Raw genomic sequence first — 54,739 nt, forward strand, 5'->3', positions numbered from 1 at the left:
ATCCGCGGCGGGGTGGCGCGCGGAGAGGACCAGAGCGGATGACCGGGCCGCGCCGGGTCAGGATCGAGGGCGACCGTCACCTCGAAGGGCGCACCCATGCCCTCCTGGAACGTCTGCACCAGCCGGTCGTTCTGCAGGGTCTTGAGCATGCCGGCACTGCTGGCCGGCACGTCGCTCACATGCACGACATGGCCGCGCAGGAACCCGTGCTCTTCGCGCCGCGTGGTGGTGGGCGAGATTTCGACCGGCATGCCCGGGCGGATCTTCTTGCCGTCGGCGGCGGTGACATAGGCGGTGACATGGGGCAGCACGCCTCTGCCGTCGCCCGGCTCTGCCCGCCGCTCCAGGGTGACCATCGCGGTGCCGGGCTGGACCATCTGGCCGATATTGACCTTGGCCTCCACCACCCGCCCGGCGAAGGGGGAACGTATGGTGCTGTTGCGCGCCAGCTGCCGGTCCAGGGCCGCCAGCTCCCGCTCGGCTTCGGCCAGACGGCGTTCGGCTTCCAGCCGCGCCTTTTCGCGTTCGGTCGCCTGAAGGGCCGCCTCCGCCTGCATGGCGACGCGCTCGTCGCGGGCATCGGCGATGCTGCTTTCGACCGCCAGCACCTCCTGATCCACCTGCAACAGCCGGTCGCGGGTGACATTGCCGGTGCTGAGCAGGCGGCGAAGATTGGCCTGCTGGTCGCGAAGTGCGGCGCCCCGCAGCTCCAGAGCCTGGACACGCTCGGCCAGAGAGGCCTCCCGGGCCGTGCGCAGGCGGGCGCGATTGGCGTCGTCGGCCGCCTGGAAACGGACAAGCTCGTCGCGGAATCTGAGCGCATCGGCGCGTTCGGCGCGGGCGATATCGCGTTTCAGCTCCAGATCCGGTTGCGCAATACGGGCGACCACCGCGCCTTCGGCCACCTCCGTGCCCGGGGCGGCATCAAGGGCAAGCACCTGCCCTGCCGCATCGGCCACCACATCGATCATGCCGCCGGGTGCGAGCAGGATGCCTTGCCCGCTCACCGAGATCGGCACCCGGAAGAGCGCGCTCCAGACCAGGGCCCCCAGGATCAGAGCAACCAAAAACAGCCCGCCCGCCCAGAGGCGCGGGCGCATGACGCCAAGCGCGTCACGGTACTGGTTCGACGTCGCGGACGACTCGAGCGCAGCCGGACGGAAAAGCGTGCTCACCGGTTATGGTCCCGCAGCCGGACGATCGGTCGGTCGGCCGGCGTCAACGCATATTGCCGATGATGTTGTTGGCGGTGTTCTGCATCCGGTCGATGAACTGCTGCATCAGCGCCATGGCCTCTGCACGTTTCTCGTTCATCGCCTGCAGGGCGGCCATCTCCATGGTCTGAACGGCAGTCACGTCGCCGATGCGGTCCTGCAGCAGGCCGGTGATGGCATCCATGTCCGAGGCATCGATGCTGCCGTCGTCGATCCGTTCCTGATCCAGGCCGAGATCGGCGGCAAGGGCGCCGAGCGTGGTTTCCTGGCCCAGGTGGTGAACCAGAGTATCGGTCGACAGGGGGCCCTGCCGGTCGAGCGTTTCATCGAGACCGCTCAGCTCCTGCAGGGTGCCGTTCATCTGCGTGAGCTGGGTGTTACGTTGCTCGATCGCATCCATCTGCTGCTGGACACTGCTGTCCAGCTGATCCTGTCTCTGCTGCTGCACCAGGGCGAGGATCTGGTCGAGATCCATATTGGTGGCATCCATGAAGCCGATGCCCGGGGTACCCGACGAACCGCCGGTGACTTGCGCCAGATCCTCGTCCGTGACGATCGTCGATGGCTTGATATCGTTCACCATTCCCGCCTCCTGGTCAGCACCCGATGTCGTGTGCGCACTATGCGGGAGAAGAGATGTATGGGTCAACCACTGGCGGAACCCGTGGTCAACCGCGCGTGACTCTTGAAGATGACTGGAGGCGCCGTCCGACATCTTCTTCATCTTCATCCGCGGTGGAGAATTTGAGAGCAAATAGTGCTCCATTCTGCACTGGTCTGCGGAAATCTTCCCCGGCGACTACCGCCGGGGAAGATCGGCAGCCTCCGTTGGGGCGAGCATTCGTTCTTGATATGTTCGATCAGGCGTGTGACGATCATCCGGTCCGACATGACGGTTGAGGCCCCCGATGACCTTCCCCGAAACCGATCCCGGCCGCATCTTTCGCAGGCTTCACGAGGCGCCCGGCGCCTTCATCCTGCCCAACCCCTGGGATGCGGGGACGGCACGGATCCTGGCGGGGATGGGGTTTCCCGCACTCGCCACCACCAGCGCCGGCATGGCCTTTTCGGCGGGCCAGCCCGAGGGTGTGGCCGGACGCGAGCAGGTGCTGGCGCATTGCCGGTCGATCGTAACGGCGACACCGCTGCCGGTTTCGGCGGATCTGGAGAAGGGTTTCGGCGACGATCCGGCACATGCGGCCGAAACCGTCCGGGCTGCCGCAGAGGCCGGGCTTGCCGGCTGTTCGCTGGAAGATCACACCGGCGACCGGTCGCGGCCGATCTACGATCATGGCCTTGCGGTGGAGCGTATCGCCGCCGCGGCAGAGGCCGCCCGCGGGCTGGATCGCGATTTCGTGCTGACGGCGCGGGCCGAGAATTTCATGTGGGGCCGCCCGGATCTCGACGACACCATCCGTCGCCTTCAGGCTTTCGAAGCCGCCGGTGCCGACGTGCTCTACGCCCCGGGCCTGCCGGATCTGGATGCGGTGCGCATGGTCTGCACTGCCGTCACACGGCCGGTCAATGTCGTGATCGGCGTCGCCGGCATGGCGGCCACGGCCGATGACCTGGCTGCGGCGGGCGTGAAGCGGATCAGCCTGGGCTCGACCCTCGCCCGGCTCGCCTTCGGTGCCTTCGTCGAGGCGGCGCGGGAGATGCGTCGTGCCGGCAGTTTCAGCTTCGCCGGCCGGGCGATGCCGTTTGCGGAACTGGAAGGATTTTTCGGTGATCAGCAGCCCGGCCCCGGCTGACCAGGGGCATCCGGACCAAGGGCCGAGGGTGGCCGGCCCAGCATGCGCCGGACCATGGTCGAGAAGGCCGGCGGGCTTTCATAACCCAGATCGAGCGCCACGCCGGTGACCGGCTGGCCGGCGGCGAGCCTGGACAGTGCCGTCATCAGGCAGGCCTGCCGGCGCCAGACGCCGAAGGACAGACCTGTCTGGCTGCGGAAGAAGCGGGTGAAGCTGCGGGGGCTCATGGCCAGCCGACACGCCCAATCTTCGGGGCGGATGCGAATGTCGGGGGCCTGCATGAATTCCCGACAGAGGGCGCCGAGGCGTGGATCGGGCGGCAGAGGCGCGAAGACCGGCAGCACCGGAGCTGCGGCCAGTTCGTGCAGGATCAGCCCGATCAGCGCACCGTCCCGCCCGTCCTGGTCGTAGAGCGCCGGCAGATCTGCGGCGGCCAGCAGCAGCTGGTGGAGCAGCGCCCCGACCGTCAGCACCTCGCAGCCTGTGGCCGGGCGCGGCGCTGCCGCCGGTTCGATATAGAGACTGCGGGTGGCGACGCCGACCATCCGTACCGCATGACGGGCCCCGGCCGGGATCCAGACCCCCGCATGGGGCGGAACCACCCAGGCGCCGTCGGCGGTTTCGACCTCCATCAGCCCGGTCATGCCATAGAGAAACTGCGCACGTCGATGGGTATGCGGCGGTAGCCGCTGCCCATGGGGATAATCCGTGCCGATCGCCAGCACGGGGCGAGGGGTGGCGTCGACCGTGTCGAGGGCGATGTTGCGCAAGGGGCGGGGTTTCCGGAAATCTGGCCTGAACGCGAAGATAATCGGCCAATCTTCGAAAGCCGGCAAGAGCCGGCGGGGCCAGGATGGCCGGGACGCTGTCTTATCCGGATCCCCATCCCCATGCCTCTCCCGATCGATCTCCATCTTCTGCTTCTGGCCTTCGGCGTGCTGGCCGGGCTCACCACCGTGCTGTTCGGCTTCGGCGGCGGTTTCGTCGCCGTACCCTTGCTCTATACGATGTTCACGACCGTCGGCACCGCGCCTGCGCAGGCCATGCATGTGGCGGTCGCAACCTCGACGGCCGTGATGATCGTCGGCGCCGGCCTCGCCAGCCTGCGTCATGCCCGTGCCGGTAGTCTGGACATGGGACAGCTGCGGCCGCTGATCCTGCCGGTCAGCCTGGGGGCCGTGATCGGCGCCCAGGCTGCGATGTCGTTCGGGGGCGAGGGCCTCAGGGCGGCCTTCATCGCCTATCTGGGCCTCACCATTCTCGACTGTCTGTTCCGGCCCGGTTTCATGACCGGCACGGCGAGACCGGCCCGGCCGATGCGACGGCGGGCCGCGGCCCTTATCGGGCTGGGCATCGGCGCGATCGCGGCCTTCCTGGGCGTCGGCGGCAGCGTGATGACCGTGCCGCTGCTGCGTCGGCGCGGCGCCGACATGACCGCGGCCACCGCGATGGCAAGCCCGCTTTCCCTGCCGATGGCGGTGGCGGGGACGATCGGCTATGTGGGGCTGGCCGAGGGATCCACGGGACAGGTCGATGCCGGCGCCTTCCTCGCCCTCGCCATCGGATCGATGATCGGCGTCAGGCTGAGCGCGCCGCTGATCGGCCGCCTGCCCGACAGACTGCATGCCAGGGCATATCTTTTGCTGCTCACCCTCGTGCTGGTGGTGATGGTTCTGCGGTGACCGAGGGCTCGCTTTTTCCGCGGGCGATGGTGTGGAATTTCTCTTGGGGTGACGGGCTCCGATGCAATAGGGTTCGGTCAAAAGCCGAACCGGGAGGAACGACCCCATGACCGATACGACCGATGCCCCCTTCGTCGTCGTCACCGGCACCTGCGATACCAAGAGCGACGAGCTGGTTTATCTGCGGGATCTCGTCCGCGCGGCCGGCGTGGCCGTGAAACTGGTCGATGTGGCCCCCCGCGGCAGCTCCGGGGCTGCCGACGTCGCCACGCGGGACGTGCTGGCCGCGCTGCCGGGGGCGGCGGAAGAACTGGCCGCAACGAGGGATCGCGGCCAGGCGGTCGCCATTGTCGCGCGGGCCTTCGCGGCCTGGGTGGATGCGCAGGCGCCCCGCATCCTGGGCATGATCGGGGCGGGCGGTTCGGGCAATACCGCGCTGATCACCCCGGGGATGGGGCGGCTTCCGGTCGGCACGCCCAAGATCATGATCTCGACCGTCGCCTCGGGCGATGTGGCGCCCTATGTGGGGCCGAACGACATCGCCATGCTCTATTCGGTGGTCGATCTGGCCGGGCTGAATTCGATCTCGCGCAGGGTTCTGGGCAATGCCGCCAATATGATGGCCGGCGCCGTCACCCGGCTGCTGCCCGACGTCGCGGAACCGGAGAAGCCCGCGCTCGGCCTGACCATGTTCGGCGTCACCACCCCCTGCATCGAACAGGTGGTGGCGCGGCTGGAGGCCGATTACGAATGCTTCGTTTTCCACGCCACCGGCACCGGCGGCCGGACGATGGAGAAACTGGCCGATAGCGGCCGCCTTGCCGGCATGATCGACGTGACCACCACCGAAGTCGCCGATCTGCTGATGGGCGGGGTGATGAGCGCCGGCGAGGACCGGCTGGGTGCTGCGATCCGCACGCGGCTGCCCTATGTCGGTTCGTGCGGTGCGCTCGACATGGTGAATTTCGGCGGGCTGGAGACCGTGCCCGCGCGCTATCGCGACCGGCAGCTTCATGTCCACAATGCTCAGGTCACGCTGATGCGGACCACGCCCGAGGAGAACGACCGGATGGGCCGCTGGATCGGCGAGCGGCTGAACCGCATGGAGGGCGAGGTCCGCTTCCTGCTGCCGCTGGGCGGCGTGTCGGTGATCGATGTGCCCGGCGCGCCCTTCCATGACCCCGAGGCCGATGCCGCCCTGTTTGCCGCACTGCGCGAGACGGTCCGCCAGACCGATCGCCGGCGGCTGATCGACCTGCCCCATGCCGTCAACGACGACGCTTTTGCCGAGGCGGTGGTGGCGGCTTTCCTCGACATTGCCGGGAGATGATGATGACCCGTTTCGATCGTGGCCAGCTGATGGACCGTTTCCGCCGGATGGTGGCCGACCGGATCCCGATCATCGGCGGCGGGGCCGGGACCGGCCTGTCGGCCAAATGCGAAGAAGCCGGCGGGATCGACCTGATCGTGATCTACAATTCCGGCCGCTATCGCATGGCCGGGCGCGGCTCGCTGTCGGGCCTGCTCGCCTATGGCAATGCCAACGAGATCGTGATGGAGATGGCGCGCGAGGTCCTGCCGGTGGTGAAGCACACTCCGGTCCTGGCCGGCGTCAACGGTACCGACCCGTTCTGCATCTTCGATCACTATCTGGACCAGCTGAAGGCGCTGGGTTTCGCCGGCGTGCAGAACTTCCCGACCGTGGGGCTGATCGACGGCGTGTTCCGCCAGAACCTGGAAGAGACCGGCATGGGCTATGCCCATGAGGTGGAGATGATCCGGCTCGCGGCCGCGAAAGACATGCTGACCACGCCCTATGTCTTCGGCGAGGCGGATGCGGTCGCCATGGCCGAGGCCGGCGCCGACATCATCGTCTGCCATCTGGGGCTGACCACCGGCGGCAGCATCGGGGCCGATACCGCCGTGAAGCTGGAAGACTGCCCGGCGATGGTCGACCGCTGGGCGGCGGCTGCGCAATCGGTCAATCCCGATGTCATCGTGCTGGTCCATGGCGGGCCGGTTTCGATGCCCGAGGATGCCGGTTATGTGCTGAAGACCGCGCGCCACTGCCACGGCTTCTATGGGGCGAGTTCCATGGAGCGCCTGCCGACCGAGGTGGCGTTGACCGAGCAGACCCGGGCGTTTAAATCGATCTCGTTCTGAGCGGGGTGCAGGATGCGGGCGACCTATGATCCGCTGTTCACGCTGAAGCCCGTGGCGGAGGATGTGTGGGTCGTCGACGGGCCTGTGATCCGCTATGGCATGCCCTGGCCGAAAATTCCGTTTCCGACGCGGACCACCATCATCCGCCTGCCGGAGGGGCGTCTGTTCGTGCACTCGCCCACCGAGCTGACGCCGGGGCTTCGGGACGCGATCGACCGGATCGGCCGGCCGGCCTGGATCATCGGCCCCAACCGCATCCATTACTGGTGGATACCAGACTGGACGGCCGCCTGGCCCGAGGCCGCGGTGTATCCTGCGCCCCGAATCCCCGAACAGGCGGGCGACCGGATCCGCGGCCCCTTTCGGCCACTGGACGGGGCGGGGCCCTCTCCCTGGGAGGGGGGGCTGGACACCATGCCGGTTGGATATGCGGCTGACTTTTCGCCACAACCGCGCCGAGCTCAGATCGGCGGTCGAGACCATGATCGGCCAGGCACCCGAGCGGGTGATCCTGGCCCATGGCCGCTGGTTCGAAACCGACGGGACGGCGCGGCTCGGACAGTCCTTTTCATGGCTGCTGTCCTGACGCCGCGGGTTTCAGCCACCCCTTGGAAGGGGGCGGGCACCATCCATGAACAACCGCACCACGACCGCGAATTCGTCGCGGAGTGACAGGCCGGGTTCGGCCAGCCAGCGCATGATGGCGCCGAAATAGAGATGGTGCAGCGCATTGGCCAGGTGATCGGCGGACAGGCTGCCGGTCAGTTCGCCTGCCGTCTGCCCCGCTTCGATCAGCTCGCGCCAGACATGGGTGATATCGCTTTCCGCACAGGGCGGGCGGGCGATGCCGTCCCGGACGAACAGGGTGAAGCGGTGGCGGAGATAGGCCGCCATATAGCCCGGATGGGCCTCGCACCAGACGGCAGAGGTGTCGAGCACCCAGGAGAGGCGTGCCGTTACGCCCTCGCGCCCGGCCAGACCCGCCCGCATGACGGCTCGCTCACGCGCGAATTCTTCATCCATCCAATGCGCCAGCACCGCTTCCTTGGTGGGGAAGTGGTTGTACAGCGTGCGCTTGGCGACGTCGGCTTCGGCTGCGATCTGTTCCATGGTGACGGCGTCATAGCCGGCGGCCGCGAACAGGCGCTGCGCGGTCAGGGCCAGATGATCGAGCATCTGCCGGCGCTTGCGCTCCCGCCGGCCGATCGTCTCGTCCGCAATCGTGCCGGCCGTGCTCATCTCCGGGTCCGGTGCATGTCCGGCTCCTGCTCAGGTCGGATCTTTACAAAAGTATACGACGTGCATTTATATACGGCGGTGAAGGCGGGGCGTCACCCGGATTCGCCACGGCCCCCCCGCAAAGGCATCCCCCGATGAAGTTCACCATCGTCACCTACGGCACCGAGGGCGACACCCGCCCGCTGGCCGTGCTGGCGCGTGGTCTGATGGATGCCGGCCATCGCGTGCGGCTGCTTGCCGATGCCTCGACGCTGGGCAGTGCCTATGCGTTGGGGGTGCCGGCAACGGGGCTTTCGGGCGATATCCGTCAGGATCTGCAACCGGGCGAGGTGCTTTCAGCGCTGGTCGGGGATCCGGAAGGGGTCGACGGCACGGCACGCGCGGCGGCCAGAGTGGTCAATCCGCTGGTCGAAGGCTGGATGCGGCAGGTGCTTGCGGCGGCCGAGGGCAGCGATGCCATCCTGCCCTCGGCGCTTGCCGCCTTCGTCGGTCTGTCGGTGGCGGAATGTCTGAAAGTGCCGGCGATCGGCCTCGGCACCATCCCGCTGTCGCCGACCTCGGCCTTTCCGTCGCCCTTCATCAGGCCCGGCCGCGTGTTCCGGCCGTTCAACCGCCTGAGCCACAAGCTGGTCAATGAGCGGTTCTGGCGTGGCTTCGCCGAGAGCACCAATGCCGCGCGTCGCAGGGTCTGCGGGTTGCCGCCCCGGATCCGCAGCTGGCGCGATCATCCGATGCTCTATGGCATCTCTCCCGGTCTTGTCCCACGGCCAGGCGACTGGCCCGACACGGCGCGGATCTGCGGGCAATGGGTCCGGCCGGCCGGAAGCTGGACGCCTCCGCCGGCCTTGGACGCCTTTCTGTCGGCGGGGCCGCCGCCGGTCTATATCGGCTTCGGCAGCATGGCCGGCATCAATCCGCGGCTGCTGACCCGCGAAGTGTCGCGCCTGGCCCGGCGATACCGCATCGTGTTCAGCCCGGGCTGGAGCGGTGTCGATCCCGCCGGGCTGCCCGAGAGCGTTTTCGTGATCGGCGAGGCGCCGCATGACCGGCTGTTTCCGCGGATGTCGGTGGTGGTCCATCACGGCGGGGCCGGGACCAGCCATTCGGCGGTGCGGGCTGGCGTGCCCTCGGTGGTCGTGCCCTTCGCGGTGGACAATGCTTTCTGGGCCGACCGTCTGCGCCGGGCCGGTGTGGCGCCGGCACCGGTCGATGTGGCGCAGCTGGATGCCGATCGGCTGGACGCAGCCATCGCCGCGGCCGGCCGGCCGGAGATGCGTGAACGGGCAAAGGCGCTGGCCGCGGCCATGGCGGCGGAGGATGGTGTGGCCGCGGCCGTGGCGGCGATCGAAGCCCTGACGGGGGCGGGACGACACCTGCCGTATCGGCACTGAACCTCTGGCCGGTCCGCCTACCCGGCCGAGGCGGGGGCGGCAGATTTGGGCTTCGCCAGCCATTCGCGGCCGCGCAGCATCGCCTTCCAGTACATCCAGGGCAGCATCCGTTCTTTCAGCAGCCAGGCGAGGCGGCTGGGCCGGCGGCCGTCGATCAGCCAGTCGGGGAAGCTCGGCAGCAATTTGCCGCCATAGCCGAATTCGGCGAGCACGATCCGGCCGCGTTCCACCGTCAGCGGGCAGGATCCGTAGCCGTCATAAACCGCATCGGCCCCCGAAATCAGCCCAAGATCGCGCAGCAGATTATGCGCGACCACCGGGGCCTGCTTGCGGGCGGCGGCCGCCGTCTTGGCATTGGGGGCATTGCAGGCATCGCCGAGGCCGTAGACGCCGGCATGGTGTCTGTGCCGCAGGCTGGCCGGATCGACATCCACCCAGCCATCGGCATCGGCAAGCGGGGAGACCTTCACGAAATCCGGGGCGCATTGTGGCGGCACCACATGGATCATGTCGAAGCCGCGTTCCACCGTGCTGGCCTGCCCCGACGGATCGGTGCGGGTGAACCAGGCGGTGCGGGCGGGGCCGTCGATCCGGATCAGCTTTTCCTGGAACTGCAGGTGAATGCCGTAGCGCTCGACATAGGACATCAGCGCGGGCACGTAATCCTTCACGCCGAACAGGACGGCGCCGGCGGTGCAGAACCGTATGTCGATATTGGCCAGCACGCCCTGCCGGCGCCAGTGATCGGCCGAAAGATACATCGCCTTCTGCGGTGCGCCGGCGCATTTGATCGGCATCGGCGGCTGGGTGAAGACGGCATGGCCGCCCTTCAGCTCCTGGACCAGCTGCCAGGTGTAAGGGGCCAGGTCATAGCGGTAATTCGAGGTGACGCCGTTGCGGCCCAGCGTCTCGGCCAGGCCCGGAATGGCCGTCCAGTCGAGCTTGAGCCCCGGGGCGACGACCAGCGCCCGCCAGGTGACCACCCGGCAGCCGTCGAGGATGACGGCCTTTGCGTCGGGTTCGAAGGCGGCGACCGCCGCCTTGATCCAGGTGACGCCCGGGGGGATCAGCGAGGCCATGGTTCGGGCCGTGGTGCGGGCATCGAACACCCCGCCGCCGACCATGGTCCATCCGGGCTGGTAATAGTGGATGTCGGCCGGGTCGATGATCGCGATGTCGAGATCGGGCTTGCGGGCCTTCAGGCTGGAAGCGACGGCGATGCCTGCGGCACCGGCGCCCACGATCACCACATCGTGGTGAAGCCCGGCCCCCTCTACGGGGGTGCGGCCGCCATTGGCGATCCGGCGGGCAACGCCGGTCATGTCATAGCCGGCCGATTTCGCGGCGGCGATGATCTCGGGCAGCGGCCGGCCGCGCGCCGCCTCGGCCAGCGACCAGAGCGTGGCCGAACGCGTGCCTGACCGGCAATAGGCGAGCAGGGGCCGCGGCAGGCGGTCGACCAACCCGGCGAAGGCGCCCGCCTGATCGTCGGTGACCTTGCCCGAGGCGACCGGCAGATAGGCGGCTTCCATCCCGGCGGCCTGTGCCGCCTGACGGATCTCCTCGAATCCCGGCTGATCGGGGCCTTCGCCGTCGGGGCGGTTGCAGATGACGGCGCGGAAGCCGGCAGCGGCCAGATCGGCCATGTCTTCCGGATGGATCTGGGGTGCGACCGAGATGGTCGGCGACAGGGCATGTGTGCGGGGCATGGGGTGCCACTCCCGTCGGCGGGTCGGTCCCGGGTGGTCGCGGGCATGCATGCGTCCTCGCACGCGGCCGGCGATCGTCACGATCGACCCGTGATATGTAACCTGTAATTGAGAAGACAGTCGGACCACGGCGCGGAACGGGCCGCGTGGCGTGGCCTTGACGGCCGGATCAGCCGGTGGCCGGGGACGGGACCATGGGGGTTTCCTCCTGTTCTTGATGTGTCTGGTTCTGGATGTGTCTGGTTCTGGACGGCCGCGGCGGCGCCCGGCCCCGCATCAGAGTGCGAGGCCGAAAGCGGCGGCGTTGCGATAGAGCATGTAAAGGGCCACCACGAAGACGAGGCCGGCGAAGATGCGGTTCAGCGCCGCCTTGCGCGTGGCCAGCCGGCAGGCGAGCTGCATGCCGAGATAGCCGCCGGCCAGCCCGCCGGCGATGTATTCGACGGCAATCGGCCAGTCTACCAGGCCCGAGACGGCGTAGTTGGTGGCCGTGGTGAGGCCGAGGGCGCCGACGGCGAGCAGGGACGAGCCTACCGCATCCAGCATCGGCATGCCGGTCGAGAAGATCAGGCCCGGCACGATCAGAAAGCCGCCACCGATCCCGAAGAAACCCGACAGCAGGCCGACACAGGCGGCGGCCGGGATCACCAGCGGCAGGCGCCGTGCCTCCTCCTGATCGCCGGGTGCGGCGTCACCGCCGCGGCGGAGCATCAGCACCCCCACCACCATCATCAGCAGGGCGAAGAGGAAGAGCAGGCGCTGGCCGTCGACATCCTTGCCGATCCACGACCCGATGGCGGCGCCACCGGCACCGATGACGGCGAAGAGCCCGGCATCGCGCCAGCGGACATTGCCGGCCCGGGCATGGCTGGCGAAATTGGCGAAGGCATTGAACGAGACGGCGAGCGCGCCCGTGCCGATCGCCGCATGGGGCGGCAGGCCCACGACATAGAGCAGCAGCGGTGTGGCCATGATCGAGCCGCCGCCGCCGATCAGACCCAGCGTGAAGCCGACGAGGCCGCCTGAGGCGACGGCGAGGGCCGGTTGCAGTACCATCATGGTCGGGCTCCTTTCACCCGGATGGTCGCGGGGGCGCGTATCTGCCCGGCGGCCGTGATCTGTGGCTTTGTCTATGGTTTGCGGTTGAGCGTCACCGCTCCCCCACCACGGCGAAGGTCGCGGCCGGCGTCAGGCGCCGTGCGTGTGTGGCAGGTCGGGCAGAGGGTGTGGAGGTCGGGATGGAAGCCGGGGCGGCGTCGGCGCCGCCGAAGCCCTGCCGCAGCAGACCCAGAAGCTGTTCGGCATGGCCGGGGGTGACCCGGTAGAAAATCGTCCGGCCTTCCCGCCGGCCGGTGATCAGCCCGGCCTCGCGCAGCTCCCCCAGATATTGCGACAGGCTGGGCTGGCGAATGCCCAGCGCGTCCTCGATCCCGCTCACCGCGCATTCACCCTCCATCAGGAAGAAGGCGACACGCAGCCGGGCCGGATGGGCGAGCACACGCAGCCGGGCGGCACCTTCGGTAACGGCTTCAGGGTCCAGGCTCATCCGCGGTCTCCGGTCGGGTCGCCGGACAGGGGGCCGGTGCGGAAATACCAGTCGGTTCCGGGCGCCTGGCTGTCGAAGAGGGTGTCGGGCGAGATGTCTACCGGCAGGATCACGTCTTCGCCCGGCATCCAACCCTCGGGGGTGGCAACGTCATGGGCGTCGGCTGTGCGAAGGGCCGCGACCAGACGCAGCAGTTCCGCGACATTGCGGCCCGTGGTCATCGGGTACCAGCTGATGGCGCGGATGATGCCGGCCGGGTCGATCACGAAGGCCGCACGGACCATCGAGGCATCGGGTGCGTTGGGGGCAATCATCCCATAGGCGCGGGCGATGGCCATCGACGGATCCTCGACGATCGGGAAGGGGATCTTCACCCCGAACTGATCGTGGATGCTGCGGATCCAGGCCACATGCGAGAACAGGCTGTCCACCGACAGTGCCAGCAGATCGCAGTCCAGCGCCGCAAAACGGTCGGCCGCCCGGGCAAAGGCGATGAACTCGCTGGTACAGACGGGCGTGAAATCCGCGGGGTGCGAGAACAGCAGCAGCCAGCGCCCGCGATAATCGGCAATCGCCCGGTCGCCCATCGTCGTCCGCGCCCGGAACTCCGGGGCGGGGTCGTGAAGCAGGGGCGGACCCCGGTGGGCGATGGGCTGGTCGGTCATCCCGGATCCTCGCGGATTGGCGTCTTTGATATTCTATGGATTGGTATACTGATAAAATATGAAAATGCCAGGCATGAGTCCAGGCAGGAAATTCAGGTGCTTGCGCCGGTCAACGCAGGGGTAGGGCGACGCTCTGCTTGACGGTCTGGCTGGGGACGTCGGTCTTGATGTTGCGCACCCCCTTCACCCGGCTGAGGTGGTTGGCCTGGAAGCGGCGGTAGTCGTCCAGGTCGGCGGCAACCACCCGCAACAGCGCGTCGCAATCGCCGAGCATGATGTAGCACTCGACCACCTCGGGAAATTCACGCACCGCTGCAATGAAGCGGTCGATGGTTTCGGCATCCTGCGTCTCCAGCCAGATCCGGGCGAAGAGCGACAGCGGCAGACCGATCTTCGCCGGGTCGACCACGGCGGCGTAGCGGCGGATGATCCCGGCCTCTTCCAGCAGCCGCACCCGACGCAGGCAGGGAGAGGGCGACAGCCCCACCTCGCGTGCCAGCTCCACATTCTGCATCCGGCCGTCGCGCTGCAGGGCGCGGAGGATCCGCTTGTCGATCTCGTCCAGTTTCATTGGCATGTTCCGCGGATTTATAGGATCTGACCGGCATTGAGTGCCAAGTATCAGATTGCAGTTGGCATCTTCGCAACCCGATTGCCGGGGTTGGTGGTTATTGTTTCCCCATCGACCTCCGGTGGCGGAGGCGTGGCAGGGGGCGTGCACATGGGTTGGGAGTGGATGGCCTCGGTGGTGGTCTTCGCGATCGCGATGTCGGCGACGCCCGGACCCAACAACACCATGCTGACGGCGTCAGGGGCCAATTGGGGCTTTCTGCGCAGCCTGCCGCACATGGCCGGCATCAGCCTGGGCGTGACCGTCATCCTGGCGGTGGTGGGGGCCTTCGGTTCGCCGCTGGTGGCGGCGCCGGGGGTGCATGCGGTGCTGAAATGGGTGGGCGTCTGCTATCTGCTCTGGCTGGCGTGGAAGATCGCAACCGCCCGGCCGGCGCCGGAAGGCACGCCCGTCGGCCGCGGCGGGCGTGGCCGGCCGCTCAATATCCTGGAGGCGGCCGCCTTCCAGCTGGTCAACCCCAAATTCTGGGTGATCGCCGCCAGCGCCATGGTGACCTATGTCGGAGAGGGCGGAGAGGGCGGCGGCGCGCTGTTGCCGGCGATCACTCTTGCCCTGGTCTTCGGTGTGGTCACCTTCCCGTGTTCGGTGCTGTGGACGCTGGTCGGCGTGGGGGCCGGCCGGCTGCTGCGCACGGCGCGGGCGCTTCGGGTCTTCAACATCGTCATGGCGGCGCTGCTGGTCGCTTCGCTGATACCGATCGTCCGGGAATGACGCCGGACGGTCGACAGCGGTTGGCAGGGCAGCGGCAGAGGATTGACGCCGGTCGCGGATCGTGGGCCCAATCGGCAACCTGAACCAAGCCGACTCTCTGTCCGGTGCCCCGTGCTCAAGCTTGCCTTTCTTCTCATCGGTCCCGATGCATTCAAAGCGCGATGGTATGCGCTCGCTGGTGCCGGCGCCTTTCTGCTCGTCCTTGCAGCGGCCCTGATGACGGGGCTGTCGCCCGCGCTGACCATTGCGACCTATCTGGCGCTCGGCCTGGGTTTCCTGGGCTCGGGCCTGCTGATGGCGGTGGTCGCCCTGGCTTCGGCCGGGCCGCGCCGCTGGCTGGCCCTCACCCGGCCGATGATGTCGATCCTGGCCGGGCTGCTGATCCTGGGCACGGCCTTCGAAACCGGCTGGCTGCTGTCGACGGCCTTTGCGATCGCCTTCATCCTGGACGGTGCGTTCCGCATCCTGATGACCCTGCTCACCCGTTTCACCGGCTGGGTCACCTCGATCGCCTGCGGCGTCGCCGAGCTGGTCCTGGCGGTGATGATGCTGGCGGGCTGGCCGTTTTCGGGGGCGTGGAACGTACCGTTCTGCATCGGCCTGTTCATCGGCCTGTCGGGCTGGCTGCTGATCCGGCTGGGCCTGCTGCTGCGCGGGCTGGAGGACGAGGCCGCGATCCTGCTGCTGCCGGTCTTCTCGGGGCGCGGCTGGTATGATCATGCCCCGGTGCTGATCGGCGAGGCCCCGCCGCGTGGCCCCGACGATCCGCCGATCGTGGTGCGGATCTGGATGCCGGCGGGCCCCGACCGGACCCGCGCGGGCCGGCCGGTCATCGATCGCTATCTGGGCGCGCAGGATGACGAAGGCGTGTTCTCGGGTGGCCATGCCTCTCTGGAACTGGCGCCGGATGTGTATATCAGCCACTGGCCTGCGACCGATTTCGACCTGAACGGCCGCGGTTTGATGACCGTGTTCAGTTCGCGCGCCGATAACGACATGGCCGGCAGCTTTCAGCGCAGCTATGACGAAGAGGCGGCCGACTGGCGGCCGGCCGATCTCAGGATCGAGGTCCACCGCTTCAACCCGCGGCGACTGAAGGCGTTCTGGGCCGGCTACAAGCAGGATGCCACCTACAACGTCACCAACCGCAACTGTTCGGTGGTGGTGGCGGCCGGGCTGGATGCGGCGCTGGAAGGCGTGCTGGCCGGGCGCCACCCCTGGCTGCGCCTGCTGGGGCTGATGATCGATCCCGATCTGTGGGTGGCGGCGATGATCCGCACCCGGGCCTCTTCAATGACCTGGACGCCGGGGCTGGTGCTGGACTATGTCCGCACCCTGGTCCGGATCGTGGAGCGGCGTGACCTGTCCTGGGGCCGGCGTTTCCGCGGCTTTCTGGGGCGGGTCGATGGTGAGATCACCGACAGGGGAGCGCCGGCTGCATGACCGGAACCGAAGCGACCGCGACCGAAGACGGTGCAAGCGAAGGGGCGGCGGCCCCGCAGGGCAATCTGCTGTCGCGGGCGGCGGTCATTGCCACCGCAACCATGTTCGGCCTGACCTATTCACTCAGCGCGGCGCTGATCGCGCTCGATCTCGACCGGCGGGATCTGGAGCCGGCGGCGATCGGGGCGAATGCCGCGATGCATGCGCTGGGCGTGCTGGCCATGGCCTTCCTGCTGCCGCGGGTGGTGCCGCGTCTCGGCATCCGCCGCATGGTCATCCTGTCGCTGGTGCTGGCGGCGGTGGTGCTGGTGCTGTTTCCGGCGACGCCGGTCTGGGTATGGTTCGTGCTCCGCCTGCTGCTCGGGGCCTCGTCCGAAACCCTGTTCGTGCTCTCGGAAACCTGGACCAATGCGCTCGCCACCGAACGCACCCGCGCGCAGGCCATGGCGATCTACACCGCGGCACTCTCGGTTGGCTTTGCGGCCGGCCCGGCCATCCTGGCGGCCATCGGCTCGGAAGGCACGACCGCCTATGTCGTCGGTGCGGCGATCGCGGCCGGTGCGGCGCTGTTCGTCGCGGCCCCCAAAGTGAGGGCGCCGGCCTTCGAACACCCGGTGAAGAAAAGCCCGCTCTACTTCATGCGGCTCGCCCCGGTCGCGATTGCGGCGATCATGCTGAATGCGGCGCTCGAAACCTCGGGCCTGTCGTTCCTCGCCCTCTATGCCGGCAATCTGGGTTGGAGCGAGAGCGGGGCCACGGGGCTGATGTCGGTGATGATGGTGGGCGCCATCCTGCTGCAGCTGCCGATCGGCTGGATCGGCGACCGCATGGACCGGATGCTGCTGGTCCGGATTCTGGCGGTGATCGCCGGGCTCGGCGCCCTGGTCTGGCCGCTGGCGCTGGGCCATCAGATCGTGACCTGGGTGCTGCTGTTCGTCTGGGGCGGTGCCTTCGTCGGCGTCTATACCATCATGCTCGCGGTGGTCGGCAGCCGCTTCAAGGGCGGCGACCTGGTCGGCATCTATGCGGCGATGGGGTTGATGTGGGGCGTGGGCGCCCTGCTCGGGCCGGTGCTCGCCGGGGCTGCCATGGATGTCACCCGCCACGGCCTTGCCTTCTTCGCGGCGACCGCCTGCTTCGCCTTCGTGGCGGCAAGCCTGATCAGGCCCCGGGTGGCCTGATCAGGAAGGGGGGCTCATCCGATCCGGTGGCCAGCGGCCCTGAGCGCTGCAATTACCCGCTCCCGGTCGGCCACCTGGACCAGCAGATAGTCGGTATCGAAGGTCGAGACCAGGAAGATGCCGATCCCGTCGGCCGCCAGCGGTTGCAGGACCGCGGCGGCGATGCCGGTCTCGTCGAAGGCGAACGGGCCCTGGAACTTGAAGCAGGACCAGGCCCGGTCCGCCCTGACATCGTCGGGCACCCGCCCGGCCAGGCACACCACCGACAGCTCGTCGGCGGTGCGCGAGATCGACACGAAACCCGGCCCGTCGGCCCAGCCGGGAATGGTTGCAAGGGGGTCGAGCCGGGCGACCGCATAGGTTCCGGACAGGGGGAGGAGGGTGATCTGTCTCATGATCCGGAACTTCTGCAGGCAGGGTATGATCAGCGGCCGAGGGTGTAGAACTCGTCGTTCGGCCGCATGCGGGTGACATTGGCCATGCGGTTGGACAGGCCGAAGAACGAGGCGATGCCGGCAATGTCCCAGGCATCCTCTTCGGTGAAGCCATGGGCGGCGAGAGTGACGAAATCCTCTTCTTCCACCGCATAGGCTTCGAACGACACCTTCATCGCGAAATCGAGCATAGCCCGCTGACGCTCGGTGATGTCGGCCTTGCGATAGTTGATCGCCACCTGATCCGCGATCAGCGGGTTCTTGGCCCGGATGCGCAGAATGGCGCCATGGGCGACCACGCAGTACTGGCACTGATTGGCATTGCTGGTGGCGACCACGATCATCTCGCGCTCGGCTTTGGTCAGGTTGCCGGGCTTGTCCATCAGCGCATCGTGATAGGCGAAGAAGGCACGGAATTCATCCGGCCGGCGCGCCAGTACGACGAAGACATTGGGAATGAAGCCCGATTTCTCCTGCACCTTGAGCAGGCGGTCGCGGATGTCTTCCGGCATCTCGTCGAGCGAGGGAACCGGGAAGCGGCTGATCGGCAGGGCGGCGGGTGCGGTGTTGGTCATGGCGGGGCGTTTCCGTTGGGGAGGGATTCTTGGGGGCGGCGCCGAGCGTCAGCCGAGCTCCGGGTTGACAGGCACGACCACGCGGCCGCGGACCTTGCCTTCGAGGATGCGGGCGGCGGTCGGGATCACCTCGTCGAAGCCGATTTCGGTGGTCAGCGCGTCGAGCAGGGCCGGGTCCAGATCGCGGCCGAGGCGCTGCCAGGCTTCCAGCCGGTCGGGCCTGGGGCACATCACACTGTCGACGCCGGCAAGCGTCACGCCGCGCAGGATGAAGGGGGCGACGGTCGCGGGCAACGACATGCCGCCTGCCAGGCCGCAGGCGGCGACCGTGCCGCGATACTTCATCTGGGCGCAGATATTGGCGAGGGTCTGGCCGCCGACCACGTCGACTGCACCGGCCCAGCGCTCTTTCGCAAGCGGCTTGCCCGGTTCGGCAAAGGGGGCGCGGTCCATGATCTCGGCGGCGCCGAGCCGCGTCAGATAGTCGGCCTCCTCGGGCCGGCCGGTCAGGGCCACGACCCTGTAGCCGAGTTTCGCCAGCACGGCGACGGCCACCGAGCCGACACCGCCTGCCGCACCGGTGACCAGCACCTCGCCCTTATCGGGCGTGACGCCATGACGCTCCAGCGCCAGCACGCAGAGCATGGCGGTATAGCCGGCCGTGCCGATGGCGGCCGCCTGACGCAGGGTGAAGGGGCTGGCGAGCGGCACCAGCCAGTCGCCCTTCAGCCGGGCCTTGCCGGCAAGGCCGCCCCAATGGACTTCCCCCACGCCCCAGCCGTTCAGCACCACCCGATCGCCGGGCTTCCAGTCGGCATGGTCCGAGCTTTCGACCACACCAGCCAGATCGATGCCGGGCACCATGGGGAAGCTGCGCACCACCGGACTTTTGCCGGTGATGGCGAGGCCGTCCTTGTAGTTCAGCGTCGACCAGCCGACCTTGACCGTGACATCGCCGGCGGGCAGCCGGTCGTCGTCGAGATCGGTCTGCCGGGCATGGTAGCCGCTGTCGTCCTTGTCGATCAGGATCGCCTTGAACATCGGGGGAGAGGCTCCGTTCGGGTGATGGTTCAGTTGGATGACGTGGCCGGCACTGGCGGCGGCGCATGGCCGAGCAGGGCGAAGAAGCCGGCAGCGAACAGCCGGAGCGGCGCCGGGTCGCGGTCGAGCTTGGTGCGCAGCACCGCCCCTTCCCAGCCGATCCAGAAGAAGGCGGCCAGGCGGTCGCAGTCATGGGCCGCATCGATGTCACCGGCCGCCTGTGCCGCCCGCAGGCAGCGGGCGGTGCGGGCCTGCCAGTCCAGGAACACCGCGGCGATCTGCGCGCGGAAGCCTTCGGGCAGGGTGCCCATCTCCTGGCCCAGATTGCCCACCAGGCAGCCGCGCCGCCAGCCGTGGCGGGCCATTCCCGCCTCGGCATCGGCGATGAAGCCGCCAAGCCGGGTGATCGGCGTCAGGCTGTCGTCCAGGAACCAGCGGTCGAGCTTGCGGGCGAAATAGGCCGCATAGGCGTCGATCAACGCGGCGCCGAACGCCTCTTTGCCGTCGAAGTAGTGGTAGAAGGATCCTTTCGGGATGCCGGCGGATTTCAGGATCTCGTCCAGCCCGACCGCCGAAAACCCCTTCTCGGTGAGGATCGCGACGCCGGAGCGCACCAGCCGCTCCCGCGCATCGGCCAGCCCGGCCTTGGGCGGGCGGCCCCGGCGGCGGGCAGGCGTGGCGGGGGCGGCAGAGATGGTGGCGTCGGTCATGCGGTGAATTTAGACCGATCGTCTCTAAAATAACAAGACCTCTATTCAGGGGTGATCCCGGCGGCGACCTCCACGACCTGCTGACGCAGCCAGCGACAGGCCGGATGGTCGTCGGCGCGCCGGTGCCAGAGCAGATGGAAGGGAACCGACGGCAGAGGCAGGGGTGGTGGTGCCGCGACCAGATCCGGCCGGCCGTCTGCGACCACGCCGGCCATGACGGTGGCGACGAGATCGGTCTCGGCGACGATTGCGGGCACGGCGTACATCTGCGGCAGCATCAGGCCGATCCGGCGGCGGAGCCCGCGGGCCTGAAGCGCCTGGTCCACCAGGCCGAAGCCGTCGCCTTCGGGCGAGACCAGCAGATGGCGAGCCTCCAGAAAGGCCGTCAGATCGGCGAGGGCGGCTTCGGCCGGCCCGCCTTTGCGGGCGATGCAGACGAAGGGCTCGACGAAGAGCGGCCTGGACAGGATCCGCGCCTCGGGGCCCGGGGGCACGCCGACGGCAAGATCGGCGACGGCGTCGTCCAGCAGGCGGATCGCCTCATCCCGGCCCTGGAAGCCCAGCACCCGCAGGTCGATTCCGGGGGCCGCCGTCGCCAGCCGCCGGCCCAGTCCCGGCAGCAGCCGGTGGGCCGGATGCTCCGACAGCGCAAGCGTAACCCTGGCCGTGGTCGCGCCCGGGTCGAAGCCGGGCGCGATGTCGAGCGCCGCATCGATCGTCTCCAGGACCTGGCGAAAGGCGTGGGTCAGATCCAGCGCCCGCGGGGTCGGCGCCAGACCCCTGGGGCTGCGGATGAACAATTCGTCGCCGGTGGCACGGCGCAGCCGGGCAAGGGCTGCGCTCATCGCCGGTTGGGTCAGCCCGATCCGCCGGGCTGCGCGGGTGACGTTGCGCTCGGCCATCAAAGCCTGGAAGGCCGCGATCAGGTTGAGGTCGAAGCCGTTATGATCCATGAAATCTATGCCCTCATATGATTACCATTGATTTTGATGATGACATGGGTGGCCCTACCTTCTCCATCGTCACCCGATGATGGAGGCCTGACGCCTATGGACATCGCCCGCATTCCCCCGACCGAGGCTGCCGGCCTCAGCCCTGGCCGCCGAGTTGCGCTGGAGCATCTCTATGGCGGTTTGGGCACCGACGAGGTCGACCTCGTCGACCTGGCGTTGACGCCCGACTGGCAGGACATCCCCCCGATGCCGGGGCAGGTGCCCGGACCCGAGGGCATCAAGCCGATTTTTCGCATGCTGAGAGAGGCCATTCCCGATCTCGCGGTCGAGATCAACGAGGTGCTGGCCGGCCCCGATCGGGCGGTCGTGCGGCTGACCGCGACCGGCACCCATCTGGGGCCGCTGTTCGGTGTGCCCGCCGGCGGCCGGCGGATCAGCTTCGCGATGCACGACTTCCACCGCTTCGATGGCGAGCGCATCGCCGTCACCCGCCATATGGAAGATCTGTTCGGCCTGTTCACTCAGATCGGCGCCTGGCCTCTGATGGAAGGAGCGGGGGCATGACCCGAAGCCTGGTTCTCACCCGTATGGGTGCCGCGCCCGAGACTGGTCTTGCGGAGCTGATGCCGCGGGAGCCGGGGCCGGGCGAGGTCCGTATCGCCATAGAGGCGGCGGCGTTGAACCCGCTGGATGCCAAGCTTGCCCTGGGTCATCTCGCCGACTGGTTTCCGATCGTGCCGCCCTGGGTGCCGGGCACCGATTTCGCCGGCCGGGTGGTGGCCGTCGGCGCCGGCGTGACGGGTTTTGCCCCGGGGGACGAGGTCTTCGGGCGCAGTGATCCCGTTGCCGGCGGCGCCTTCGGGCCCGCGATCACCCTGCCGGCCGGCTTCGTGGCGCGGCGCCCGGCGGGGATCGATGCCGCAACCGCGGCGGCCCTGGTCACACCGGCAGCCATTGCGCTGCAGGCGCTGGACGAGACGGCCGGTGCCGATGGTCCGCTGGTGATCCTGGGCAGCGGTGCGGTCGGCGCCGCGCTGGTGCAGATCGCCCGCCGCCGACGTGCCGTAACGGTCAGCGGCCGCCATGCCGCCCGGCTTGCGGCGCCGGGGGTACAGGTGCTTGTGGCAGAGGGGGGCGACCTGACCGCCGCTATCGCCGGGGCAGCGGTGGTGATCGACACCGTCGGCGGCCCGCGTCAGCGACAGGTGCTGGCCTGTCTGCGCCCCGGTGCCCGCTTCCTGGCCATCGCCGAGCCGCTGCCCGGGGATGCGGCGGTACCTGCGGGCGTCGAGGCCGGTTTCGCGGCTCTGGCAGGTGGCGGCGGTCAGCTCGATCGGATCGCCGGACTGGCGGCTGATGGCGTGCTGGTCCCCGAGATTGCGAACCGTTTCGGGATCGGGGATGCGGCGGCCGTGTTCAGCGCCTGGACGGATGGGCGTCTTCCGGCCCGTCAGGTGATGGTGCAGCAGGGGTGACCGGTAGGTCGGAATCGGGATTGGCGGCAAAATTTTTCTGTAAAACAGAAAATTTTTGCTGCAACATGCGGGCATTGATGGATGCACAGCCAAGAGGTGACGGATCATGCGCCTGCCCGCTGCCAATCAGACGCCAGATGACGATGGCAAGGGCCGGGAGGACGTGGCCCTCTGCCGCCGCAGCCATCGCCTGGCGCATCTCTGCGCCGTTTTTGCCGTGGCCCTGCCGGTTGGTGTGGTCGTGAGCTGTGCGGCGGGGCAGGTGCCGGACCTTCCGGGCCTGTCGAAGACGATCGACCTTGCGGCGCTGGTCTGGTGGCAGGTCGGCATCGTTCTGGCCGGCATGCTGGCGCCGGTGCTGCCGGTCAGCCTGGCCCTGCTGGTGGCACGGCGCTGCTTTCTGGCCGTCGGCCGGGGAGCCATCTTCACCCTGGAGACGGTGGCCGCCCTTCGGCGGATCGCCGGTCTGGTGACGCTTGGCGGGATTGCGGGGCTGATCGCACCGACGGTGGTGGTGCTGGGGGCGACCGTTCTGGCGGCGCCCGGCCAGCGTCAACTGGCGATCAGCATCAGCAGCGGGCCGCTGCTGACCCTGGTGCTGGGGGCCGTGGTCTATCTGATCGCCGACATCATGCATCGGGCAGCACGCATGGCGGAAGACCATGCTCAGATCGTCTGATGGCGATCGTCGTGCGTCTGGATGTGATGCTGGCCCGCCGCAAGATGAGTTCCCGGGATCTGGCGGCGCAGATCGGTATCACCGAGGCCAATCTTTCGCTGTTGAAGCGCGGCCATGTGAAGGGCATCCGCTTCGAGACGCTGGAGAAGATCTGCGAGGCGCTCGCCTGCCAGCCCGGCGACCTTCTGGAGTATGAAGCGCCCTGACGACGACAAGGGGCCCGGGCGGTCGGCCGGGCCCCTTGTCGTTGCGTCATCCGGGCGAAGCGCCGGTCAGGCCGGCCGCTTCGGGATGTCGAGACCCCGCTGCACCGCCGGCCGGGCAAGGCCGCGCTCCAGCCAGGCCGGAACGTTGACCAGCTTTTCGAAATGGACCAGATCGCCCGCGCCATAGAAACCGATCAGGTTGCGCACCCAGCCGAGCAGCGAGATGTCGGCGATGGTGTAGTCGCCGCCCATGATCCAGTCGCGACCGTCGAGCCGGGTTTCGAGCACACCGAGCAGGCGCTCGCTCTCGGCGCGGTAGCGCTCCAGCGGGCGCTTGTCCTCAATCTCGCGGCCGGCGAATTTGTGGAAGAAGCCGAGCTGGCCGAAAATGGGCCCGACCGCGGCCATCTGGAAGAAGACCCACTGGATGGTCTCGATCCGGGCAATCGGATCGGCGGGCAGAAAGCGGCCGGTCTTTTCCGCCAGATAAAGCAGGATCGCGCCGGATTCGAACAGACCGACCGGCCGGCCGTCAGGGCCTGCGGGGTCGATGATCGCCGGGATCTTGCCGTTCGGGTTGAGCGACAGGAAGTCCGGCGTCCAGGTCTCGTCGTTCATGATGTCGATCAGATGTGCCTCGTAGGGCAGGCCGGTCTCTTCCAGCATGATCGACACCTTCACGCCATTGGGCGTGGCCAGGGAATAGAGCTGGATGCGATCCGGATGGGCGGCAGGCCAGCGGCGGGTGATCGGGAAGGCAGAGAGATCGGCCATCGGGGCGTCCTTCGAGCGGGCGGAACGGGCGGGCAGAGGCGGTCATCCTAGGCGGGCCGGCGGCGGCTGTCTGTCCTGCCTGCCGGAAACGCACCGTTCCCCGGCGTACCGGTATGGTCTGTGCGGGATGCACTTTCCGCCGGCGGCTCGTGCCCGAAAACGCTCCGGCCGCCATAGTCGTGGGATCGGCGGCGTTCCTCGGCGATGAAGGCATCGAGCGACGGGCCGGTGGCACGCCGTTCCAGCCGCCGCGCCTGCGCATCGAGGCGGCGGATGGCGTCGAGCTTTTCGTCATGGCCGAGGGATGCGGCTTCGACCGCCGATTTCATCACCTGAATGGTCCGGTCATAGACCAGCACCGGCACCGGGAAGGGCTGCCGGTCCTTGCCGCCATGGGCGAGCGAGAAGCGCGCCGGATCGTCGAACCGGCACGGGGCGCCGTGCACCACCTCGGCGACTATGGCAAGCGAGCGTACCGTCCGGGCGCCGACGCCCGGAACCATCAGCAGTTCGGCAAAATCCCGCGGCCCTGCCTCTGCGGCAGCGGCGAGCGCGCCATGCAGGCGGCGCAGGATCACGTCTCCCGGCCGGACATCGTGACGATCGGGCATCACCAGATGCGGCAGTTCAGGCTGGGCTGTGGCGGGTCGGGGCGGGGCGGGCGGAGTAAGGGCCGCGGCTTCCCGGACGATGCCGTCCGGCCCCAGATCCCGCAGCAGATCCAGCTGTCCGATGCGCGAGGCGGCGGCGCGGCGGTCGGTGAGATTGACGATCCGGCCCTGATTGCGGCCGTCGATGGCGGCATGTGGGGCCTCCACGAAACTCTTCAGGTCTTCCGACAGCCAGTGATAGCGGCGGGCAAGACGGGTGCCGTCGTTCATGCCCTGCTGCACCACCACCCAGCGCCCGTCATCGGCGACCACGAAACCGTGGAGATACAGGTCGAAGCCGTCCTGCACGGCGGCGCTGTCGACCTTGGCGATCATCCGGCTGGTTTGGGCAAGCGCGCTGCCGTCGAGGCCGGTGCGGTTGCCGACCGCCAGAAGTTCATCGGGGGTGGCGCGGGAATGGCGGCCGCGGCCGCCGCAGACATGCAGGCCAAGCTCTGCCGAAAGCGGCGTCAGCCCGCGCTTCAGCGCCCCCAGAACCGAGGTGGTGATCCCCGAGGAATGCCAGTCCATGCCCATCACCGCGCCGAAGGACTGGAACCAGAAGGGGTGGGCGAGACGGCGGAGGAACTCGTCGCGACCGTAATGCAGGATGATCGCCTGCGCGATCACCGTGCCGAGCTTCGTCATCCGCTGGCCCAGCCAGGCAGGTACCCGGCCGCCATGGAGCGGCAGATCGGCACTGCCGGCGCGTCTGGACATGGGGAGCGGCTCCGGAACGAAAGGGAAACATCGACATCCTAACCATCCGGGGTGACGGATGGCAAGGTGATCGGATGCAGATGGTGTTAGCATCGCGGCAGATTGCACGACAAAGGTGACGGGTGATGGAGAAGAAGACCCGGTTCCATCTCTGGTACTGGTTCGCCGCCCTGTTTGCGCTGCTGGTGTTCCAGTACGTCTTCACCACCGCCCGGCAGGTGGCCGAAATTCCCTACAGCCGGTTCGAGACCTATCTGGCCGAGGGGAAGATCGCCGAAGTCGCCGTGTCGGACCGCTTCATCCAGGGCACGCTGAAGGAGCCGCTGGAAGGCGGCCAGACCCGCTTCGTCACCACCCGTGTGGAGCCCGATCTCGCCCGCCAGCTTCAGGACAAGGGCGTGGTGGTGACGGGGCAGGTAGAGAACACCTTCTTCCGCGACCTGCTGTCATGGGTGCTGCCGGTCGCCCTGTTCGCCGGCGTCTGGATCTTCATCCTGCGGCGGATGGGGGCGGGGCTGGGCGGCGGCATGATGCAGGTCGGCAAGAGCAAGGCGAAGGTCTATGTGGAGCGCGATACCGGCGTCACTTTCGACGATGTCGCCGGTGTCGACGAGGCGAAAGACGAGCTGAAAGAAATCGTCGCCTTCCTGAAGGATCCGAAGGGTTATGGCCGGCTGGGCGCGCGCATGCCCAAGGGGGTTCTGCTGGTCGGCCCTCCCGGCACCGGCAAGACCCTGCTCGCCCGGGCGGTGGCGGGTGAGGCGGGGGTGCCGTTCTATTCGATCTCGGGGTCTGAATTCGTCGAGATGTTCGTGGGCGTGGGGGCGGCACGGGTGCGCGACCTCTTCGCCCAGGCGCGCGAGCGGGCGCCGGCGATCATCTTCATCGACGAGCTTGATGCGCTTGGCCGGGCGCGTGCGATCGGGCCGATGTCGGGCGGCCAGGACGAGAAGGAACAGACCCTCAATCAGTTGCTGGTCGAACTCGACGGCTTCGACCCGTCATCCGGTCTGGTGCTGCTGGCGGCGACCAACCGGCCGGAAATCCTGGACCCGGCCCTGATGCGCGCGGGCCGTTTCGACCGTCAGGTGCTGGTCGACCGCCCCGACAAGCCGGGGCGCATCCAGATCCTGAACGTGCATATGAAGAAGGTCGATCTTGCCCCGGATGTCGATGCGGCGAAGGTGGCGGCGCTGACGCCGGGCTTTACCGGCGCCGATCTTGCCAATCTGGTCAATGAGGCGGCCCTGCTCGCCACCCGCCATGGCCGGGATGCGGTGACCATGGCGGATTTCAACGATGCCGTGGAGCGGATCGTTGCGGGGCTTGAGAAGCGCAACCGCCTGCTGAACCCGCGTGAGCGCGAGATCGTCGCCCATCACGAGATGGGCCATGCGATCATGGCGAGCGTGCTGCCCGGGGTCGATCCGGTGCACAAGGTCTCGATCATCCCGCGCGGCATCGGCGCACTGGGCTATACCATCCAGCGGCCGACCGAGGACCGCTTCCTGATGACCCGAACCGAGCTTGAGAACAAGATGGCGGTGCTGCTGGGGGGCCGGGCGGCGGAATGGGTGGTCTATCACCATCTTTCGACCGGGGCGGCGGACGACCTGGCCAAGGTGACCGACATCGCCCGGGCCATGGTGACCCGCTATGGCATGTCGGAGACGCTGGGGCAGGTGGCGCTGGAGCGTGACCGGCGGTCCTTCCTCGGCCCCGAGGATCTGACCGGCATGCCACGGCCGCGCGACTTCTCCGACGCGACCGCGGCGGCGATCGATGCGGAGGTCCGCCAGATCGTCGATCGGGCCTTCGAGCGGACGGTGACTGCGCTGACCGAGCGTCGCGCGCTGCTCGACCGTGCCGCCCGCCGGCTGCTGGAAGAGGAAACGCTGGATGGCGAGGCTCTGAAGGCAATGATCGCAGGCACCGCCTGACCGGATTTGACCATGGTCAAATCGCCGCCGCCGGCCCTGTGCGACAGTGCCTGCCAGGGTGACGGCACCGGGCGCGAGGTGGCGAGATGAAGGCGATGGTTCTGCAGCGGCCGGGAACGGCCCTGGTGATGGAGACGCGGCCTGATCCCGAGCCGGGGCCCGGGCGGATTCTGGTCCGCGTGCTGGCCTGCGCGGTCTGCCGCACCGATCTGCATGTGGTCGATGGCGATCTGCCGGACCCGAAGCTGCCAGTGGTGCCGGGGCACGAGGTGGTGGGCGTGGTCGAGGCGCTGGGTGCCGGTGTCGACCCGTCGCTCGCCGGGAAGCGGGTGGGCGTGCCCTGGCTGGGGCATGCCTGCGGCACCTGCCGCTATTGCGGCATGCGGGCCGAGAATCTGTGCGATGCCCCCGAATTCACCGGCTATACCCGCGATGGCGGCTTTGCGACCCATATGCTGGCCGATGCCGGTTTTGCCTTTCCGCTGGCCGATGATGCCGATCCGGTGGCAACGGCGCCGCTGATGTGTGCCGGCCTGATCGGCTGGCGGTCGCTCAAGATGGCGGGGGAGGCTGACCGGATCGGGCTCTACGGCTTCGGCGCTGCCGCCCATATCATCGCCCAGGTCTGCCGCTGGCAGGGGCGCGAGGTCTTCGCCTTCACCAGCCCTGGCGACAGCGCGGCGCAGGCCCATGCCCGGGCGTTGGGCGCGGTGTGGGCGGGCGGGTCGGACCAGGCGCCGCCGGCGGAACTGGATGCCGCGATCCTGTTCGCGCCTGTGGGCCATCTGGTGCCGAAGGCGCTGGCCGCGGTGCGCAAGGGCGGCATCGTGGTCTGCGGCGGCATCCATATGAGCGACATTCCGTCCTTCCCCTACCGCCTGCTCTGGGGCGAACGCCGGCTTGTGTCGGTCGCCAACCTCACCCGTGCCGATGGCCATGAATTCCTGGAACTGGCGCCGCGTGCCGGCGTGAAGACGTCCACGATCATCTATCCGCTGGCCGATGCCAATCGCGCGCTCGACGATCTGCGCCATGGCCGCTTTCAGGGGGCGGCCGTGCTCGTGCCCTGACGGGTCCATGTCGCGTCGGAACCTGTTTCCTCCGGCCACCGATCCATCGACAATGGCGGATCGAAGCCGCAGCCCCGAATGCCGCGGCACAGAGCGGGAGGAGACGACGAGATGGCGAACAACCGGCGGTCCGCCAACATCACCCAGGGTGTGGCGCGTTCGCCCAACCGGGCGATGTATTACGCCCTGGGCTATCAGGCGGCCGATTTCGACAAGCCGATGATCGGCATCGCCAACGGCCATTCCACGATCACCCCCTGCAATGCCGGGCTGCAGAGGCTGGTCGATGCGGCGACGGCTGCGGTGAAGACGGCCGGCGCCAATCCGCAGGTCTTCGGCACGCCCACCATCTCCGACGGCATGGCGATGGGCACCGAAGGCATGAAGTACTCGCTGATCTCACGCGAGGTCATCGCCGACTGCATCGAGACCTGCGTTCAGGGCCAGTGGCTGGACGGGGTGCTGGTGGTCGGCGGCTGCGACAAGAACATGCCCGGCGGCATGATCGCGCTTGCCCGCTGCAATGTGCCCGGCATCTATGTCTATGGCGGCACGATCAAGCCGGGGCGCTGGAAAGGGCAGGATCTGTCGATCGTCTCGGCCTTCGAGGCGGTGGGCGCCTTCATGGCCGGCCGGATGTCGCAAGAGGATTTTGAGGGGGTGGAGCGCAATGCCTGCCCGTCGACCGGATCCTGCGGTGGCATGTATACCGCCAACACGATGAGTTCATCCTTCGAGGCGCTGGGCATGGCGCTGCTCTATTCCTCGTCGATGGCCAATCCGGACGAGGAAATCGTGGCGGGTGCTGCGCGGGCGGCCGAGGTGCTGGTGAAGGCGGTGGAGGCGAACCTCTGCCCGCGCGACATCATCACCCGCAAATCGATCGAGAATGCCGTGGCGCTGATGATGGCCACCGGCGGTTCGACCAATGGCGTGCTGCATTATCTGGCGATCGCCCATGCCGCCGGTGTGGAATGGTCGCTGGACGATTTCGAGCGGGTGCGCCGCAAGGTGCCGGTGATCTGCGATCTGAAGCCCTCGGGCCGGTTCATGGCGGTGGATCTGCACAAGGCCGGCGGTGTGCCGCAGGTGCTGAAGATCCTGCTGAATGCCGGGCTGATCCACGGCGACTGCATGACCATCACCGGCCGGACGCTGGCCGAGGAACTGGAGCATGTGCCGGATGAGCCGCGGGCCGATCAGGAGGTGATCCGTCCGATCAACCGGCCGATCTATGACGAGGGCCACCTGGCCATCCTGAAAGGCAATCTTGCCACCGGAGGCGCCGTCGCCAAGATCAGCGGCCTGAAGAATCCGGTGATCACCGGACCGGCGCGGGTATTCGACGACGAGCCTTCGGCCATGGACGCGATTCTGAGCGACCGGATCCGGCCGGGCGACGTGGTGGTGCTGCGCTATCTGGGGCCGAAGGGCGGGCCGGGCATGCCCGAGATGCTGGCGCCGACCTCGGCGATCATCGGCCGTGGGCTGGGGGAGAGCGTCGGGCTGATCACCGACGGCCGGTTCTCGGGCGCGACCTGGGGCATGGTGGTCGGCCATGTGACGCCCGAGGCGAGCGAGGGCGGCACCATCGCGCTGGTCAGGGAGGGCGACGAGATCACCATCGACGCCCATCGCCAGCTGATCCAGCTGAATGTCGACGACGCGGAACTGGAGGCCCGGCGGGCAGCATGGACGCCGCCCGCACCGCGCTATACCCGCGGCGTGCTGTCGAAATTTGCAAAGCTGGCCCGCCCGGCGAGCGAAGGGGCGGTCACCGACTGAGCCCCGGGGAAGGTGAGCTGCCGTCTCAGGCGGCGGCTTCGCCTTCCGGCACGCCATAAGGGGCGTGGATGCGGGCCTGATCGGCCAGCCGTGCCCAGACGGGCGTGTGGTCCGATGCCTTGTCGCGGCCGCGCGGCGCGCGGTCGATATCCGCGGCCTCCAGCCGGTCGCAGGCCTCGGGCGAGAGCAGCAGATGGTCGATGCGCAGCCCGTGATCCTTCTGCCACATGCCGGCGCGGTAATCCCACCAGCTGTAGCGGCCGGCTTCGGCATGGAGCGCGCGGAAGGCGTCGGTCCAGCCCTGGTGGAGCACGGCGCGGTAGCGGCGGCGCTCTTCCGGATGGAACAGCACGTCGCCGGCCCAGCCCTTGGGGTCGTAGAGATCGCCGGCCTCGGGCGCGATGTTGAAATCGCCGCCGATCACCGTCGGGCGGCTGGCGTCATCCAGCATCGAGCGGGCATGGGCGGCGAAAGCATCGAGGAAGGCGAGCTTGTAGGGGAACTTCTCGGACGTTACCGATTGACCGTTCGGTACATAGACGCTGGCGACCCGGATACCCCGGTCGCCGATCGCCACCGTGCCCTCGATCCAGCGCGCCTGCTCGTCCTCGAAGCCGGGCAGGCCGCGGGTGACGTCGGTGATCGGTGCCCTGGCCAGAATCGCGACGCCGTTATAGGTCTTCTGGCCATGGGCCGCGAAATGGTAGCCGGCCGCCTCGATTTCCGCCGCCGGGAACTTGTCGGTTTCGAGCTTCAGTTCCTGAAGCAGCACGATATCCGGCGTCGCTTCGGCCAGCCAGTCGAGCACGTGGCCGAGGCGGGCCTTGAGCGAATTGACGTTCCAGGTGGCGATGATCATCGGGGGCCGGGCTGCCTCAGAACACGCTGAACGAGGTGCCGCAGCCGCAGGAGGCCGTGGCGTTCGGATTGGTGACCGCAAAGCGCGAGCCGGTCAGATCCTCGACGAAATCCAGCTCGGAACCGATGATGAAGGGAATCGATGCCTCATCGACCAGCGCCTCGGCGCCGTCGCGGGCGATGACCACGTCTTCCGGCTGCACGCCGTCCTTGTCGATCGAGAATTCGTACTGGAAGCCCGAGCAGCCGCCGCCCGACACGGCGATGCGCAGCCGGACCGGCACGCCTTCCTTCTCAGCGATGCGGTTGATATGGCGTGCGGCGCGGGCGCTCAGCGTCAGCGGCGGCAGGCCGGGGGTGCCGGCGGAGCCGTTGCCCGAGGTGAGGACGGCGTCGGAAGCGGCCATCAGCTGGACCTCCTCGCAGGTGGATACCGGATCGCGGGTTTCTCACCCGTTTATTGGACCCAAGATGTAGGCAAGTGCAGCCCCCAGGTCAACGACGGCCTGCCCTGCGCCGGTTGATGGGCGCCGGGCTTCGGCGTAGCCTGAACGGGCTTGGCCGTGCCACCCCGGTGCCGGCTGATGCCGAGAGGTCGACGAGGAGATCATGGCCGCAGCCGACCCCCGGGATGTCTCGTCCCATCTCGCCCCCTATGCCTGCCGTCCGACCCGCGGCCGGCTGATCGACGAGCCGGAGAGCCAGATCCGCTCGCCCTTTCAGCGCGATCGCGACCGGGTGGTTCACGCCCGGTCGTTCCGCCGGCTGATGTACAAGACCCAGGTCTTCGTCAGCCATGAGGGCGATCATTACCGCACCCGCCTGACCCACAGCCTGGAGGTGGCGCAGATCAGCCGCACGATTGCCCGGGTGCTGGGCCTCGACGAGGATCTGGCCGAGGTCGTGGCCCTGGCCCATGATCTGGGCCATCCGCCCTTCGGTCATGCCGGAGAAGAGGCGCTGGCCCAGGCTGCGGCGGATTTCGGTGGCTTCGACCACAATGTCCAGGCGCTTCGGGTGATCACCATGTTCGAGCGGCGCTATGCCGCCTTCGACGGGCTGAACCTCAGCTGGGAGACGATCGAGGGCATTGCCAAGCATAACGGGCCGATGACCGGGCCGCTGGCCGATCCCCGCCCCAAACCGCCGGTGGTGACCGAGACCCTGGCCGCGATCAGCAGCATCAAGCCGCTGGATCTGGACGGCTGGCCGTCGATCGAGGCGCAGGTGGCGGCCCTTGCCGATGATGTCGCCTATATCACCCATGATATCGACGACGGGCTGCGTGCCGGTCTGCTGTCGATCGCGGATGTGGCGGAACAGCCGCTGGCCGGGCCGCTGCTCAAGCAGCTGGCCGCAGACTATCCGGGGCTTGAACAGCGCCGGCTGATCGGCGAACTTCTGCGCCGCCTGATCGATCGCATGGTCACGGACCTGATCACGGAAACCCGGCGCCGGATTGCGGCGGCGGGCATCGCCCATGCGGATGATGCACGGGCGCTGGGCGCGCCGACGGTTGCGTTTTCCGCCGAGATGGACCAAGACAGGCACGCGATCAAAGCCTATCTGTTCGGCGCGCTCTATCGCCATGTCCGGGTCAACCGGATGACGTCGAAGGCGCGCCGGGTGGTGCGGGATCTGGTGGCGCTGTTCCTGGCCGAGCCCGAATGCCTGCCCGACGGCTGGCGTGAACGGGCCGAAGGGCCGGGGAGTGCCGCCACCGCCCGCGTGGTCGTGGACTATGTGGCGGGCATGACCGACCGGCATGCCCGCGACGAGTACGAAAAGTTGTTCAACCCATTCGTCAGGACGTGACGTGAGCGTCTTCGAAGAGTTTCGCGCCAGAATCGCCGGCATCGTCGGGGCGCTCGGGACCGAGGGCCGTCTGCCGGCCGATCTGGACACCGCCAACATCTCCGTGGAACCGCCGCGTGACGCCGCCCATGGCGATCTCGCGACCAATGCCGCCCTGGTGCTGGCCAAGGCGGCGCGGATGAAGCCGCGCGACATTGCCGAGGCGCTGGCGGAGAAGCTGCGCGCCGACGGCGATGTCGAGACGGTGGAGGTGGCCGGGCCCGGCTTCGTGAACCTGCGCCTGTCACCCGCCTACTGGCAGGGTGTGGTGCGCAGCGTGCTGGCCGTCGGCACCGCCTATGGCGACCTGACCGCGGGTGCCGGCCGGCGGGTCAATATCGAGTATGTCTCGGCCAATCCGACCGGGCCCATGCATGTCGGCCATGCCCGGGGCGCCGTGGTCGGCGACGTGCTGGCCAGCCTGCTGATCAAGGCGGGCTATACCGTCTGCCGCGAATACTACATCAACGATGCCGGCAGCCAGATCGATGTGCTGGCGCGGTCGGTCCATATCCGCTATCGCGAGGCGCTGGGCGAGACGGTGGGCGAGATTCCGGCCGGTCTCTATCCGGGCGATTACCTGGTGCCGCTGGGGCAGACGCTTGCCGCCGAATTCGGCGACCGCTGGGCGACAGCCCCCGACAGCGAATGGCTGCCGGTGTTCAAGGCCCGTGCGGTCGAGGCGATGATGGCCCTGATCCGCGACGACCTCGCGGCGCTGGGCGTGCGCCATGACGTGTTCTCGTCGGAAAAGGTGCTGCACGAAAACGGCGCGATCGATGCGGCACTGGCGGCGCTGGTCGAGGCCGGGCACATCTATGAAGGCGTGCTGGAGCCGCCCAAGGGCAAGCTGCCCGACGACTGGGAGCCGCGCCCGCAGACCCTGTTCCGCGCCACCGATTTCGGCGACGACGTGGACCGGGCGCTGAAGAAGTCGGACGGCGCCTATACCTATTTCGCGGCCGACATCGCCTATCACTTCGACAAGTATCGCCGCGGCTGGCCCGAGCAGATCGACGTTCTGGGCGCCGATCACGGCGGCTATGTCAAGCGGATGAAGGCCGCCGTCAAGGCAATCTCGGGCGGTGCGGCCGAACTCGACGTCAAGCTCTGCCAGCTGGTCAATCTGATGGCCAATGGCGAGCCGGTGAAGATGTCGAAGCGCGCCGGTACCTTCGTCACCCTGCGCGAGGTGGTGGACGAGGTCGGGCGCGATGTGGTCCGCTTCATCATGCTGACCCGCAAGAATGATGCGACGCTCGATTTCGATCTGGCGAAGGTCACCGAGCAGTCGCGCGACAACCCGGTCTGGTACGTCCAGTACGCCCATGCCCGCGCCCGGTCGGTTCAGCGCAATGCGAAGGAGCAGATGGGCATCGAGGCGCCGACGGCCGATGCCGCACCGCTCCATCGCCTGACCCATGATGCCGAACTGGGCCTGATCCGCCGCCTGGCCGAATGGCCGCGGGTGGTGCAGGGCGCGGCCGATGCACATGAGCCACACCGAATCGCCTTTTATCTCCAGGACTTGGCCGCAGAACTTCATGGACTGTGGACGAAAGGCCGCGAGGATGAGAGCCTGCGGATCATCGTGGCTGACGATCCCGAGATCGTCGCCGCCCGCCTGGCACTGATCGAGGCCGCCCGTCTGGTGATCGCCTCGGGGCTGGGTGTGATGGGTGTGCAACCGGTCGAGGAGCTGCACTGATGCCGCAACCGCCGCTCAACGGCGACGACGAGGGCGGGCTTCGCGCCGAGCCGCGCCGGCCCGCCGCAGGGCCGCGGCCGCCGCGTGACGACGACTTCGAACCCGCCGGCCATGTCCCGCTGCCGCGGCGCCATCGCCTGCGTCCGGTCGCCGTGGCGGCGGCGTTGATCCTGTTCGGCGGCCTGGTCTGGTACGCCTTCGATCAGCGCGACGTGTCGATGCGTGACGCACCGCCGCCGCTGATCACCGCCGATCAGACGCCGATGAAATCCCTGCCCAAGGATCCCGGCGGCATGGAAGTGCCGCATCGCGACAAGACCGTCTATGAAGCGCTCGGTGGCGGCACCGATACCGGATCCGAGCCTGAACGGGCGCCGGTGGAACGGCTGATGCCGCCGCCGGAAGATCCGATCCTGCCGGAGCCGGATGAAGGCGCATTGGTGGCCGAGGCACCGGAAGCGGCGCAGCCCGAAACCGCGCAGCCCGGCGGGGCGCCGGCTGCGACGCCGGAACAGCCGGCCGTGCAGGAGGTGCCGACCCCGGCAGCTCCGGTTCCGGCCGCGCCGCAGCCCCAGGCGCCGGTCGAGATGCCGAAGCCGGTCGAGCCCGCGCCGGCACCGGTCGAGACGCCGAAGCCCGTGGAACAGGCAAAGCCCGCCCCCGAGGCCCCGAAACCCGCAGAGCCGGCCAAACCCGCAGAGCCGGCCAAACCCGTCGAGCAGGCGAAGCCGGCCGAGGCCCCGAAGCCGGTGGAGCCGCCCAAGGCACCGGATCTGCGTGATGTGCGCACCGGCGCTGATGCGACGGCCTCGCTGGCCGGCTGGAAGGTCCAGCTGGGGGCCTTCGGCGACGAGGCCGGCGCGCGCAAGGGCTGGGACACATTGCGCACCCGCAACAAGGAACTGGTCGCCGGCCTGCAGCCGGTGATCGTTCCGGTCAAGGTGAAGGACAAGGGTACCTTGTATCGACTCCAGGCCGGTCCGCTGGCAGACGGTGCCACCGCAAAGGCGCTCTGCGGCCGCTTCGCCCAGGCGAAGCTCGCCTGTTTCCCGGTGGCGCCATGAGCACGCCCGCAACCCCCTCGTGTCCGGCCGATCTGCGCCCGATCATCATCGGCTGCCAGGGGCTGAAGCTGACGGCAGAAGAGCGCGCCATGATCGCCGGCGAACGCCCGCTGGGGCTGATCGTGTTCGCCCGCAATGTCGACGAACCCGAACAGCTGTCGGCGCTGGTCGCCGAATTCCGCGAAGCGGTGGCCAATCCATACGCCCCGGTCCTGATCGATCAGGAGGGCGGCCGCGTCCGCCGGCTGAAGCCGCCGCATTGGGGCGTGGTGCCGCCGGCCGGCGCCATCGGCCGGCTGCATGCCAAGGACCCGGCGGCGGGGCTGACCGCGGCGCGGCTGACCGGCCGGCTGGTCGGTCATGACCTGATCTCGCTCGGCATCAACGTCGATTGCGCACCGGTGGCCGATATCCGCTTCGCTCATGCCCATGAGGTGATCGGCGATCGCGCCTATTGCGGCGATCCGGTCAAGGTGGCGGCACTGGCCGGCGCGATGGCGGCCGGGCTGGGCGAGGCCGGCGTACAGCCGGTGGTGAAACACATTCCCGGCCATGGCCGGGCCGAGACCGACAGCCATGCGGAGCTGCCGGTGGTCGATGCCGATCTCGACGCCTTGCGGGCCGCGGATTTTGCACCCTTTCTGGCGCTCAACCGTCTGCCCTGGGCGATGACCGCCCATGTCGCCTATCCGGCGATCGATCCCGACCTGCCGGCGACCCTGTCGGCGAAGGTCATCGACGAGGTGATCCGCCGCGAGATCGGTTTCGACGGCGTGCTGCTGTCCGACGACGTCTGCATGGCGGCGCTGGAGGGCGACATGTCCTGGCGGGCGAATTCTGCCCTGGCTGCCGGTTGTGACGCCGTGCTTCACTGCAATGGCAACACCGCAGAGACCCGCGCGGTGCTGCAGGCGGCCCCTCTGATCACGGCGGAAGCCCGGCGGCGGCTGGCGGCGGCGGCGGCCTGGGCGGCGAAGCGGCGCCTGGTCCAGCTGGATGTCGCGGCGGACCGCAAGGCACTCACCGGCCTGATCGGCGACTGACCGGGTTCGGAGGCCGGTGACATGACCGGCGGTACCAGGGACGGCCTGACATCTGAGACCGTTGCATCGGACGCGGCGGCGACGTCGCGTCCGATGCAGCTTGTTCTGGACCTCGACGGCTTCGAAGGGCCGATCGACCTGCTGCTGTCGCTGGCCCGCGATCAGAAGGTCGATCTGCAGAAGATTTCGATCACCCGTCTTGCCGACCAGTATCTGGGCTTCATTGCCGAGGCCCGGCGCCGTCATCTGGAACTGGCGGCTGATTATCTGGTGATGGCCGCCTGGCTCACCTACCTCAAATCGCGGCTGCTGCTGCCGGACGAGGCGCCGCCTGCGGACGAGGATGAACCCTCGGCCGAGGAGATGGCGGCGGCCCTGGCCCTGCGCCTGCGCCGGCTGGAGGCGATGCGCCGGGCGGGCGAGGCTCTGCGGGCCCGGCCGCGGCTGCTGCTGGACCGGTTTCCTGCGGGCGGCGCTGGGGCAGCGGTCAGGATCGTGGAGCGGCAGGCGACCGACGGCTATGGCGACCTGATCGCCGCCTATGCCCGGATCGCCGAACGGCGCTTTCGCAATGTGCTGACGGTGACGCCGTCGCGGCTGATGACCATCGATCAGGCGATCGAGCGGTTGGGCGCCCTGCTGCCTGGCCTGCCACGGCGCTGGGTGCCGCTGATCGGGCTGCTGCCCGATCTGCCGGCCCCCCGGCCGCTGCCGGCGACGGGCGACCCGCTGGCCATGGCGGCGGCCGAGGCGGCGGCTGCGCGTGCCAGACGGCTGGAGCGACGCTCGGCCCTGGCGGCCAGCTTCGTGGCGGTGCTGGAACTGGCGCGACAGGGCCGGCTGGCGGTGGCGCAGAGGCGGGGCGGCGGGCCGCTGATGGTGCATCCGGACGCCCGGGCCCCCATGGACGAGATCCCGACGGATGACGAGGAGGGCGGAGATGAGCGGTGACGACACGAACGGCTTCGCCCATGCGCGCCGCGTGATCGAGGCGGTGCTGTTCGCCAGCGCCGAGCCGCTCGGCCGCGACCGGCTGGCCGAGTATCTGCCGGCCGGGGCCCCGATCGATGCCGTGCTGGACAGTCTGGCCGCCGATTATGCCGGACGCGGGGTGGAACTGGTGCGCCGCGACGACGCCTGGGCCTTCCGCACCGCCCCGGATCTTGCCCCGCATCTTCAGGCCCGGGTGGTGGAGCCGCGCCGGCTGGGGCGGGCGGCGCTGGAGGTGCTGGCGATCATTGCCTATCACCAGCCGGTGACCCGTGCCGAGATCGAGGAGATCCGCGGCGTGGCCCTGGCGCGTGGGACGCTGGATCTGCTGATCGAAACCGGCTTCGTGCGCCCGCGCGGCCGGCGGCAGGCTGTGGGGCGGCCGCTGGAATGGGTGACGACGCCCCATTTTCTGGATCATTTCGACCTGACGTCACTGGCCGACCTGCCGGGGCTGGACGAGCTGAAGGCCGCCGGTCTGCTGGGGCAGGGGCGAGGGATTGCCGACTATGCCGCCGATCAGGAACAGCCGGCCCTGCCGCTGGAACCCCGCCCGAAGCCGAGCGGACGGCTTGGCGGCTTCACGACGGGCCTTGAGGGCGGCGAGGATGGCCCGGACGTCAACAATGATTGACCCGGCAGCCATCGGCGCTTGCAGCCCTGCCGGCGGCACGGGAGGTTCGGCGGTCGATGGACAGCATCCGCCCGGGCGGCTAGCTTTGGGTCGGGATGTGGGTGCGGGGGTGATGTCGGTCCGACGATGAATGCCAGCGGTATCTTCCGGAAGGCGGCCCTCGACCGCCTGTCTTCCCCCGAACAGCTTGATCAGACACTGACCGTCGCCAGCCCGCGGGGCTGGGCGGCGGCGCTTGTCGTGGCGGCGGCCATGACCGGGGTCGTGGTCTGGTCGGTGGTGGGCGAAATCCCCGTGCGCAAGGCCGGGCAGGGCTTGCTGATCGCCGAGGGCGGCCGGGTTCTGGATGCCCCGGCGCTGGGGGCCGGCACGCTGTCCGAGCTTCTGGTCGGGCTGGGGGACGAGGTCGCCGTCGGCCAGCCGGTGGCACGGATCTCCAATCCCGACCTGACCCTGCAGCTTGTCAATCTGCGGGCAGTGGTGGCCGAACGCCGCGAAGCCCGTGCTCGCCTGGAGCAGGATCTGGCCGAGGAGGCCCGCCTGCGGGAAGCGAGCCTGGCCGCGCAGCGCGAGGCGCTGGATACCCGACTGAATGCCGCGCGCAGCCGGCTGTCCTATCAGCAGGGGCGCCTCTCCGATCTGGAGGCGCTGCTGGCGCAGAAGGTGGTGACGCGCGATGCACTCGCCCGGGCACGGGACGAGGTCGCGCAGGCGCGCCAGGATCTGGCCGAGGTGGAAAGCGGCACAGCCGATCTCCGCTCGCGCAAGATCGAGGCCGAGATCGCAGCCGAGCGCCGCCGCCGCGAGGCCGACGAGGCGATCGCCGAGGCGGAGCGCCGTGTTGCCGAGCTGGAGGCCCGCGCTGCACGCGGTGCCGTGGTGACGGCACCCGAGACGGGACGTGTGACCGAGATCAAGCAGCTGCCTGGCGCCCAGGTGACTGCGGGCCAGGCGGTGCTGGCGCTTCAGACCGGCGGCGAGACGCTGGAAGTGGTGATGTTCGTGCCACCGGCCGACGGCAAGGCGGTTCGCCCGGGTATGCCGGTGCAGATCAGCCCCTCCACCGCCCCGCGGGAGAGCTTCGGCACGCTGACCGGCGAGCTGGTGTCGGTGTCGGATTTCCCGGTATCCTCCGACGGCATCCGGGCGATCGTCGACAATCCCGGGCTGGTGGAGAGTTTTGCGCAGGCGGGCCCGCCCTTTCTGGCCCGGGTGCGGATCGATCGTGATCCGGCCAGCGCCTCCGGCTATCGCTGGACCTCGTCGAAGGGCAGCGACCTCGCGCTTTCGGCCGGCACGCTGGCCTCGGTCGAGGTCGAGACCGCGACCGAGCGGCCGATCGATATGGTGATCCCGCTGCTCAAGGAGTGGACCGGGCTGTGACCGCGCCTGCCGCGGCGCCGGCCGCCCCTGAGAGCCTGATCAAGCCCAACGCCCCCAAAGGGGGGCGCCGCTTCCGTGTGCCGACCATCCTGCAGATGGAGGCGACCGAATGCGGCGCTGCGTCGCTGGCGATGATCATGGCCCATCACGGGCTCTGGCTGCCGCTGGAGGTGCTGCGCCGGGAATGCGGCGTGTCGCGTGACGGCTCCAAGGCCGCCAACCTGCTCAGGGCCGCACGGCGCTACGGCTTCGAGGCCCGCGGCTACCGGCGTGAGCCGGACAGCGTCGTCAATCTGCCCTTCCCGATGATCGTGTTCTGGAACTTCAACCATTTCGTGGTGCTTGAAGGGGTGGATGCGACGCGTGACCGGGTCTGGATCAACGATCCGGCCATGGGTCCGCGGGCGATGACGGTGGAGGAATTCGACCAGGGCTTCACCGGCGTATGCCTGGCCTTCCGGCCGACGCCGGAGTTCAAGCGCGGCGGCCGCCCGCCGGGGCTGTTCAAGGCCTTTGCCGAGCGGCTGCGCGGCAGCGGCCCGGCGCTGGCCATGGTGCTGATGCTGACCCTGATGCTGGTGCTGCCGGGGCTGGCCCTGCCGGTTTTCTCCAAACTCTTCGTCGACGGTGTGCTGATCGGCGACGAGCAGGATTGGCTGAAACCGCTGCTGATCGGTATCGGGCTGACCGCGATCATCCGGGCCGGGCTCGATTGGGCGCAGATGCGCTATCTGGCCCGGCTGGAACTGAAGCTGGCGATTTCAGGCTCGGCCAAGCTGCTCTGGCATGTTTTCCGATTGCCGGTGGAGTTCTTCCTTCAGCGCTATCACGGCGACGTGGCGATGCGGGTGGAATCCGGCGACCGGATCGCGCAGCTGCTCTCGGGCCAGTTCGCGACCAATGCGGTCGGGCTGGTGACCATGGTCTTCTATGCCGTGGTCATGATCGGCTATTCGCCGCTGCTGGGGGCCGTGGGGATCGGCCTCGCCCTGGTCAATGCCGTGGTGCTGAAACTGGCGCAGCGGGCGCGGGAAGATGGCGGCCGGCGTCTTGCCCGCGAACAGGGGGCGCTGGCGGCGACCTCGATCAGCGGCATTCAGTTGCTGGAGACCCTGAAGGCGAGCGGTGGCGAGAGCGATTTCTTCGCCCGCTGGGCGGGCGTCCATGCCCGCTATCTGAACGCCCTGCAGCAGGTCGGCCGGATCACCTCGTGGGTCAATGCGGTGCCGGCCTTCATGGCGGCGCTGACCTCGGCGGTGATCCTGGGCATCGGCGGGTTGGAGGTGATGTCGGGCGCCATCACGGTCGGCGGTCTGGTGGCGGTGCAGAGCCTGCTCGCCAGCTTTTCGGCGCCCATTGCCGGGCTGATGCAGTTCGGCGGCGAGTTGCATGGGATCAAGGGCCAGGTGGCGCGGATCGACGACGTGCTGCGCTATGACGTCGATCCCACACTCGACACCACCGAAAAGGTGATGCGGATCGATGCGCCCTCGGGCCGCAGGCTGCCGCAGCGCCTGCGCGGCGAGGTGCGGATCGAGAACCTGACCTTCGGCTACAACAAGGCCGAGGCGCCGCTGATCGATGATTTTTCACTCACCATCCGCCCCGGACAGCGCGTGGCCCTGGTCGGGGGGTCGGGCAGCGGCAAATCCACCGTGGCGCGCGTGGTCTGCGGGCTCTACCGGCCGTGGAGCGGCCGGGTGCTGTTCGACGGTATCCCCGCCGAAGACCTGCCCCATGCCTATTTTGCCGGTTCCATCGCCTCGGTCGACCAGGAGATCTTTCTGTTCGAGGGCACGGTGCGCGAGAACGTGACCATGTGGGACGACACCATCAGCGAGGCGGCCGTGACCCGGGCGCTGCGCGATGCCGCCCTGCTGGACCTGATCGAAGCGCGGCCCGGGCGATATGACTCACCCGTTGCCGAAAACGGCGCCAATTTCAGCGGCGGCCAGCGCCAGCGGCTGGAGATCGCCCGCGCGCTGGTCGGCGACCCGGCAGTGCTGATCCTGGACGAGGCGACCAGCGCGCTCGACACCCAGATCGAGAAGATCATCGACGAGCGCCTGCGCCATCGCGGCTGCACCTGCCTGATCGTGGCGCACCGGCTGTCGACGATCCGCGATTGCGACGAAATCATCGTGCTGGAACGGGGGCGCATCGCCCAGCGGGGCCGGCACGAAGACATGATCCGCGAGGACGGCCCCTATGCCAGGCTGATCCGCTCTGAACAGACCGATGCGGCAAGGGGGCGCGGATGAGCGCGGCGCCGTCCGACAGCGCAGGTCTGCCGCCGATCGATCCGGAGCTGGTCGAGGCCAAGGCCGAACTGCTGGCCAAGATCGACGGGGTGCGCCGTCAGGTCGGCTATCACAATCCCTTCCTGCTCGACCGGCCCGATCTCATCTGGCTGGTGCTGGAAGGCGCGGTCGATCTTTATGCCGTGCCGGTGCGTGACGGCGAGGTGATCGGCGTCGGCATTCATGTCGGCCGCGTCCCGGCCGGCGAGCTGGTGTTCTCGCCCGGCCTGGTCCCGTCGGCGGGGGCGCTGGTCGCGGCGGAAGAGGGGGCCGATCTGGCGCTCCGTGCCGTTGCGGTGATGGGCACCGAACTGTTCGAGGCGAAGCGCGCCGATGTCGCCGAGGGCGATTTCGACCTGATCGTGGTCGACTGGCTGGATCGCTGGATCGGCCATATGGCCGGGCTCGCGGTGCCGGGGGCGGGTGCCCGGGCGGCTGATCTGCTTGAAGCCGAGCCGGGCCAGCAGGTGCCGGCCGGCAGGGTTCTGGGGCCGCAGCCCGAAGATGTGATCTGGGTTCAGTGCAACAGCGGCCGCGTACGGCTGCTGGGCCTGCCGGAGCTGGAATACGGCCGCAACGATCCGCCGGTGCCGGTCGCCCGCCATCTCTGGGTGGAAACGGCCGAAGAGGCGATCCTTTCGCCGGCCTATACGCCAACGGTGCTGTTCCGTGGCACGGCCTGGGAGGCGCTGGACGCCTTCCACCACATGGTGCTGACGGCAGCCGCCCGGCGGCTCGCCGAGGCGGCCGAGCAGGATGGCGGCCGGCTGGAAACCCGCCGGGATGCCAGCCGGCGCCGGTTCGAGACGTCGCTCGGCCGCATCGGGCGCCTGCTCGACCGGCATGGCCCGTCCGAGGCGGCGGGCCTGACCGAGGGCGCCGGTCCGTTGATCGCCGCGGTCGACCGTGTCGCCCGCGAAACCGGCATCGACACGGCGTCCCGCGGCGCGAAACCGCGTGGCGGACGGGTGCTCGACATCGCCCAGAGCCTGAGGCTGCGCTGTCGGCGGGTGACGCTGACCGGCGACTGGTGGCGCCGCCCGGGCGCGCCCCTGGTCGCCTTCATCGGCGAGACCGGGGCGGGCGAGCGCGGCCGGCCCGTGGTCCTGCTACCCGCTGCCGATGGCCGCTGGCGGTTGGTCGATCCCGAGACCGACGGGCCGGCCGGGCCGGGCCGGCCTCTCACCCGTGCCGCGGTCGACAGCCTGAGCGGCGAGGGCTGGATGCTCTACCGGCCGTTTCCGGCCAAGCCGATATCGGTGGGGGAGGTCTGGCGCTTCGGTCTTCACGGCCTGAAGGGCGACGTGCGCACCATCATGGCCTGCGGGCTGCTGGCCGCGCTGACCGGCCTGCTGACCCCCATCGCCAGCGGGGCCCTGTTTTCCAACGTCATCCCGCGGGCTGATCTGCAGACCCATCTGTGGGTGGTGCTGGCGCTGCTGGCGGGCGCGGTCGGTATCCTGACCTTCGCCGTGGTCCGTGGCATCGCTTTGTTGCGGCTCCAGGCGACAATGGACTGTTCGGTACAATCGGCGGTCTGGGACCGTCTGCTGGCCCTGCCGGCGCCGTTTTTCCGTCGGTTCACCGGCGGTGATCTGGCCGACCGGGCCAACAGCGTCTCTGCGATCCGCGAACTGCTGACCGGATCGGCACTTCAGGTGGGGCTGGATGCGCTGTTTTCTCTGGTCAGCCTGTCCCTGCTGTTCTGGTACAGCGCGAAGCTGGCCCTGGTGGCGCTGGGCGTGCTGCTGCTGCAGGTGCTGGTGACCGGCATTCTGCTCAGGATCCAGCTGCCCGACCAGCGGGCGCTGCTCAGCCTGGGCGGCCGGATCGAGGGGCTGGTCTTCCAGCTGCTGACGGGGCTGTCGAAGCTTCGGGTCTCTGCCGCCGAACCGCGGGCCTTCGCGCGCTGGGCCGAGGAGTTCTCGGTGCGCAAGCGGCTGACCTATCGGGTGCGGCTGAATGCGGCGGCGCAGGGGGCGCTGGCGCAGCTGTTCCCGGTGCTGGGCACGCTGGCGGTCTACCTCTCGGTCGCAACGCTGCTCACCGGACCCGACGGGCGCCCGGAATTCGGCATCGGCCCGTTCATGGCCTTCACCGCCGCCTTCGGCCAGCTGACCATGGCGATGACCTCTCTGGTTGCAACCGCCGGCACCGTGCTCGCCATCGTCCCGCTTTACGAGCGGGTGACGCCGATCCTGACCGAGATGCCCGAGATCACCCCCGACCGGGCCCATCCGGGCGAGATCACCGGCCGGATCGAGTTTTCCCACGTCACCTTCGCTTACGCCCCCGATGCGCCGCCGGTGCTGGATGATCTGTCGCTGACCATCGAGTCCGGTGGCTATGTCGCCTTCGTCGGCGAAAGCGGCTCGGGCAAGTCCACCCTGCTGCGCCTGCTGCTCGGCTTCGAACTGCCGCAATCGGGCGGTGTCTATTTCGACGGCATGGATCAGGCCGGCCTGGACCTGACGGCGCTGCGCCGGCAGATCGGCGTGGTGCTCCAGAACGGCCGTCTGATGTCGGGCAGCATCTTCGACAACATCGTGGGTTCGTGGCCGCTCACCCAGGAAGATGCCTGGACGGCGGCGCGGCTCGCCGGCCTCGACGAGGATATCCGGGCCCTGCCGATGGGCATGCATACGGTGCTGTCGGAAGGCGGCGGCACGCTTTCGGGCGGGCAGCGGCAGCGGCTGATGATCGCCCGGGCCCTGGTCCACCGGCCGCGCATCCTGGTGCTGGACGAGGCGACCAGCGCGCTCGACAACCGCACCCAGGCCATCGTCAATGACAGCATTTCGAAGCTCAACATGACCCGGATCGTGGTCGCGCACCGGCTTTCGACCATCCAGGACGCCCATCAGATCTATGTCATGAAGGCCGGCCGGCTGGTGGAGCAGGGCGACTATCGCAGTCTGATGGCGCTGGATGGTGAATTCGCTGCCCTGGCCCGGCGTCAGCTGCTCTGACGGGTCGTCAGTCCGCCAGCGGCAGACCGGCATCGGCGGCGGCGGCGCTCTCGATCATGCCGCGCAGGCTCCCGGTGTTGGCGAAGTCCCACCGCCCGTCATAGACAACATCATCAATCCGCCAGCCGTCGTTGCCGCGCAGGATCGACAGGCGGTCGGTCCAGCTGGTCATCAGCGTGCCAGCTTCATGGGCATAGCGCAGCTCGACCGATGCGGTGTTGCGTGCCAGGGTCACCGCGCCGACACGGCAGCTGGTCGCGCCTTCGAACAAGCTGGAGAACAGATCGCCATCGGCGAAGGGCGGTTTGTCGCCTGGCGCCTGCCGGATGGCGGCGTCGTGAAGATGCCGGGCAGCGGTGAGGGCGCCATCCAGACCAAGGGTGATCAACGGTTCCAGGGCATGACGGCCGGCAGGGGCGGGCAGGCCACCGCTGCGGAGGTCGGGATAGACGGCACAGAAGGCTTCGGCGAGTGCCGCGACCTCCACGCCGTCTTCGGCTGCGGCAGTCCGGGCAGCGCTGGCCTGGGCGTCGAGCGTCGAGCCATAGACTTCCTGGGCGGGTGCGACACGTGGCAGAACGCAGCAGACCAGCATCGCCACAAGCCATGCCGACGGGCCTTTTCCGCTCGGGTGAGATTTCACTCCCCGGTGACGGGGTTCACGAACACGCGCCATTTGACCGCCTCATAATCGCCAGTGGGATCATGATACGGCACATCGAGCCCGAGTGCGCGCGCTTCAAGCCCGCCCGTGGCGGCCAGCACTCCGAAGGCGGCGACGATCAGATCCCGGCGTGCCCCGGCAAGCGCTTCGCTGGCATCGAGCAGATCGCGCTGGGCATCCAGCAGATCGATCAACGGGCGGCGGCCCAGATCGACCTCGCGCGCCACGCCGTCGAGTGCGGTTGTCGCCGCTTCGACCTGGGCTTCGCGTGCGGTGATGGCGGCACGGGCCGCCAGCATGTCGCGCCAGACCCGTTCGGTCCGCTCGACGATGCTGCGCTCGGTGGCCACGCGGGACAGCCGGGCTTCGGCGGCGGCCTTGCGGGCCTCGCGCAGGCGGCTCTCGGCGATGCCGGCACTGTAGATCGGCACGGTCAACTGAAGGCCGACGGCCGCCGCCTCGGTTTCGCGCGGATTGATATCCAGGCTGGAGCGGTTGCGGCTGAGGCTGCCGGTAAGGGAGACCTTGGGCAGCAGGGCACCGCGGCTGACCGCGATGCCGTCGGTGGCGGCCTCGGTCGCGAAGCCGGCAGCCAGGATCTGCGGATTGGCCTCTCTGGCACGGAGCAGGGCGGTGTTCAGACTGTCGGGCAGGCTTGCAGGCAGAGGGGCCGGATCCGGATCAGCCGGCTCCCGGCCCGTCACCGCCAGATAGGTGGCCTGCGATTTGGCGAGCGCGGCTTCGGCGGCAACCACCCGTGCCTCCGCATCCGCCACCCGCGCACCGGCCTGGGCAAGATCTGCGGCGGTGGCATCCCCCAGATCGTGAAGGGCGCGGGTCTGATCCAGCCGCCGCACCAACAGCTCGCGGGACTGGCGGTTGAGGTCCAGAACGTCGAGATCCCGGGCGACGTCGACATGAGCGGTGACCGCGGCGAGAAGCACGTCGGCTTCGGTGGTCCTGAGCCGGGCCCGCTCGGCCCGGATGGTGTTCTCGGCCCGATCGAGCCCGGCCGTGGCGGCGCCACCGCTATAGACCGGCTGGCTGAGGGTGAGCGCCTGCTGGTCCTGGCGGTTGGTGCGGCTGACCGCCCCGTCATAGGTCAGGTCCTGTACGTCTCGGCTGGCGGTTGCCGAGAGGCTGGGCAGAAAACCGCCCAACGCCTGAGGCCGTTGTTCATTGACGACATCGAGGCGCGCCCGTCCGACCGCCAGATCCGGATTGGCGAGATAAGCGGCGGCCAGGGTTTCGGACAGGGTTTGTGCGCCGGCCGGTGCCGTCGCTGCCATGATCGCCGCGATGGTGGTGGCAAGAGGCCAGGCACGGGGCCGCTGGCCTGACCGGTGCCGGATCGGGGACCCGGCGCTCATCGGCTGCCGTCGGTCCTCGGGAACAGGCCGGCGGCAAAGGCCGCGTCACCGACGGTAACCACATCGCCGCCGGCATCGGCGGCCTGATCCAGGTCGTCATAGGCCATCAGCGGCGAGGGCAGAACCAGATGCATCCGGTCGCGCCGGTCTTCCAGCACCACGACCTCGCAGCCTTCGGGAACATCCAGCCCGGCGTCGGCGAGCACGGCGACCGGGTTTGCCTTAAGCCGGTCACGCAGGGCGGCATCTTTGGCGGCACGGCGCAGCAGATCGGCCAGCACCCGGGTCACTTCGCTCATGACCTGTCATCCTCCGCCCAGAGTGAATGTCACGCCGCCCGAGCCGAAAACCAACAGCATGTCATCTCCACCAGGTGCCACAACCGGACCACCGACTCCGCCGGCGACGGCATCAAGGGCGTCGTCCGACAGATCGGTGCCATCGGCATCCTGGGCGACCGGCGGAATGACCAGATGCACGCGATCCGGCGTATTTTCGACCACGACCAGGCTGACATCGGCCGGCAGGTCGATGCCATGGGCCGCCAGGGCCTGACGCGGATTCGTCCTGCACAGGGCGCGGAATTCCGCATCCCGCCAAGCATGGTCGATTATGTCGCCGATGCGCTTGCGCAATTCGTCCGTCACCTGATCGTGAGAGCCTGTGCCCTTGTCCATGTTCCCGCCGCGCTGGGCCCTTTGTCGCGGGGGCCGCACGCGCCCGCTTTCGCATTCAACGCCATGATCCCCCTGTTTGGTAAATCCCGCCACGGCGCGGGTCAATGGCCGTTTATGCGACATGCGAGATATCATGTCCATTGACGGGCAAAGCCGCTCTGCTGTGACCGGAAAGCCGCGCCTGCCATCTGAAGTGTACCGCCTGGCGGGCCGACCGTTGCGGTACCGGTCCGCCGGATGTCCTTTTCAGGATGCAAGCGCCGGCGCCCCGGTATATAAGGCGAGTTAACAAGCAGTCCAAGGGTAGAGGCTGGCGGACGACTATCCGCCGTGCGGGATGGATCGGGGGCAGAGGCGTGACTCTGCGGCATAACGGGGCGGCACTTCCGTCTGAACCTAGAGATCGCGTTGCCGTGCTGTCGGAAGACATCGGCGAGGCGCGTCGCATTGCCGACTACCTCAAAACCTCCGGGATAATATCTGCCGCATTAATCGCCAATCGCGCAAGTTGCGATCAGCTTGCCGACCGACCTGTGGATCTGGTGGTTCTGGATTGCGACGGCCGCACCGTCGACGGCCTTGCACTCGGCCGGCGTATCCTGGCCAATGGCCAGCCCGGCCTGGTTTTCGTCAGCAAGCGTGACGACGAGGTGGAACGGGTGATCGGCCTCGACATGGGCGCCGACGACTTCCTGGTCCGCCCTTTCAGCCTGCGGGAGCTGACCGCCCGGGTCCGCGCGGTCCTGAGGCGCCGGCGCATGATGCCCGAGACCATAGGCGCCGATGTCCGCCATGTCCGCGGCTGGACCATCGACCTTACCCGGCGCGAGATCGCCGACCCGGATGGCGAGGTCGTACGGCTGACGCGCGGGGAATTCGACCTGCTGGCCGCCATCGTTCAGGCCGGCGGCCGGCCCGTGACCCGCGAATACCTGCTGGAAGTGGTATCGAAGCGGGCCGATGCGGTATCCGACCGCACGGTCGTGACCCTGATCAGCCGTCTGCGGCGCAAGCTGGATCGCGGGGCGGGCGATCTGGACCTGATTCGTACGGAGCCGGGCGTCGGCTACCGGATTACGGCCGACTGACCTCGTCGGTCCCTCTGCCATAAAGCTCCCGACATGCTGAATATGACACGAAGCCCGCAGCGCCTTGTGCTGTAAAGCCTGGCTTATGCCCGGTGTGTCATGAAAAGGGCGCGGCCTGCCATCGAGTATTGCGATGTAGAGGAAGGTGTGGCTATTGAAGGTCCCATCTTTGCTTCACGCAATCGAAGGCTGTCGGTCCTACATTCTCCTCATAGCCGAGGCGCACACGACCTGCCGATGTCGAGACATCGACCGTGGCGCCACAGATCGTCGAACCGGCCCGCGCGTCCCCCGATGCGCACCGCTCTTGCAACCACATCATGCAATGGCAGGCTCACCCCCGGCGACGGTCCCCTGAAGGAGGAGCACCGAAACCATGTCCGCCATGAAGCATAGCCCCAAAGCCCTTGCCGCCGCCGCCGTCTGCGTTGCCGCCCTTGCACTTGCTGCCTGCGGCAACACGCCTGAACGCCGCGGCCTGACCGGCGCCGGCCTGGGTGCCGGTGCGGGTGCCGCGATCGGTGCCGCCACCGGCGGCAGCGTGCTCGGCGGCGCCCTGGTCGGTGGCGCGGCCGGTGGCCTGACCGGCGCCCTGACCGACAAGGACGACATCGATATCGGCGACTGATCGCCACCCCGACGGTTTCCGTCGCAAAAACATCACGAGGCGGCGCGGTCGACGTGACCGGCCGCCCTCCTTACATATCGGTCAGCTTTCGCACCCTGCGCGAGCCGCCTTTCCCGAAAGACGGAGGTCCATCCATGGAGGGACGCAAGGACAGCTTTCTGGGCGACCTGTTCCGCATCATCGTCGCGGTGATCCTGCCGCCGCTGGGCGTGCTGCTGGAGGTCGGCCTGACCAAGCACTTCTGGATCAACATCCTGCTGACGCTGCTCGGCTGGCTGCCCGGCATCATCCATGCGGTGTGGGTCATCAGCCGCCGCTGACATTGCCCGTCATGCAGAAAGGCCCCGGTCCTGGAAAAGGGCCGGGGCCTTTTTTCGGGCCTGAGTCTGTTCCTGGACCTGAGTCTGTTCCTGGGCCTCAGCCACAGGAGGCGTCACCACTCCGGATCGGGCAGATCCAGATAGGCGGCCCGCAGTGCCTCGGACCAGCGCTGGCGGATAGAAAGAAAATAGGGGTCGGTTTCGTCGATCCGTCGCTCCAGATCATATTCGAAAGTATCCGAGCGGATGACGGTCAGGTCGATCGGCATGCCGACCGACAGATTGCTGCGCAGCGTGCTGTCCATCGAGATCATGGCGAGCTTGATCGCATCGTGAATGCGGGTCTCCGGCCCCATCACCCGGTCGAGGATCGGCTTGCCGTATTTGTGCTCACCGATCTGAAGGTAGTGGGTGTCGCTCATCGCCTCGATAAAATTGCCGGCCGAGTAGATCTGGAACAGACGGATATCGCCGCCCCGGATCTGGCCACCCAGCAGGAAGGTGACGTTGAAGGCGGTGTCGTGAGCCTCCAGCGCCGGCCCGTCGGCACGGTGGACGGCCCGGATCGATTCACCCACGATCTCGGCTGCCGAAACCATGTCGGGGGCGTCGTCCAGATGGCGGCCGTCTTCCAGGCCGCGCCGCAGCCGGTTGACCACCGCCTGGGTGATGGCCAGATTGCCGGCAGCGGTGAGGCACAGGACCGATTTGCCCGGGCGCCCCCAGAGCGTGGTCTTGCGATAGGTCGAGATGTTGTCGACGCCGGCATTGGTCCGGGTGTCGGAGAGCATCACCAGTCCGGCGCGCATCTTCAATCCGACGCAGTATGTCATGAGGGTGGGGATCCGTCTGAGGGGCGCGGTGTCGAAGGGGCGGGCTGGCGGAACCCGCTTTCGTCCCGCCTTCACTGTTGGGCCTGTTCCGTGACGTGGACGCGAACGGCGAGGTGTTCCTCGTCGCCGGCGATACGGATGCCGCGCACGGGGGCGGCGTCCAGATAGTCGAGACCATGGGCAAGGCGGATATAGGAACCGGTGGGGCTGATGCCGTTCGACGGATCGAAGCCGACCCAGCCCAGCCCCTCCAGCCAGGCTTCCGCCCAGGCATGACTGGCTTCGCCGCCCGGGCTTTCGGCGTGGTCGTCATCATTGGGCGAGAGATAGCCGCTGACATAGCGGGCGGGTATGCCCAGTTCCCGCACCACGGTGATGAAAACATGGGCGTGGTCCTGGCATACGCCGCGCCCATGGGCCAGCGCCTCGGCGGCGGTGGTCCGGGCATCGGTGGCGCCCTTGACATAGGCGACCCGTCCGGCGGTCAGCCGCAGAACGGCATGCATGGCCGCCACGGCACCGTCGGTCTCAAGAACCGGGCGAACCTGGTCGGCGAACGCTTTCAGTGCGTCGTCGGCCGTGGTCAGCGGCGTCTCGCGCAGGAAGACCTCCGGCGACAGGGTGTCGGGCAGGTCGCGGCCGACGACACCCGCCGTGTCCGTCGTCTCCACGATGCCACGCACCGTCACCGCCAGCCGGTCATGATCATGATCGAGGGTCAGCTGATGCACCCGGTTGCCGAAGCCGTCGGTCAGCGGCACCAGATGTGCGGCGGGTTCCACCTCGATCCGCCACGAAATCACCCGCTGCGCCGCCAGATCCGGAGGCGTCAGGCGTAACGCCTGGATCGCGTACCGGGCCGGCCGCCCATAGCTGTAGATGGTCTGGTGCTCGACGGTCAGGCGCATGAATCCCTCGACGATATGGTCGGGAGCGACGGGGTATACCCGCCGCCGATCCCGGTCAAGACAGATAACAGCGCTGTATCTCGTCGCTGAGCCGCGCATTGCGCATGATGAAGTCTGTCAGGAACTCGTGCAAGCCGGCCTGAAAGATGTCCTCGGTGCGACCATAGGTCAGCTGGGCATGAAGCTGACCGGCCTGACGGTGGCACTCGGCACGGCGGCCATAGAGCTTGGCCAGATAGTCCAGCTGGGTGTCGACCTCTCTGACGCAGGCGACCAGGGAGCGCGGCATCTCAGGCCGCAGGATCAGGAACTCGGCCACCAGCCAGGGCCGGACATTGGTCCGGTAGAGCCAGTGGAACGAGCGATGCGCCGAGACCGACCGCAGGATCGACATCCACTGATATTCATCGACCGCACCGCCCACCGTCTCTTCCGGCGGCAGCAGGATGTTGTATTTCACGTCGAGAATGCGGGCGGTGTTGTCGCCGCGTTCGACATAGGTGCCGAGACGCACGAAGGCATAGGCGTCGTCGCGGATCATGGTGCCGTAGGCACTGCCGCGGAACAGGGTGACGCGTTCCTTGATCCAGTCCAGAAAGTTGCGCAGCTCCGTGCCGGTGACGTCGGCCGGATCGATGCGGTTCATTTCCATCCAGGTGCTGTTGATGCTTTCCCACATCTCCGAGGTGAGGGCGGTGCGCACCGACCTGGCATTGCGACGGGCGTTTTCGATGCAACTGCGGATGCTCGACGGGTTGTCGCGATCGAAGGCGATGTAATCGACCACCCGGCGCTGATCGACGGCCTCTTCGCCGTGGCGGGCGACGAAGCCGCCGGCGACGCCGGCGCTGATCAGGGCGGAGCGCCACTCGTCATAGCCACCCTCGGCGGCGGACGAGGGCAGCAGAGCCATGCGATGGCCGGCTTCGATGATGCGGGCGAGATTCTCCGCCCGCTCCATGTTGCGGGAGAGCCAGTAGATGTTGTCGGCGGTACGGCTGAGCATCGAGGGGGGTCCCCGGGAAGATCGGTCGAGAGGGCCGCCGGAACGGCCCCTGCGGCAGGATGACGGCGGGCGCCGGGCGGCGCCTCAGCGGGCGAGCACCCAGGTGTCCTTCGTGCCGCCGCCCTGGCTTGAATTCACCACCAGCGAGCCCTGTTTCAGCGCCACGCGGGTCAGCCCGCCCGGCACCAGCGACACGCCGTTGGCACCGACCAGGAGGAAGGGCCTGAGGTCGACATGGCGCGGCGCAACCCCTTCCTCGACCAGGGTCGGGCAGGTCGACAGCGCCAGGGTCGGCTGGGCGATGAAGTCTTCCGGGTTGGCCTTGATCCTCTCGGCATAGGCCGCCTGCTCGGCGCGGGTCGATTTGGGGCCGACCAGCATGCCGTAGCCGCCTGAGCCACGAACCTCTTTCACCACCAGCTCATCCAGATGTTCCAGCACATAGCGGCAATCATCGCTCCGGCCGCACCAGCGGGTCGGCACGTTGTTGAGCAGCGGTTCTTCGCCCAGATAGAAGCGGATCATGTCGGGGACGAAGGTGTAGATCATCTTGTCGTCGGCGATGCCCGTGCCGACGGCATTGGCGAGCGTCACATTGCCTGCGCGATAGGCATCGATCAGCCCCGGCACGCCCAGCTGACTGTCGGGCCGGAAGACCAGCGGGTCCAGGAAGGCGTCGTCGATGCGGCGATAGATGATGTCGACCCGCTTCGGTCCCTCGGTGGTCCGCATGAAGACCTTGTTTTCCGAAACGAAGAGATCCGGCCCCTCGACCAGTTCCACGCCCATCTGATCGGCCAGGAAGGTGTGCTCGTAATAGGCGCTGTTGTAGATGCCGGGCGTCAGGAGAACCACCGTCGGCTGGCCGGCGGCCATGTTCGGCGGCGCAACCGAGCACAGCGTGTCGCGCAGGCTGGACGGATAGTGATCGACCGGGCGGACCTGATGGGCGGACAGAAGGTCGGGGAAGAGCCGCATCATCACGTCGCGGTTCTCAAGCATGTACGAGACGCCCGAAGGCGTGCGGACATTGTCCTCCAGCACGAAGAAGTCGTTCTCGTCGGTCCGCACCAGATCGATGCCGGCGATATGGGTATAGACGTTGCCGGGGACCTTCAGGCCCTGCATCTGCGGCAGGTAGCCCACATTGCGCAGAACCAGATCCGCGGGGATCACGCCCGCCTTCAGAATGTCCTGGCCGTGGTAGATGTCGGTCAGGAAGGCATTGAGCGCCCGGACACGCTGGGCCAGCCCGCGGGACAGGGTGGACCATTCCTCGCCGGTCACGATCCGTGGGACAAGATCGAAGGGCAGGATACGCTCGGGATCGCCCCCTTCGCCATAGACCGCAAAGGTGATGCCGATCCGCCGGAACAGAACCTCCGCCTCCCGGCGCTTCAATTGCAGGCGGTCATGTGGTGTCTGCGTCAACCATGCCCTGATTTCCGCATAGGCAGCTCTGACGTGTTCCGGTGACCTGACGTCTTCTGGTGTGCGGGCCTCGTCGGGCGCGCCGGTCCCCGCCGTCGCCCAGCCGTTCATCTCGTCGAAGATCCGGATGTCAGTCGCATTGCTCAAGAGAGCATCCTCCGCCGTGTTGACGTTCGACAGCATGACCAGCAAATGCCGTGCCATCGATCTGCGGCCGGATCTTCCCCGGAAACCGGCCGCTCCCCAGGTGAATCCTGCCCATCTTTTCGGCAGAGAACAACAGTGCTGCGCAGCGCAGTGGCGTCGAAAGGCTTCTGGCGTGCGTAAACCGCCGCGTGAGCGGGGGGATATGAGCGGGGGATACAAGAAAGGGCCCGGCATGGCCGGGCCCCGATATGCGACGATCAGGCAGGGGCGGTCAGTCGTCGGCGATGCCGGCCGGGATCCGTTTGCGCAGCGTCACCACATTGCGATCGTCGACACGCGCATATTCCACCTGATCCATCATGCTGCGGACCAGATGCACGCCCAGCCCGCCGATCGGCCGATCTTCGATATCGCCGTCGAGCACCGGCGGCGGCGCCTCGGCGAAGGGATCGAAGGCGGGGCCGTCGTCGACGATGACGACCGTCACCGATGCCCCGTCATCCTCGCCGGCGGCAAGCCGCACCGT

55 protein-coding genes (2 of these 55 running past the window's edge) are annotated in these 54,739 nt (G+C 68.2%); 28 read left to right on the forward strand and 27 right to left on the reverse strand.

Annotated features, from left to right (window positions below):
- Together P7L68_RS15265 and P7L68_RS15270 are read right to left on the reverse strand one after the other, a co-directional pair.
- Nucleotides 1-1,175 carry the 5' portion of an NHLP bacteriocin system secretion protein gene (locus tag P7L68_RS15265; RefSeq protein ID WP_372006481.1) on the reverse strand. 121 nt of this gene lie to the left of the window's left edge, so 1,175 of the gene's 1,296 nt are visible here — the first part of the coding sequence; the start codon lies at nucleotides 1,173-1,175; the stop codon falls past the left edge of the window.
- Between the two features lie 43 nt (nucleotides 1,176-1,218).
- Nucleotides 1,219-1,938, reverse strand: a complete 720-nt coding sequence (locus P7L68_RS15270) for a hypothetical protein (RefSeq protein ID WP_372006482.1) — start codon at nucleotides 1,936-1,938, stop codon at nucleotides 1,219-1,221.
- 184 nt (nucleotides 1,939-2,122) lie between these two features.
- Here P7L68_RS15270 and P7L68_RS15275 point away from each other — a divergent pair, with 184 nt between their 5' ends.
- Nucleotides 2,123-2,965 carry an isocitrate lyase/phosphoenolpyruvate mutase family protein gene (locus tag P7L68_RS15275; protein ID WP_372006483.1) on the forward strand — a complete coding sequence of 281 codons (843 nt, stop codon included), beginning with the start codon at nucleotides 2,123-2,125 and terminating at the stop codon, nucleotides 2,963-2,965.
- On the opposite strand, the gene P7L68_RS15280 is transcribed toward P7L68_RS15275, so the two are convergent.
- Nucleotides 2,944-3,735 (reverse strand): helix-turn-helix transcriptional regulator, encoded by a 792-nt coding sequence (locus tag P7L68_RS15280; protein ID WP_372006484.1) that lies wholly within the window; start codon nucleotides 3,733-3,735, stop codon nucleotides 2,944-2,946. The two genes, P7L68_RS15275 and P7L68_RS15280, sit on opposite strands and share 22 nt — an antisense overlap.
- Before the next feature lie 120 nt (nucleotides 3,736-3,855).
- Here P7L68_RS15280 and P7L68_RS15285 point away from each other — a divergent pair, with 120 nt between their 5' ends.
- The 4 genes from P7L68_RS15285 to P7L68_RS15300 all read left to right on the forward strand — a co-directional run bounded on the left by P7L68_RS15285 (nucleotide 3,856) and on the right by P7L68_RS15300 (nucleotide 7,396).
- Nucleotides 3,856-4,647 (forward strand): sulfite exporter TauE/SafE family protein, encoded by a 792-nt coding sequence (locus P7L68_RS15285; protein ID WP_372006485.1) that lies wholly within the window; start codon nucleotides 3,856-3,858, stop codon nucleotides 4,645-4,647.
- Between the two features lie 106 nt (nucleotides 4,648-4,753).
- A complete protein-coding gene (locus tag P7L68_RS15290) occupies nucleotides 4,754-5,977 on the forward strand; it encodes a Tm-1-like ATP-binding domain-containing protein (protein ID WP_372006486.1) in 1,224 nt (407 codons plus the stop codon).
- 2 nt (nucleotides 5,978-5,979) lie between these two features.
- On the forward strand, nucleotides 5,980-6,810 hold the full coding sequence (locus tag P7L68_RS15295) for a phosphoenolpyruvate hydrolase family protein (protein WP_062767846.1): 831 nt from the start codon (nucleotides 5,980-5,982) through the stop codon (nucleotides 6,808-6,810).
- Between the two features lie 421 nt (nucleotides 6,811-7,231).
- Nucleotides 7,232-7,396, forward strand: coding sequence for a hypothetical protein (locus P7L68_RS15300; RefSeq protein WP_372006487.1), 165 nt, complete (start codon nucleotides 7,232-7,234; stop codon nucleotides 7,394-7,396).
- Nucleotides 7,397-7,407: 11 nt separating this feature from the next.
- Here the strand turns inward: P7L68_RS15300 and P7L68_RS15305 are convergent, their stop codons facing one another.
- Nucleotides 7,408-8,049, reverse strand: coding sequence for a TetR/AcrR family transcriptional regulator (locus tag P7L68_RS15305; protein ID WP_372006488.1), 642 nt, complete (start codon nucleotides 8,047-8,049; stop codon nucleotides 7,408-7,410).
- Nucleotides 8,050-8,183: 134 nt separating this feature from the next.
- Here P7L68_RS15305 and P7L68_RS15310 point away from each other — a divergent pair, with 134 nt between their 5' ends.
- Nucleotides 8,184-9,440 carry a glycosyltransferase gene (locus tag P7L68_RS15310; RefSeq protein WP_372006489.1) on the forward strand — a complete coding sequence of 419 codons (1,257 nt, stop codon included), beginning with the start codon at nucleotides 8,184-8,186 and terminating at the stop codon, nucleotides 9,438-9,440.
- A gap of 17 nt (nucleotides 9,441-9,457) precedes the next feature.
- Here P7L68_RS15310 and P7L68_RS15315 read toward each other — a convergent pair whose 3' ends face one another.
- The 5 genes from P7L68_RS15315 to P7L68_RS15335 form a co-directional block, all read right to left on the reverse strand.
- On the reverse strand, nucleotides 9,458-11,149 hold the full coding sequence (locus P7L68_RS15315) for a TIGR01244 family sulfur transferase (RefSeq protein ID WP_372006490.1): 1,692 nt from the start codon (nucleotides 11,147-11,149) through the stop codon (nucleotides 9,458-9,460).
- A 276-nt stretch (nucleotides 11,150-11,425) separates the two neighbouring features.
- The gene (locus P7L68_RS15320; RefSeq protein ID WP_372006491.1) at nucleotides 11,426-12,208 is read right to left on the reverse strand and encodes a sulfite exporter TauE/SafE family protein; all 783 of its coding nucleotides are present in this window, start codon (nucleotides 12,206-12,208) and stop codon (nucleotides 11,426-11,428) included.
- A gap of 91 nt (nucleotides 12,209-12,299) precedes the next feature.
- Nucleotides 12,300-12,695 (reverse strand): ArsR/SmtB family transcription factor, encoded by a 396-nt coding sequence (locus tag P7L68_RS15325; RefSeq protein ID WP_372006492.1) that lies wholly within the window; start codon nucleotides 12,693-12,695, stop codon nucleotides 12,300-12,302.
- On the reverse strand, nucleotides 12,692-13,360 hold the full coding sequence (locus P7L68_RS15330) for a peroxiredoxin (protein ID WP_372006493.1): 669 nt from the start codon (nucleotides 13,358-13,360) through the stop codon (nucleotides 12,692-12,694). The genes P7L68_RS15325 and P7L68_RS15330 overlap by 4 nt, the downstream gene beginning before the upstream one ends.
- A gap of 109 nt (nucleotides 13,361-13,469) precedes the next feature.
- Nucleotides 13,470-13,937: an Lrp/AsnC family transcriptional regulator gene (locus P7L68_RS15335; RefSeq protein WP_372006494.1), complete on the reverse strand. Its 468-nt coding sequence runs from the start codon at nucleotides 13,935-13,937 to the stop codon at nucleotides 13,470-13,472.
- A 144-nt stretch (nucleotides 13,938-14,081) separates the two neighbouring features.
- Here P7L68_RS15335 and P7L68_RS15340 point away from each other — a divergent pair, with 144 nt between their 5' ends.
- The 3 genes from P7L68_RS15340 to P7L68_RS15350 all read left to right on the forward strand — a co-directional run bounded on the left by P7L68_RS15340 (nucleotide 14,082) and on the right by P7L68_RS15350 (nucleotide 17,326).
- Complete coding sequence (locus P7L68_RS15340) at nucleotides 14,082-14,702, forward strand: LysE family translocator (protein ID WP_372006495.1); 621 nt, start codon at nucleotides 14,082-14,084, stop codon at nucleotides 14,700-14,702.
- A 216-nt stretch (nucleotides 14,703-14,918) separates the two neighbouring features.
- On the forward strand, nucleotides 14,919-16,145 hold the full coding sequence (locus tag P7L68_RS15345; RefSeq protein WP_372006496.1) for an HdeD family acid-resistance protein: 1,227 nt from the start codon (nucleotides 14,919-14,921) through the stop codon (nucleotides 16,143-16,145).
- Complete coding sequence (locus tag P7L68_RS15350) at nucleotides 16,142-17,326, forward strand: MFS transporter (RefSeq protein WP_372006497.1); 1,185 nt, start codon at nucleotides 16,142-16,144, stop codon at nucleotides 17,324-17,326. The genes P7L68_RS15345 and P7L68_RS15350 overlap by 4 nt, the downstream gene beginning before the upstream one ends.
- Before the next feature lie 14 nt (nucleotides 17,327-17,340).
- On the opposite strand, the gene P7L68_RS15355 is transcribed toward P7L68_RS15350, so the two are convergent.
- The 5 genes from P7L68_RS15355 to P7L68_RS15375 are packed head-to-tail and all read right to left on the reverse strand — an operon-like array spanning nucleotide 17,341 to nucleotide 21,039.
- Nucleotides 17,341-17,721, reverse strand: a complete 381-nt coding sequence (locus P7L68_RS15355) for an ACT domain-containing protein (protein ID WP_372006498.1) — start codon at nucleotides 17,719-17,721, stop codon at nucleotides 17,341-17,343.
- Nucleotides 17,722-17,750: 29 nt separating this feature from the next.
- Nucleotides 17,751-18,335, reverse strand: coding sequence for a peroxidase-related enzyme (locus P7L68_RS15360; RefSeq protein ID WP_372006499.1), 585 nt, complete (start codon nucleotides 18,333-18,335; stop codon nucleotides 17,751-17,753).
- A 48-nt stretch (nucleotides 18,336-18,383) separates the two neighbouring features.
- Nucleotides 18,384-19,376, reverse strand: coding sequence for an MDR family oxidoreductase (locus tag P7L68_RS15365; protein ID WP_372006500.1), 993 nt, complete (start codon nucleotides 19,374-19,376; stop codon nucleotides 18,384-18,386).
- A 29-nt stretch (nucleotides 19,377-19,405) separates the two neighbouring features.
- Nucleotides 19,406-20,086 (reverse strand): TetR/AcrR family transcriptional regulator, encoded by a 681-nt coding sequence (locus P7L68_RS15370; RefSeq protein WP_372006501.1) that lies wholly within the window; start codon nucleotides 20,084-20,086, stop codon nucleotides 19,406-19,408.
- 41 nt (nucleotides 20,087-20,127) lie between these two features.
- Nucleotides 20,128-21,039 (reverse strand): LysR family transcriptional regulator, encoded by a 912-nt coding sequence (locus P7L68_RS15375; protein WP_372006502.1) that lies wholly within the window; start codon nucleotides 21,037-21,039, stop codon nucleotides 20,128-20,130.
- Between the two features lie 96 nt (nucleotides 21,040-21,135).
- On the opposite strand from P7L68_RS15375, the gene P7L68_RS15380 reads away from it, so the two are divergent.
- The 4 genes from P7L68_RS15380 (at nucleotide 21,136) to P7L68_RS15395 (ending at nucleotide 23,399) form a co-directional block, all read left to right on the forward strand.
- Complete coding sequence (locus P7L68_RS15380; protein WP_372006503.1) at nucleotides 21,136-21,603, forward strand: ester cyclase; 468 nt, start codon at nucleotides 21,136-21,138, stop codon at nucleotides 21,601-21,603.
- The gene (locus P7L68_RS15385; protein ID WP_372006504.1) at nucleotides 21,600-22,514 is read left to right on the forward strand and encodes an alcohol dehydrogenase catalytic domain-containing protein; all 915 of its coding nucleotides are present in this window, start codon (nucleotides 21,600-21,602) and stop codon (nucleotides 22,512-22,514) included. Before P7L68_RS15380 ends, P7L68_RS15385 begins: the two co-directional genes overlap by 4 nt.
- Before the next feature lie 106 nt (nucleotides 22,515-22,620).
- A complete protein-coding gene (locus P7L68_RS15390; RefSeq protein ID WP_372006505.1) occupies nucleotides 22,621-23,193 on the forward strand; it encodes a DUF2975 domain-containing protein in 573 nt (190 codons plus the stop codon).
- Nucleotides 23,193-23,399: a helix-turn-helix transcriptional regulator gene (locus tag P7L68_RS15395; protein WP_014745016.1), complete on the forward strand. Its 207-nt coding sequence runs from the start codon at nucleotides 23,193-23,195 to the stop codon at nucleotides 23,397-23,399. The genes P7L68_RS15390 and P7L68_RS15395 overlap by 1 nt, the downstream gene beginning before the upstream one ends.
- Nucleotides 23,400-23,465: 66 nt before the next feature.
- Here the strand turns inward: P7L68_RS15395 and P7L68_RS15400 are convergent, their stop codons facing one another.
- The gene (locus tag P7L68_RS15400) at nucleotides 23,466-24,173 is read right to left on the reverse strand and encodes a glutathione S-transferase N-terminal domain-containing protein (RefSeq protein WP_372006506.1); all 708 of its coding nucleotides are present in this window, start codon (nucleotides 24,171-24,173) and stop codon (nucleotides 23,466-23,468) included.
- A gap of 47 nt (nucleotides 24,174-24,220) precedes the next feature.
- Entirely contained in the window at nucleotides 24,221-25,543 is a 1,323-nt protein-coding gene (locus P7L68_RS15405; RefSeq protein WP_372006507.1) for a DUF763 domain-containing protein, read from the reverse strand.
- A 125-nt stretch (nucleotides 25,544-25,668) separates the two neighbouring features.
- On the opposite strand from P7L68_RS15405, the gene ftsH reads away from it, so the two are divergent.
- The 3 genes from ftsH (at nucleotide 25,669) to ilvD (ending at nucleotide 30,338) form a co-directional block, all read left to right on the forward strand.
- Nucleotides 25,669-27,483 (forward strand): ATP-dependent zinc metalloprotease FtsH, encoded by a 1,815-nt coding sequence (gene ftsH, locus P7L68_RS15410; protein WP_372006508.1) that lies wholly within the window; start codon nucleotides 25,669-25,671, stop codon nucleotides 27,481-27,483.
- An 86-nt stretch (nucleotides 27,484-27,569) separates the two neighbouring features.
- Nucleotides 27,570-28,553, forward strand: coding sequence for a zinc-dependent alcohol dehydrogenase family protein (locus P7L68_RS15415; protein ID WP_372006509.1), 984 nt, complete (start codon nucleotides 27,570-27,572; stop codon nucleotides 28,551-28,553).
- A gap of 111 nt (nucleotides 28,554-28,664) precedes the next feature.
- Nucleotides 28,665-30,338 carry a dihydroxy-acid dehydratase gene (ilvD, locus tag P7L68_RS15420; RefSeq protein ID WP_372006510.1) on the forward strand — a complete coding sequence of 558 codons (1,674 nt, stop codon included), beginning with the start codon at nucleotides 28,665-28,667 and terminating at the stop codon, nucleotides 30,336-30,338.
- Between the two features lie 25 nt (nucleotides 30,339-30,363).
- Here the strand turns inward: ilvD and xth are convergent, their stop codons facing one another.
- Nucleotides 30,364-31,197 carry an exodeoxyribonuclease III gene (gene xth / locus P7L68_RS15425; protein WP_372006511.1) on the reverse strand — a complete coding sequence of 278 codons (834 nt, stop codon included), beginning with the start codon at nucleotides 31,195-31,197 and terminating at the stop codon, nucleotides 30,364-30,366.
- A gap of 16 nt (nucleotides 31,198-31,213) precedes the next feature.
- On the reverse strand, nucleotides 31,214-31,603 hold the full coding sequence (locus P7L68_RS15430; RefSeq protein WP_372006512.1) for a HesB/IscA family protein: 390 nt from the start codon (nucleotides 31,601-31,603) through the stop codon (nucleotides 31,214-31,216).
- A 202-nt stretch (nucleotides 31,604-31,805) separates the two neighbouring features.
- Between P7L68_RS15430 and P7L68_RS15435 the strand changes: the two genes are divergently transcribed.
- From P7L68_RS15435 to P7L68_RS15475, 9 genes are all read left to right on the forward strand, one after another.
- Entirely contained in the window at nucleotides 31,806-33,011 is a 1,206-nt protein-coding gene (locus tag P7L68_RS15435; RefSeq protein WP_372006513.1) for a deoxyguanosinetriphosphate triphosphohydrolase, read from the forward strand.
- Nucleotide 33,012: 1 nt separating this feature from the next.
- The gene (gene argS, locus P7L68_RS15440) at nucleotides 33,013-34,758 is read left to right on the forward strand and encodes an arginine--tRNA ligase (RefSeq protein WP_372006514.1); all 1,746 of its coding nucleotides are present in this window, start codon (nucleotides 33,013-33,015) and stop codon (nucleotides 34,756-34,758) included.
- The gene (locus P7L68_RS15445) at nucleotides 34,758-35,822 is read left to right on the forward strand and encodes an SPOR domain-containing protein (protein WP_372006515.1); all 1,065 of its coding nucleotides are present in this window, start codon (nucleotides 34,758-34,760) and stop codon (nucleotides 35,820-35,822) included. The genes argS and P7L68_RS15445 overlap by 1 nt, the downstream gene beginning before the upstream one ends.
- Nucleotides 35,819-36,865 (forward strand): beta-N-acetylhexosaminidase, encoded by a 1,047-nt coding sequence (gene nagZ, locus P7L68_RS15450; RefSeq protein WP_372006516.1) that lies wholly within the window; start codon nucleotides 35,819-35,821, stop codon nucleotides 36,863-36,865. The genes P7L68_RS15445 and nagZ overlap by 4 nt, the downstream gene beginning before the upstream one ends.
- A 93-nt stretch (nucleotides 36,866-36,958) precedes the next feature.
- Complete coding sequence (locus P7L68_RS15455; protein WP_372006517.1) at nucleotides 36,959-37,816, forward strand: ScpA family protein; 858 nt, start codon at nucleotides 36,959-36,961, stop codon at nucleotides 37,814-37,816.
- Entirely contained in the window at nucleotides 37,806-38,489 is a 684-nt protein-coding gene (gene scpB / locus P7L68_RS15460; protein WP_372006518.1) for an SMC-Scp complex subunit ScpB, read from the forward strand. Before P7L68_RS15455 ends, scpB begins: the two co-directional genes overlap by 11 nt.
- A 126-nt stretch (nucleotides 38,490-38,615) precedes the next feature.
- Complete coding sequence (locus P7L68_RS15465) at nucleotides 38,616-39,872, forward strand: NHLP bacteriocin system secretion protein (RefSeq protein ID WP_372006519.1); 1,257 nt, start codon at nucleotides 38,616-38,618, stop codon at nucleotides 39,870-39,872.
- Entirely contained in the window at nucleotides 39,869-42,133 is a 2,265-nt protein-coding gene (locus tag P7L68_RS15470; RefSeq protein ID WP_372006520.1) for an NHLP family bacteriocin export ABC transporter peptidase/permease/ATPase subunit, read from the forward strand. The genes P7L68_RS15465 and P7L68_RS15470 overlap by 4 nt, the downstream gene beginning before the upstream one ends.
- Nucleotides 42,130-45,141, forward strand: a complete 3,012-nt coding sequence (locus tag P7L68_RS15475) for an NHLP bacteriocin export ABC transporter permease/ATPase subunit (protein ID WP_372006521.1) — start codon at nucleotides 42,130-42,132, stop codon at nucleotides 45,139-45,141. Before P7L68_RS15470 ends, P7L68_RS15475 begins: the two co-directional genes overlap by 4 nt.
- A 7-nt stretch (nucleotides 45,142-45,148) precedes the next feature.
- Here the strand turns inward: P7L68_RS15475 and P7L68_RS15480 are convergent, their stop codons facing one another.
- Genes P7L68_RS15480 through P7L68_RS15495 form a run of 4 tightly spaced genes read right to left on the reverse strand, consistent with a single transcriptional unit; the run spans nucleotide 45,149 to nucleotide 47,975 of the window.
- On the reverse strand, nucleotides 45,149-45,736 hold the full coding sequence (locus P7L68_RS15480; protein WP_372006522.1) for a hypothetical protein: 588 nt from the start codon (nucleotides 45,734-45,736) through the stop codon (nucleotides 45,149-45,151).
- 44 nt (nucleotides 45,737-45,780) lie between these two features.
- Nucleotides 45,781-47,175: a TolC family outer membrane protein gene (locus tag P7L68_RS15485; RefSeq protein ID WP_372006523.1), complete on the reverse strand. Its 1,395-nt coding sequence runs from the start codon at nucleotides 47,173-47,175 to the stop codon at nucleotides 45,781-45,783.
- Nucleotides 47,172-47,474 (reverse strand): hypothetical protein, encoded by a 303-nt coding sequence (locus tag P7L68_RS15490; protein ID WP_372006524.1) that lies wholly within the window; start codon nucleotides 47,472-47,474, stop codon nucleotides 47,172-47,174. Before P7L68_RS15490 ends, P7L68_RS15485 begins: the two co-directional genes overlap by 4 nt.
- Before the next feature lie 6 nt (nucleotides 47,475-47,480).
- Complete coding sequence (locus P7L68_RS15495; RefSeq protein WP_372006525.1) at nucleotides 47,481-47,975, reverse strand: NHLP leader peptide family RiPP precursor; 495 nt, start codon at nucleotides 47,973-47,975, stop codon at nucleotides 47,481-47,483.
- A 290-nt stretch (nucleotides 47,976-48,265) separates the two neighbouring features.
- On the opposite strand from P7L68_RS15495, the gene P7L68_RS15500 reads away from it, so the two are divergent.
- The 3 genes from P7L68_RS15500 to P7L68_RS15510 all read left to right on the forward strand — a co-directional run bounded on the left by P7L68_RS15500 (nucleotide 48,266) and on the right by P7L68_RS15510 (nucleotide 49,888).
- Nucleotides 48,266-48,940 (forward strand): winged helix-turn-helix domain-containing protein, encoded by a 675-nt coding sequence (locus P7L68_RS15500; RefSeq protein WP_372006526.1) that lies wholly within the window; start codon nucleotides 48,266-48,268, stop codon nucleotides 48,938-48,940.
- Nucleotides 48,941-49,316: 376 nt separating this feature from the next.
- The gene (locus tag P7L68_RS15505) at nucleotides 49,317-49,568 is read left to right on the forward strand and encodes a hypothetical protein (protein ID WP_372006527.1); all 252 of its coding nucleotides are present in this window, start codon (nucleotides 49,317-49,319) and stop codon (nucleotides 49,566-49,568) included.
- Between the two features lie 134 nt (nucleotides 49,569-49,702).
- A complete protein-coding gene (locus P7L68_RS15510) occupies nucleotides 49,703-49,888 on the forward strand; it encodes a YqaE/Pmp3 family membrane protein (protein ID WP_372006528.1) in 186 nt (61 codons plus the stop codon).
- Between the two features lie 113 nt (nucleotides 49,889-50,001).
- Here P7L68_RS15510 and P7L68_RS15515 read toward each other — a convergent pair whose 3' ends face one another.
- The 5 genes from P7L68_RS15515 to P7L68_RS15535 all read right to left on the reverse strand — a co-directional run.
- Nucleotides 50,002-50,721, reverse strand: coding sequence for a peptidase (locus P7L68_RS15515; protein ID WP_372006529.1), 720 nt, complete (start codon nucleotides 50,719-50,721; stop codon nucleotides 50,002-50,004).
- Nucleotides 50,722-50,792: 71 nt separating this feature from the next.
- On the reverse strand, nucleotides 50,793-51,629 hold the full coding sequence (locus P7L68_RS15520; protein WP_372006530.1) for a transglutaminase domain-containing protein: 837 nt from the start codon (nucleotides 51,627-51,629) through the stop codon (nucleotides 50,793-50,795).
- A gap of 55 nt (nucleotides 51,630-51,684) precedes the next feature.
- Nucleotides 51,685-52,635 (reverse strand): alpha-E domain-containing protein, encoded by a 951-nt coding sequence (locus P7L68_RS15525; protein WP_372006531.1) that lies wholly within the window; start codon nucleotides 52,633-52,635, stop codon nucleotides 51,685-51,687.
- Between the two features lie 84 nt (nucleotides 52,636-52,719).
- Nucleotides 52,720-54,177: a circularly permuted type 2 ATP-grasp protein gene (locus P7L68_RS15530; protein ID WP_372006854.1), complete on the reverse strand. Its 1,458-nt coding sequence runs from the start codon at nucleotides 54,175-54,177 to the stop codon at nucleotides 52,720-52,722.
- A 307-nt stretch (nucleotides 54,178-54,484) separates the two neighbouring features.
- A protein-coding gene (locus tag P7L68_RS15535; RefSeq protein WP_372006532.1) for an ATP-binding protein crosses the window boundary here: on the reverse strand, nucleotides 54,485-54,739 show its 3' portion. The gene runs 195 nt beyond the window's last position; only the last 255 of its 450 coding nucleotides appear in the window; the start codon falls outside the window, past its right edge — the gene reads right to left on this strand; it ends in the stop codon at nucleotides 54,485-54,487.

This window comes from Tistrella mobilis (assembly GCF_041468085.1).
Lineage (GTDB): Bacteria > Pseudomonadota > Alphaproteobacteria > Tistrellales > Tistrellaceae > Tistrella > Tistrella mobilis_A.

Bases quoted from the DNA above. Each gene is read 5' to 3' on its own strand.
- P7L68_RS15320 (WP_372006491.1), bottom strand. From the start codon at position 12,208: ATGATGGTACTGCAACCGGCCCTCGCCGTCGCCTCAGGCGGCCTCGTC.
- P7L68_RS15430 (WP_372006512.1), bottom strand. From the start codon at position 31,603: ATGGCCGCTTCCGACGCCGTCCTCACCTCGGGCAACGGCTCCGCCGGC.
- ilvD (WP_372006510.1), top strand. From the start codon at position 28,665: ATGGCGAACAACCGGCGGTCCGCCAACATCACCCAGGGTGTGGCGCGT.
- P7L68_RS15335 (WP_372006494.1), bottom strand. From the start codon at position 13,937: ATGCCAATGAAACTGGACGAGATCGACAAGCGGATCCTCCGCGCCCTG.
- P7L68_RS15290 (WP_372006486.1), top strand. From the start codon at position 4,754: ATGACCGATACGACCGATGCCCCCTTCGTCGTCGTCACCGGCACCTGC.
- P7L68_RS15390 (WP_372006505.1), top strand. From the start codon at position 22,621: ATGCGCCTGCCCGCTGCCAATCAGACGCCAGATGACGATGGCAAGGGC.
- P7L68_RS15270 (WP_372006482.1), bottom strand. From the start codon at position 1,938: ATGAAGAAGATGTCGGACGGCGCCTCCAGTCATCTTCAAGAGTCACGC.
- P7L68_RS15345 (WP_372006496.1), top strand. From the start codon at position 14,919: ATGACGGGGCTGTCGCCCGCGCTGACCATTGCGACCTATCTGGCGCTC.
- P7L68_RS15490 (WP_372006524.1), bottom strand. From the start codon at position 47,474: ATGAGCGAAGTGACCCGGGTGCTGGCCGATCTGCTGCGCCGTGCCGCC.
- P7L68_RS15395 (WP_014745016.1), top strand. From the start codon at position 23,193: ATGGCGATCGTCGTGCGTCTGGATGTGATGCTGGCCCGCCGCAAGATG.
- P7L68_RS15350 (WP_372006497.1), top strand. From the start codon at position 16,142: ATGACCGGAACCGAAGCGACCGCGACCGAAGACGGTGCAAGCGAAGGG.
- P7L68_RS15435 (WP_372006513.1), top strand. From the start codon at position 31,806: ATGGCCGCAGCCGACCCCCGGGATGTCTCGTCCCATCTCGCCCCCTAT.
- P7L68_RS15495 (WP_372006525.1), bottom strand. From the start codon at position 47,975: ATGTCGCATAAACGGCCATTGACCCGCGCCGTGGCGGGATTTACCAAA.
- P7L68_RS15365 (WP_372006500.1), bottom strand. From the start codon at position 19,376: ATGTTCAAGGCGATCCTGATCGACAAGGACGACAGCGGCTACCATGCC.
- P7L68_RS15530 (WP_372006854.1), bottom strand. From the start codon at position 54,177: ATGAACGGCTGGGCGACGGCGGGGACCGGCGCGCCCGACGAGGCCCGC.
- P7L68_RS15505 (WP_372006527.1), top strand. From the start codon at position 49,317: ATGTCCGCCATGAAGCATAGCCCCAAAGCCCTTGCCGCCGCCGCCGTC.
- nagZ (WP_372006516.1), top strand. From the start codon at position 35,819: ATGAGCACGCCCGCAACCCCCTCGTGTCCGGCCGATCTGCGCCCGATC.
- P7L68_RS15330 (WP_372006493.1), bottom strand. From the start codon at position 13,360: ATGACCGACCAGCCCATCGCCCACCGGGGTCCGCCCCTGCTTCACGAC.
- P7L68_RS15400 (WP_372006506.1), bottom strand. From the start codon at position 24,173: ATGGCCGATCTCTCTGCCTTCCCGATCACCCGCCGCTGGCCTGCCGCC.
- P7L68_RS15275 (WP_372006483.1), top strand. From the start codon at position 2,123: ATGACCTTCCCCGAAACCGATCCCGGCCGCATCTTTCGCAGGCTTCAC.
- P7L68_RS15480 (WP_372006522.1), bottom strand. From the start codon at position 45,736: ATGCTGGTCTGCTGCGTTCTGCCACGTGTCGCACCCGCCCAGGAAGTC.
- P7L68_RS15375 (WP_372006502.1), bottom strand. From the start codon at position 21,039: ATGGATCATAACGGCTTCGACCTCAACCTGATCGCGGCCTTCCAGGCT.
- P7L68_RS15485 (WP_372006523.1), bottom strand. From the start codon at position 47,175: ATGAGCGCCGGGTCCCCGATCCGGCACCGGTCAGGCCAGCGGCCCCGT.
- P7L68_RS15310 (WP_372006489.1), top strand. From the start codon at position 8,184: ATGAAGTTCACCATCGTCACCTACGGCACCGAGGGCGACACCCGCCCG.
- P7L68_RS15295 (WP_062767846.1), top strand. From the start codon at position 5,980: ATGACCCGTTTCGATCGTGGCCAGCTGATGGACCGTTTCCGCCGGATG.
- P7L68_RS15455 (WP_372006517.1), top strand. From the start codon at position 36,959: ATGCAGCTTGTTCTGGACCTCGACGGCTTCGAAGGGCCGATCGACCTG.
- P7L68_RS15325 (WP_372006492.1), bottom strand. From the start codon at position 12,695: ATGAGCCTGGACCCTGAAGCCGTTACCGAAGGTGCCGCCCGGCTGCGT.
- P7L68_RS15385 (WP_372006504.1), top strand. From the start codon at position 21,600: ATGACCCGAAGCCTGGTTCTCACCCGTATGGGTGCCGCGCCCGAGACT.
- P7L68_RS15355 (WP_372006498.1), bottom strand. From the start codon at position 17,721: ATGAGACAGATCACCCTCCTCCCCCTGTCCGGAACCTATGCGGTCGCC.
- P7L68_RS15475 (WP_372006521.1), top strand. From the start codon at position 42,130: ATGAGCGCGGCGCCGTCCGACAGCGCAGGTCTGCCGCCGATCGATCCG.
- xth (WP_372006511.1), bottom strand. From the start codon at position 31,197: ATGATCATCGCCACCTGGAACGTCAATTCGCTCAAGGCCCGCCTCGGC.
- P7L68_RS15285 (WP_372006485.1), top strand. From the start codon at position 3,856: ATGCCTCTCCCGATCGATCTCCATCTTCTGCTTCTGGCCTTCGGCGTG.
- P7L68_RS15510 (WP_372006528.1), top strand. From the start codon at position 49,703: ATGGAGGGACGCAAGGACAGCTTTCTGGGCGACCTGTTCCGCATCATC.
- P7L68_RS15315 (WP_372006490.1), bottom strand. From the start codon at position 11,149: ATGCCCCGCACACATGCCCTGTCGCCGACCATCTCGGTCGCACCCCAG.
- P7L68_RS15405 (WP_372006507.1), bottom strand. From the start codon at position 25,543: ATGTCCAGACGCGCCGGCAGTGCCGATCTGCCGCTCCATGGCGGCCGG.
- P7L68_RS15445 (WP_372006515.1), top strand. From the start codon at position 34,758: ATGCCGCAACCGCCGCTCAACGGCGACGACGAGGGCGGGCTTCGCGCC.
- ftsH (WP_372006508.1), top strand. From the start codon at position 25,669: ATGGAGAAGAAGACCCGGTTCCATCTCTGGTACTGGTTCGCCGCCCTG.
- scpB (WP_372006518.1), top strand. From the start codon at position 37,806: ATGAGCGGTGACGACACGAACGGCTTCGCCCATGCGCGCCGCGTGATC.
- P7L68_RS15305 (WP_372006488.1), bottom strand. From the start codon at position 8,049: ATGAGCACGGCCGGCACGATTGCGGACGAGACGATCGGCCGGCGGGAG.
- P7L68_RS15415 (WP_372006509.1), top strand. From the start codon at position 27,570: ATGAAGGCGATGGTTCTGCAGCGGCCGGGAACGGCCCTGGTGATGGAG.
- P7L68_RS15360 (WP_372006499.1), bottom strand. From the start codon at position 18,335: ATGACCAACACCGCACCCGCCGCCCTGCCGATCAGCCGCTTCCCGGTT.
- P7L68_RS15340 (WP_372006495.1), top strand. From the start codon at position 14,082: ATGGGTTGGGAGTGGATGGCCTCGGTGGTGGTCTTCGCGATCGCGATG.
- P7L68_RS15380 (WP_372006503.1), top strand. From the start codon at position 21,136: ATGGACATCGCCCGCATTCCCCCGACCGAGGCTGCCGGCCTCAGCCCT.
- P7L68_RS15515 (WP_372006529.1), bottom strand. From the start codon at position 50,721: ATGACATACTGCGTCGGATTGAAGATGCGCGCCGGACTGGTGATGCTC.
- P7L68_RS15465 (WP_372006519.1), top strand. From the start codon at position 38,616: ATGAATGCCAGCGGTATCTTCCGGAAGGCGGCCCTCGACCGCCTGTCT.
- P7L68_RS15370 (WP_372006501.1), bottom strand. From the start codon at position 20,086: ATGACCGACGCCACCATCTCTGCCGCCCCCGCCACGCCTGCCCGCCGC.
- P7L68_RS15520 (WP_372006530.1), bottom strand. From the start codon at position 51,629: ATGCGCCTGACCGTCGAGCACCAGACCATCTACAGCTATGGGCGGCCG.
- P7L68_RS15525 (WP_372006531.1), bottom strand. From the start codon at position 52,635: ATGCTCAGCCGTACCGCCGACAACATCTACTGGCTCTCCCGCAACATG.